The organism is Lentzea sp. CC55, from assembly GCF_021056325.1.
GTDB lineage: Bacteria > Actinomycetota > Actinomycetes > Mycobacteriales > Pseudonocardiaceae > Lentzea > Lentzea jiangxiensis.
On the sequence record NZ_JAJCXE010000011.1, the window covers coordinates 114,591 to 171,572 of the forward strand.

Here is a 56,982-nt window from a genome sequence, read left to right on the forward strand (position 1 = left end):
GGCGAAGTCCACCTCGCCGAAGCCGCGGGTGGCCAGCGCCGGCGTTCCGATCCGCAGGCCGGACGTCACCATCGGCGGACGCGGGTCGTTCGGGACGGCGTTGCGGTTCACCGTGATGCCGATCCGGTGCAGCACGTCCTCGGCCTGCTTGCCGTCCAGCTCGGACGAGACCAGGTCGACGAGGACCAGGTGGACGTCGGTCCCCCCGGTGAGCACCTTCACGCCGGCGGCCGCGACGTCGGCCTGCGACAGCCGGTCGGCCAGGATCCGGGCGCCCTCGAGCGTGCGGCGCTGCCGGTCGGCGAACTCCGGCGAGGCGGCGTGCTTGAACGCCACGGCCTTGGCCGCGATCACGTGCTCCAGCGGGCCGCCCTGCTGGCCGGGGAACACCGCCGAGTTGATCTTCTTGGCGATGTCGGCGTCGTTCGACAGGATCACGCCGCCGCGGGGGCCGCCGAGGGTCTTGTGCGTGGTCGTCGTGGTCACGTGCGCGTGCGGCACGGGCGACGGGTGCAGGCCCGCGGCCACGAGGCCCGCGAAGTGCGCCATGTCGACCATCAGGTACGCCTCGACCGAGTCCGCGATGCGGCGGAACTCGGCGAAGTCCAGCTGGCGCGGGTAGGCGGACCAGCCGGCCACGATCAGCTTCGGGCGGTGCTCGGTGGCCAGGCGCTCGACCTCGGCCATGTCGACGCGGCCGTCTTCGTCGGAGACGTGGTACGGCACGACGTTGTAGAGCTTGCCGGAGAAGTTGATGCGCATGCCGTGCGTCAGGTGGCCGCCGTGCGCGAGGTCCAGGCCGAGGATCGTGTCGCCGGGCTGCAGGAGCGCGAACATGGCGGCCGCGTTGGCCTGGGCGCCCGAGTGCGGCTGGACGTTCGCGAAGCCGGCGCCGAAGAGCGACTTGATGCGCTCGATGGCGAGGCGCTCGACGACGTCGACGTGCTCGCAGCCGCCGTAGTAGCGGCGGCCGGGGTAGCCCTCGGCGTACTTGTTGGTGAGCACGGAGCCCTGGGCCTGCAGCACGGAGACCGGCGTGAAGTTCTCCGAGGCGATCATCTCGAGGGTGCCCTGCTGGCGCGCCAGCTCGGCCGCTACGGCCTCGGCAACCTCGGGGTCGTACTCCGCGAGGGAGGCGTTGAACTGGTCGGACATCTGGAGGATCTCCCTACTTGGCGCGCTTGTAGAACGGAAGTGCGACGACCTCGACCGGCTGCTTCTTGCCGCGGACGTCCACCAGCAGTGAGGTGCCCGGCTCGGAGCTCGCACGGGTCACGTAGGCCATCGCGACCGAGTAGCCGAGGGTCGGGGACAGGGCGCCCGAGGTGACCTCGCCGACGACCTCGTCGCCGTTCAGCACCGCGTAGCCGTGGCGCGGGGCGCGCCGTTCGGGGGTCTTCAGTCCGACCAGGACCGAGTCCACACCGGACTCCGCCACCTTCGCGAGGGCGTCGCGGCCCACGAAGTCGCCCGGCTTGTCCAGCTTCACGACGCGGCCGAGGTTCGCGTTGTAGGGCGTCAGCGACGTGGTGAGCTCGTTGCCGTACAACGGCATCCCGGCTTCGAGGCGCAGCGTGTCGCGGCAGCCGAGCCCGCACGGCTTGAGCTCGTGCGGCTGGCCCGCCTCCAGCAGCGCGGCCCACACGGCGGGGGCGTCGGCCGGGGTGACGAACAGCTCGAAGCCCTCCTCTCCGGTGTAGCCGGTGCGCGCGAGCAGTGCCGGGACGCCCGCGACGGTCGACGGGTACGAGGCGTAGTACTTCACCGTCGCGAGGTCGGTGTCGGTCAGGCCGGCGAGGATCTCGACGGACTTCGGACCCTGGACCGCGATCAGCGCGTAGTCGGTCGACCTGTCCGCGACGGCGGTGTCGAACCCGGCCGCGCGCTCCACCAGCGCGTCGGCCACAACCGCGGCGTTGGAGGCGTTCGCGACGACCATGAACTCCTCGTCGCCCAGGCGGTACACGATCAGGTCGTCGATCACGCCGCCGTCGGCCTGGGTGATCATCGTGTAGCGCGCCTTGCCGACGGCCAGCGCGGAGATGTGGCCGACGAGCGCGTAGTCGAGCGCCTCGCCCGCCTGCGGTCCGGTCAGGACGATCTCACCCATGTGCGTGAGGTCGAACAGGCCCGCCGAGGTGCGCACCGCGTGGTGCTCGGCGAGCTCGGACGAGTAGCGCAGCGGCATCCGCCAGCCCGCGAAGTCGGTGAACATCGCGCCGAGCTGCTCGTGCTCGGCGTTCAGAGGCGTGAGGCGGGACATCAGAACGCTCCTTGAGGGTGCGCCGAAGAGCCGGACCAGGCCGGCTGAGGCAACAGAAGAATGACACGGTCCATCAGAGACTCCTCGTCCGAGAGAGCCTCCCCCTCTGTCATGAGCCTGAGAGCTTCACCACCGGAGTGGCTTGCACCGTGGGCGAGGCTGCTGACGAGCCTGCTTTCCAGAGTTGCCTTCGTCGCGCGGTACGGGGACCTGAGAGATTCCGGGGAGGAGTTGCTCCTTCGGCGCTCCCCGCTCCGGAAACCGGTAGCGGTGGAGCTCTCCCGCGCGACATCGACGGCCGTGTTCAGTTGGTTGCCCCAGACGCTAGCAGGCCGAACGTCACAGCGGCACGCCCTGCGCCGTCTTCTCGACCACCTTGCGCTCCGCCCAGAACGACAGGAACGGGATCGTGCCGGCGATCAGCACGAGCGCCGTGCCCTTGATCGACCAGCGCAGCTTCAGCGCCAGGTCGACGGAAAGCACCAGGTAGATGGCGTAGAGGAAGCCGTGGACCGGGCCGACGACCTTCATCGCGCCGTCCATGTCCGCGGCGTACTTGAGCACCATCGCCACGACCAGGAGCAGCAGGAAGACACCGACCACGTAAGCCATGACCCTGAACCGGGTCAACGCACCCTTCATCTGCCCGCCTTCGCGCTCAACGACCGTCCCGCGCGTTGAGGTTCGCGAGCATGCGGTTGTAGGCCGCGAGCTCCGCGTCTTCGTCGTCGTCGAAGTGCTCGACGGGCGCGGGTTTGACGGCGTCAACGGTAGTCACCGGCTCGGCGGCGGCCGCAACCGGCTCCGGTGCGGAGAGAGCCTCGTCACGGCGCTGGCGTGCCAGGCGGCGGAAACGCCACACCATGAAGAGGGGGAAGAGGCCGAAGAGCGGCCACTGGAGCACGTACCCGAGGTTCTGGAACGTGCCGCTGGAGGACTCGAAGCGCTGCCACTGCCAGTACGCGAGCCCGCAGCAGACGATCAGCGCCGCCAGACAGGCGAGCGCGATCAGCACACGCTGGGGAGTAAGGAGGCCGCGCACGACCTCCACACTACTGGGGTGAGGCCTCCTGACAGGAGGCCACCCGCGGGGATGGGTACAGGGCTGCCGCCTCCGGCAGCCCGTTCCTCTTATGCCACGCCGTCCCGGCGCTGCCTCTGCAGACGTGCGACGCACCAGGCCGCGGCGGAGCCACGGCGAAGGTGCTGGAGAACCGTCATCGGTCCCAGGCGCCTCCCGAGGTCGGCGGGCGTGAGGCCGGCCGCGCGGTAGTCGAGCGCGCGCTGGTCCAGCGGGCTGATGCCCGCGTCCCACCACTGCTCGGCCTCGGCGACGTCGCCCACCAGCTGCCAGTAGCTCGCCGCGGCGGCGAGCAACGCCTCGGGTGCCTCCGGCGCCCGCTTGCGCATCGCGGCCACGTAGGCCGGATCCGCCGAGTCGACCTTGACCAAGCCACGCGGCCCGCTCCGTGCGGCACCCCGCTGCACGGGGATGCCTGGCGCCGAGGGGGGAGCCTCAGCGAGCCACGCGTTCTTGATCCGGTTCACCTCCTGCATCTCCGCGTCATCAGACCGTTCAGCCGCCCACTGCTTCAAGAGCTCGTGGACCCCGGAGTCCTCGACCATCCATGCCTCCTCGTCGGTCGGGGATCGGCCATTGCAGCGGAAGGTATTCGGTAGGTCTGACAATCGCCAGACCCTGAATCCTCAGAACACCCGTTACCAGTGCGTGATTGGCCGCATTCCACCCGTCCGGCTCAACGCGAACGGCCGAGGATCACGGTGCGTCACTAGGCGATGGGGGTCGCCGTGCCGAAGAGGCTCCTGACGAAGGTGATGATCGACTCCGCGCCCTCCCGCAGCCAGCCGAGAGCCGTCTGGACCGCCGAAGCGGACTCTTCGGGCCGGGTGATCAGGAGGAACAGCACCAGCGCGACGCCCGCCAGCACTAGCACCTTCTTGAGGTTCACAGGTACCTCTCCGTCCATGTCGCTCACCGGTCAGGCGGCGGACCGCCCGTGTCACCCGACATGGTCCACCATTCACCCTTGCGATGAACAACGACCACGCCCAACCACAGCGGCGATCGACCAGGGGCGCACGCCTGCGGGGCGCCCAATGTCACCCGAATGGCGGCTAAAGCGGGGCGTCAGCAGCGCCGATGTCCTGGGCACGAGGTGAACACGGACTCCCTCGCATCCCACAGCTCGGACAGAACCTGGTGCACCGGGCCTCACCCGGATGCCGAACCGTCGGCTTCACGCTCCGTCACGCCTTCGTGGCGCAATTAATGCGCGCCCGGCCATTCATCCAATTACTCCAGACCGCCGCAGTTCCACAATTCGGTCGGCGGCCACACCCATGTCGGCAAGCACTTCCCCGGTGTTCACCCCCGCGGACACCGGAGGGGTCGGAACTGCCGTCGGCGTGCGGTCGAAGCGGGGCGCCGGAGCCGGGTGCAGCGCGCCACCGACGTCCACGAAAGTGGAACGTTCCGCGTTGTACGGGTGACGTGCCGCCTCGTCCGGGGTCAGCACGGGCGCCAGGCAGGCGTCAGTGCCCTCCGCGAGGCCCGCCCACTCGTCGCGCGACCGGGTCTTCACCGCCGCGGCTATGCGTTCCCGCAGCTCAGGCCAGTTCGCGGGATCGTTGCGCGAGGGCGCGTCCTCCAGCCCCAGCACGCGCACGAGATCGGCGTAGAACTTCTCCTCCAGCGCGCCCACGGCCACGTACCCGCCGTCCGCGGCCTCGTAGACGTCGTAGAACGGCACTCCACCGTCGAGCATGTTCTCGCCGCGCCCGCCCGGCCACATGCCCGCGGACCGCATCCCGTGCAGGAACGTCGTCAGCAGCGCCGCCCCGTCGACCATGGCCGCGTCGACGACCTGGCCACGCCCGGAGCGTTCCCTTTCATACAGCGCGGCGAGCACGCCGAGGGCCAGCAGCAGCCCTCCCCCGCCGAAGTCGCCGAGCAGGTTGATCGGGAACGACGGCGGCCCGCCGGCCCGGCCCAGAGGCTCCAGCGCGCCCGCGACGGCGATGTAGTTGATGTCGTGGCCGGCGCGGTCGGCGAGGGGCCCGTCCTGACCCCACCCGGTCATGCGCCCGTAGATGAGGCGCGGGTTGCGGGCGAGGCACTGGGCCGGGCCGATGCCCAGGCGCTCGGTGACACCCGGCCGGAACCCCTCCACCAGCACGTCCGAGCGTTCGACCAGCCGCAGCACCAGGTCGGCGCCCTCGGGGGTGCGGGTGTCGATCGCGACGGAGCGCCGGTTGCGGCCCAGGAAGTCGCCGGGGACCGTCGACCGGCTCCCCGGCTTGCAGACCTGCACCACGTCCGCGCCCAGGTCGGCGAGCACCATGCACGCGAACGGCGCGGGCGCGAGGCCCGCGAGCTCGACGACGCGCAATCCCTCCAGAGGCCCGCTCACAGGGACCTCGCGATGATTTCCTTCATGATCTCGTTCGTGCCGCCGTAGATCCGCTGCACGCGGGCGTCGGACCAGGCACGTGCGATCGGGTACTCGTTCATGTAGCCGTAGCCGCCGAACAGCTGCACGCACTCGTCGACGACCCTGCTCAGCCGGTCGCTGGCCCACCACTTCGCCATCGCGGCGGTCGGCACGTCCAGTTCGCCGCGCAGGTGCTTCTCGATGCACTCGTCGATGAACGCCCTCGTCACGGACGCCTCGGTCGCGCACTCGGCCAGTTTGAAGCGGGTGTTCTGGAACTTGATCAGCTCCTTGCCGAACGCCTTGCGCTCCTTCACGTACCCGAGCGTCAGGTCGACGGCCGCCTCGATGCCCGCGATGCAGCAGACGCCGATGATGAGGCGTTCCTGCGGCAGCTGCTGCATGAGCTGGACGAACCCGAGGCCCTCCTGGCCGCCGAGGAGGTTGCCCGCCGGCACGCGGACGTCGTCGAAGAACAGCTCGGCGGTGTCCTGCCCCTTCATGCCGACCTTGTCGAGCACGCGGCCGCGCCGGATGTCGTTCTCGACGACGAGCAGCGAGATGCCGGTGGCGCCCTGCGCCGGGTCGGTCTTGGCCACGACGATGACGAGGTCGGCGAGCGCGCCGTTGGTGATGAACGTCTTCGAGCCGTTGATGACGTACTCGTCGCCCTCGCGGATCGCTTTCGTGCGGATGCCCTGGAGATCGGAGCCCGCGCCGGGCTCGGTCATCGCGATCGCGCCGACGTGCTCACCCGAGGCGAGCTTCGGCAGCCAGCGCCGCTTCTGCTCCTCGGTGCCGTAGGAGTTGAGGTAGTGGGCGACGATGCCGCTGTGCACGCTGTTGCCCCACGAGCTGTCGCCGGCACGCGCCTGCTCCTCGAGCAGCACGGCCTCGTGGGCGAACGTCCCGCCGCCGCCTCCGTACTCCTCGGGGATGGAGAGGCACAGCAGGCCGAGCTCACCGGCCTTGAGCCACAGCTCGCGGTCGACCTGCTTCTGCTCGGCGAAGCGTTCCGCGTGCGGCGTGACCTCCTTCTCGAAGAACGTGCGCGCGAGCTGGCGCAACTGGTCCAGGTCGCTGTCCATCCACCGCGATCGACGCTCTGCCATGCGGTCCACGAAACCACCGGGCGGTGGTCCACGCCATGACCGGCGCGCCAGGTCGTCACCCGAAAAACTGAGCGAAATTCCCACCCCGGTCGTCCAGACTGCTCGGTATGCAGATCCATCAGGTCGCGCCGGACGAGTGGCGGCTGTGGCGCGACATCCGCCTGGAGGCGCTGTCCAGCGACCCCGAGGAGTTCGGGTCCGCGCTGGCGGCCGAGCAGCGGTACGGCGAGCACGAGTGGCGCGACCGCGCGGCCGAGGGCCTGAAGGTCGTCGCGCTCGACCCCGATCCCGTCGCCCTCGTCGCGGCCACCGGAAAGCCGGAGGGGCTCTACCTCTACTCGATGTGGGTGCGCGCCTCGCACCGCGGCCGCGGCATCGGGGAAGGCCTGGTCAGGACCGTTCTGGCGTGGGCGGCGGAGCAGGGCTGGAAGGTCGTCGTCCTGCGGGTCTGGGAGGACAACCTGCCCGCGCGCAGGCTTTACCGGCGGCTCGGGTTCCGGCAGGCCGAGGATCCCGAGTACATGGAGTTCCAGGTGAGCTAATCGGTCACCCTCCACGGTCATGGCCAGCTCGGCGGGGCGGGCCTAGCGTGAGGACCATGAGCGAAGCCTTGATCTTCGACGCGGTGCGCACGCCGCGCGGCAAGGGGAAGCGCGGGTCGCTGCACAGCGTCAAGCCCGTGGATCTGGCCGCCGGTGTGCTGCGCGCGCTGTCCGAACGCAACTCCCTCGACACCTCCGCGGTGGACGACGTCGTGTTCGGCGTCGTGTCCCCGCTCGGGGAGCAGGGCGGCGACATCGCCCGCACGGCGGTGCTGGCCGCGGGCTGGGACCAGCGCCCGGCCGGTGTGCAGCTCAACAGGTTCTGCGCGTCCGGGCTCGAGTCGGTGAACCTCGCCGCGGCCAAGGTCGCGTCCGGGTTCGAGGACCTGGTGGTGGCGGGCGGCGTCGAGTCGATGTCGCGCGTGCCGATGGGCTCCGACGGCGGCGCGTGGGCGATCGACCCGCAGACGAACTTCGACCTGTCGTTCGTGCCGCAGGGCGTGTCGGCCGACCTCATCGCGACGCTGGAGGGCTTCTCCCGCACCGACGTCGACGAGTGGGCGGCGCGGTCGCACGCGCGGGCGTTCGAGGCGCAGAAGAACGGCTGGTTCGAGCGGTCCGTCGTGCCGGTCGTCGACCAGAACGGCACGGTGGTGCTCAAGGAGGACGAGACGATCCGTCCCGAGTCGACGGTGGAGTCGCTGGGCAGGCTCAAGCCCAGCTTCCAGTTCCACGGCGACCTCGGCTACGACACCGTCGCGATCGACCGCTACCCCACCGTCGAGCGCATCAGCCACGTGCACACGCCGGGCAACTCCTCGCAGATCGTCGACGGCGCCGCCGCGATGCTGATCGGCTCCGCGGCCGCCGGCCGGGCGCTGGGCCTCACGCCGCGCGCGCGGATCGTGTCCGTCGCGGTCGTGGGCACCGAGCCGACGATCATGCTCACCGGACCGGCGCCGTCCGCGCGCAAGGCCCTGGACAAGGCGGGCCTCTCGGTCGAGGACATCGACCTGTTCGAGGTCAACGAGGCGTTCTCCTCGGTCGTGCTGAAGTTCCTGCGCGACATGGACATCCCCGAGGACAAGGTCAACGTCAACGGCGGCGCCATCGCCCTCGGCCACCCGCTCGGCGCCACCGGCTGCATGATCCTCGGCACGCTGCTCGACGAGCTGGAGCGCCGGGACCTGCGCCGCGGCCTCGCCACGCTGTGCGTCGGCGGCGGCATGGGCATCGCCACGATCATCGAGAGGGTCTAGAAGATGCCGTTCCACTACGACAAGGACGCCGACGGCATCGTCACCCTGACGATGGACATGTCCGGCTCCGCCAACGTGATGAACGACGAGTACCGCGAGCTGATGGGCGACTCGGTCGCCAAGCTCGAGGCCGACGACATCACCGGCGTGATCGTCACGTCCGCCAAGAAGACGTTCTTCGCCGGCGGCGACCTGAACGTGCTCATCGCGATCACGCCGGAGAACGTCTCGCAGGCGCTGGACGGCGTGGAGGAGCTCAAGGCGCAGCTGCGGCGCCTGGAGAAGCTCGGCAAGCCGGTCGTGGCCGCGATCAACGGCACCGCGCTCGGCGGCGGGTTCGAGATCGCCCTCGCCGCGCACCGCCGGATCCTGCTGAACGACGACAAGATCCGCGTCGGCCTGCCCGAGGCGACGCTGGGCCTGCTGCCCGGCGGCGGTGGCGTCACGCGCATGGTGCGGCTACTGGGTGTGCAGAAGGCGTTGCCGTTGCTCATGGAGGGCAAGCAGCTGCGTCCGGAACGCGCGCTGCAGGCGGGGATCGTGCACCAGCTCGTGGACACGCGCGAGGAGCTGCTCTCCGAAGCTCGTGCGTGGATCAAGGCGAACCCGGCGCCGACGCAGCCGTGGGACGTGCAGGGCGCGGGCGTGCCGGACCTCAAGTTCGCCGACCCCAACAGCTATGGCATCCTCGCGGCCGCTCCCGCCGTGCTGAGCAAGAAGTCGCACGGCGTCTACCCGGCACCGGAGAAGATCATGGCGGCGGCCGTCGAGGGCGCGTACGTCGACTTCGACACGGCGCTGAAGATCGAGGCGCGCTACTTCCTGGAGCTGGCGTCCGGCCAGGTCTCCAAGAACATGATCACCGCGTTCTGGTTCAACCTCAACGAGGTCAACGGCCGCTCGTCCGCCACGGGCAAGCGCGTGGGCAAGCTCGGCGTGCTGGGCGCGGGCATGATGGGCGCCGGGATCGCCGAGGTGTCCGCGAAGGTGGGCATCGAGGTGGTCCTGAAGGACGTGACGCTGGAGTCGGCCCGCAGGGGCGCGCAGGGCTTGGACGGCATCACGCCGACCGACTCCGACGACGACCTCGCGGGCTGCGACCTCGTCATCGAGGCGGTCTTCGAGAACCGCGAGCTGAAGAACGAGGTGCTGCCCGCAGCCGAGGCGAAGGCGTTGCCGGACGCGGTGATCGCGTCCAACACCTCGACGCTGCCGATCACCGGTCTCGCGTCCGCGGTGACGGCGCCGGAGCGGTTCATCGGCCTGCACTTCTTCTCGCCGGTGCCGAAGATGCGGCTCGTGGAGATCATCCGCGGCGAGAAGACGTCCGAGGAGACGCTCCAGCGCGCGCTGGACTACGTGCGGCAGATCGGGAAGACGCCGATCGTGGTCAACGACTCGCGCGGCTTCTACACCTCCCGGACGTTCGGCACGTACGTGATCGAGGCGATCACGATGCTCGCCGAGGGCGTCTCGCCGGCGTTGATCGAGAACGTCGCCAAGAAGTCCGGCATGGCCGTCGGCCCGCTGGCGGTGTCGGACGAGGTGACGCTGTCGCTGCAGCTCAAGATCCACGACCAGACGCTCGCGGACGACCCGTCGCTGGTGTCGGAGAGCGCGGCCTACGACCTCATCCGCGAGATGGTGTCGCTGGGGCGCAGCGGGAAGTCGGCCGGCGCCGGGTTCTACGAGTACCCCGAGGGCGGCAGGAAGTTCCTCTGGCCCGAGCTCACGACCCGCTACGCGAAGGCGGACGCCGGGGTGTCCGAACAGGACGTTCGCGACCGGCTGCTGTTCGTGCAGTCGCTGGAGACCGTGCGGTGCCTGGACGAGGGCGTGCTGACGTCGGTGGCGGACGCGAACATCGGCTCGATCTTCGGGTTCGGCTTCGCCCCGTGGACCGGTGGCACGCTGCAGTTCATCAACTCCTGCGGCGTGCAGGCGTTCGTGGAGCGGGCGGACTACCTCGCCGACACGTACGGCGAGCGGTTCCGGCCTCCGGCTTCGCTGCGGGAGCGCGACAGGTTCTAGGCGCGGTAGGAGCCGGGTGAGGACCCGGTCCACCTCTTGAAGGCCCGGTGGAAGGCGCTCGCCTCGGAGAACCCGAGGCGCAGCGCCAGTTCCTCCACCGACTCCCCGCCCCGCACCAGCGAGGCGACCGCCTGGTCGCGCAGCAGCTGTTCGCGCACCTCGCGGAACGACGTCCCCTCGGCGGCGAGCCTGCGCCGCAGCGTCGGCGCCGACACGCCCAGCTGGGCCGCCACGGCCTCCAGCCCCGTCACCCCGCGCCCGAGCAGCCGCCGCACGTGCCCCGCCGTGTCCGCGCCGTGGTCGCGGCGCGAGAGCAGCTCCGCCGGCGAGTGCCGCAGGAAGCGCCGCAACGCGGCCTCGTCCTGCACCACGGGCATGCGCAGGAACCTCGGGTCGAACGTGATCGCGGTGGCGGGTGCGCCGAACGCCAGCGGGCAGCCGAAGATCAGGTGGTACTCGGCGGCGTGCGCGGGTTCGGGGTAGGCGAACTCGGCGCCCCGCAACGGGATGCGGCGGCCGATCAGCCACGACGAGAAGCGGTGCCACAGCACGAGCAGCGACTCGGTCAGGAAGTGGTCGGGGTCGCCGGGGATGTGCAGCGTGAAGCGGCCGTCGACGAGCGCGAGCTCCAGCGGTTCGTCGAACAGCGCGTAGAAGGCGAGGCCGCGCCGCAGGGCCGATTCGAGGTCCGGGCAGTGCACGGCGAGCAGGCACATCATCGCGAACGTGCCGCGCTTGGACGGCCGTGGTCCGAAGCCCATGAACTCGTCGTCGAGGACTTCCCAGAGGGTCTGGATGAACGTCGTGTACTGGGCGGGCGTCACGCGCGCCCTGTCGTCGTCGAGCAGGCTCGGCGGGATGCCCGCGCCCCGCAGGACGGCGGACGGGTCCGGGCACGCGCGCAGTGCCGCGCGCACGTAGTGGATCGCCACGGTCCTGGAGTGCACGAACAACAGTAAAACGCCCGCGGTGGTGACGCGGCTCCGGGGAGAGCCGGAACCGCGTCACCGCCGCGGTGGGCCCACGCGGTGAGCCGTGCTCCTCGCCAACGGGGCTTCCGCACGCCCATCGGCAAGGGACGATGTTGTGTTCGTTGACGTTATGTGGTCTAGACCAGAAAAGTCAACAGTGCGAAGAGAACGGATGACCGCCTGGTGTTTCAGGCTTGTTCCAGTGGAGCCACGGCGAAGCCCGCGGAGAACCTCTGGCACCAGATCACCACGCTCCGAATGGTGGACACGTCCACACCGGAAGGGATTTCGTACACCTGGTCGCCGCGGTTTCCCTTCAACTTGCCGAGGCTCGTGAACCCCTGGCCGAACGTCTTCTCGGACGAGCCGGAGGCGTGCGGGGACAGGTAAACGTACAGGTCAGGGCCATCACTGGTGTTCAGCGACGCGAACTGGACGGAATGGCGGCCGCCGGGCAGCGCGATGAGGCTCGCTTTGCCGGTGGTCGCGTGTTCGAGCGAGCGCCACTGCCCCGCCGCGATCTCCTTCGGCGTTTCGGCGACCTGCTTCGGCGTTTCCGACGCCGGCGCCGAAGCGGCGGAAGACGTCATCTGCGAGGTCGCGGTGGGCACCAGGAGCGCGTCGTTCGTTTGGCGAACCGTGAACAGCCGCCAGGGCTGGAACAGGTACAGCCCGATCCCGAGGGCGACGACCAGGAGAACTGAGACGGGAACCAGGAATCGACGATGGCGCATACCGAAAATACTGGCGCAAACCGGACCGGAAAGAGCTTACGGAGTTGTTAGGGTCGGTAGCCGTGGCGACACAGGCGAGGATCGGCCAGGCCGTGCTCGGCGTCCTGATGGTCGGCTGCGCGCTGACCGGACTGTTCCCCAGGCCGGTGCCGCTGTTGTTCGCCATCGCGGCGGTCGGCACCGCGAACGCCGCGTTCCCTCTCATGCGCACGTTCGGCTCCGCGGTGCTCGGCGGGGTCGCCGCCTCGTCGATCGCTCTCACGTCGGTCCCGTTCGTCACGTGCTCCTCGCAGCGCTTCACCGAGGTGTTCACCTGCACGGGTGACGCTCCGACGTGGCACATGACCGGAACAGTGCTGGTGGCAGGGCTTTCCGGGGCCAGTTTGGTGCTGGCCCGCATCACGGTGGAATGACGGCGATCACTCAACCGGGACCATCGGGCAGCCGATAAGGCACCCGGACGAGCGTTCTCCTGCGACCGGGTCAGCCGGTAACCTGCCGGGGCGTGACCGTCTGACTTCCAACCGTGAGCATCACAAGGAGGACCGCTGTGCGCGCACTGTGGACCGCAGGCGGTTCCGCCGTGCTCGGTTCCGCGTTGCTCGGAGTGCTGGTGGGCATGGCGATCCACGGCGTTTCCGCCGACGACCCGTTGAGCAGAACGCCCGACTCCACCTGGGTCGGTTCCACCAGCTCGACACCGCCGAGCACGACGGAGATCTCGACCACCGTCAGCAGCGCCCCGCCGAGCACGAGCAGCACGGCGCCGAGCACGCAGCCACCGCCGAGGAAGACCACCCCGCCGCCGGCCGTGACGAACCAGGAGCAGCCGCCGCCACCTCAGCCCACCGCGACGACGACGGCGCCGCCGTCCTCCGGCTGGCCGTGCAGCCCGCTCAACCCGTTGCCGCCGCCCACCTGCAAGAACATGGGTTAGCCCCACAGGGGCGACAGCGCCGGCGGGTCGAGCCGCGTGCCGGCTCCGCCGGGGTCGTCCGCGCTCAGGCCGACTCGCGCCGCACCAGCACCGTCGGCAGCATCTGCTGCTTCTTCTTGACCGTCTCGTCGCGCAGCAGCTTCATCAGGTGCTCGACCATGTGCTTGACCTGCTCGTCCGAGTCCTGCCGCACGGACGTCAGCGGCGGCGTCGTGTGCTCGGCTATCGCGACGTGGTCGTCGAAGCCCACGACCGCGACGTCCTGCGGCACGCGCTTGCCCGCCTCCTGCAACGTCTCCAGCGCGCCGGCGGCCATCAGGTCGGACGCCACGAACACGGCGTCGAGGTTGGGGAACTTCGCCAGCAGGACGGACATGGCCTTGCGGCCGCCCTCCCTGGTGAACCCGCCGTCCTCGGTGAGCTTCGCGGCTGCCTTGTCGTCCAGCGACAGCGCGGACTTGAAGCCGTTCAGGCGGTCTATGGCGGACATCTCGTCGAGCGGGCCGGAGACGTGGACGATCTTCTTGCGGCCGAGCGACTTCAGATGCTTGGTCGCCACCACGGCGCCGCCCTCGTTGTCGTTGTCGACGAGGTGCATGCCCCGCAACGACCCCCACGGCTTACCGGCGTACACGACCGGCAGCGGCAGCTTCTTCACGATCGACACGAGCTCGTCGTTGCGGTGCGGTGCGAACACCAGCGCGCCGTCGACGTGACCGCCTGCCAGGAACCGGTGTGCGCGCGCCTGGTCGTCCAGCGAGTGCACCAGCATGAGCACCATCTGCACGTCGACGTCCGCGAGAGCGCGGGCACCCGCGCGGATCAGGCGTGCGAAGTGCGGATCATCGAAGATCTTGGGCTCGGGCTCGGAGAACAGCACGGCCACGGCGCCGGTGCGACGGGTGACCAGTGCCCGCGCGGCCCGGTTCGGCTGGTAGCCGAGTGCCAGGACGGCGGCGTTGACCGCCTCGAGCGCTTCCGGGCTCACGCGGGGTGACGCGTTCAGCACCCTGGACGCCGTGGCGCGGGAGACCCCTGCCCTCGCGGCAACGTCTTCCAACGTCGGACGCGCGTGGTTGGACACGAGCACCACCACTCCTCGATGAAAACCTTTGAGTCGCCGAGCAGCTTAGCCGCAAGCGATCTCCGAGGAGGGTTTCCGCGCTGTTCATCGTGTTTTTTCGCCCGCGACAGCCGCCACCGGTGTCGTGAGCGCACGCCCACGTGGGGCGATGGACACCCGCAGCAGTCCGTCCTCCCGGCGTGTCGTGGCGGCGAGGCCCGCGCGGGCGGCCGTCCTCACGAGAGCGGTCTCCGCGGGCAGGCACCACGCGACGAGTTCCGCGAACCCCGCGGCACGGGCCTCGGACGCGAGCGCGGCGAGCAGGGCCGCACCGACGCCGCGGCGCTGCCAGGCGTCCTCCACGAGCAGCGAGATCTCGGCGCACTCGGGCGTTCCGGTGTGGATGAGCTGACCGAGCGCCACCACCTGGTCGCCGCACTGGACGAGGGTCGTGGTGCCGCGCGGCGGGTCGAGCAGCCGGTGCACCCAGCGGCGCGGCAGCGTGCGCATGCCCGCGTGGTAGCGGTTGAACAACGTCCTCATCGAACAGCGGGCGTGCAGGCCGGTGACGGCCTCCTCGTCCTCGGCCACGCCGGGCCGCAGGACCAGTGCCACGCCGTCGTCGCTGAGCATCCCGCGCAACGAGGGCGCCGGCGCGTCCAGCAGTTCGAGGAACGCCTGCGCGCGGGTGAGCTCGACCTGGGTGAACCTCGCCCAGCCGCGCCGGGCGACCAACTCTCCCAACTGGACCTGGTCGTCCGTCGCCTCGCCGGAGGTCACCGCGTCGGCGGCCAGGACCTGCCGCAGCGCCTCCGCGGTCCGGTCCGGGTCGGTCAGCGCCATCTTCGCCGCGCGCAGCACCGCGGTCGGTTCGTCGACGAGGTCGCGCATCTCGGCCCTGGTGATCCCGACGCGCCTGCCCCCCTCGCTGCGCACCGCCTCCACGAGGTCGGCGGGCAGCACACCTTCCCCCGCCCGCACGACGAGCTCGTCCAGCACCCCGCCGGGGACGGGGATCACGTGCAGCGCGAGGACGTTGCAGTCGGCCGCGGCCAGCCGGACGGTGACGCGGGCGAGCGCGCCGGGGCTGTCGCTGAGTTCGAAGCGCATGCGCCAGGTCGTCGTCATGACGTCAAGAGTTCACGGAACTTGTTGCCGCGAGACGAACCGCGGGTAAAACGCTCGTCATAGGGTCGCGGCATGAGGAGAACACTGGCCGCAGGCCTCACCCTGCTCACCGTCGCGGCGCTGACCACCCCCGTCTCCGCCGCGCCGGTCGAGGTCAGCAGGAAGGCACCGGGGCGGGCGACGCTGACGAACTTCGCGTCCCTCCCGGCGCTCACCTTCCTTCCCGGCAGCGAACCGAGCGGCACGGCGCTGGGCACGGCGCCGATCAACGGGGTCACGCCGCCGTTCGCCGACCAGCCGGTCCAGGGCTTCAGCGGTCTCGTCCGCAACGGCGACGGCACCTTCGACGCCATCTCCGACAACGGGTACGGCACCAGGGCCAACAGCGCGGACTTCCTGCTGCGCATCCACCGCATCGCGCCGGACTTCGCGAAGAACACCGTCGACGTGGTCGGGGGCGTCACGCTGACCGACCCGCACGGCCACATCCCGTTCCCGCTCACCCGGCCGGACCGGGTGATCACCGGCGCCGACCTCGACGTCGAGTCGATCACCCGCGGAGCCGACGGCACCTACTGGATGGGCGACGAGTTCGGCCCGTACCTGCTGCACTTCGACCGCGCGGGCCGGCTGATGTCCCCGCCGGTTCCCCTGCCGGGTGTGCGCGCCCCGGAGAACCCCGCCGGCAACCCGAACCTGGGTGGCAGCAAGGGGTTCGAGGGCATCACGCTCTCGCCGGACGGGAAGAGGATCAACGCGCTGCTGGAGGGCACCGTCGCCGGCGACGCGCCGGGAACGTTGCGCCTCAACGAGTTCGACGTCGCGAGCGGCGCCTTCACCGGCACGACCTGGAAGTACCGGCTGGAGGACCCGAACTTCGCGATCGGGGACGCCATCGCCGTGGACGCCAACCGGCTGCTGGTCATCGAGCGGGACAGCGCGCAAGGCGCCGACGCGATCGTCAAGCGCGTCCACCTCGCCGACAAGCGCGACCGCGACCGCGACGGCGCGCTCGACAAGACCCTGGTCGCCGACCTGCTGGACCTCGCCAACCCGAAGCACGTCGGCGGGCAGGCGAACCCGTTCAGGTTCCCGTTCGTCACGATCGAGGACGTCACGATCCTCGACGACCGCACGATCGCGGTGCTCAACGACAACAACTTCCCGTCGTCGTCGGGCCGCAACCCGGGCAAACCGGACGACAACGAGTTCATCACCATCCGGCTCGGCCAGAACCTGCACGCCGACCCGAGGGTTCTGCGCAGGCGCTAGACAAGAGAGCGCTCTCACCCGCGGCACGGACGTGTCCGCGGGTGAGAGCGCGAGGCCCCTCGGCCCGAGCAGAGGGCTAAACGGTGTAACCGCGAGCCGGAAGCCCGTTCTGTCCGATGATCCTGGACAGCGCGACCGCGCTCTCCTTGATCGTGCGCTGCTGCGTCTCGAAGTCGACGTGCACGATCCCGAACCGCTGCGAGTACCCGGCCGCCCACTCGAAGTTGTCGAGCAGCGACCACGCGAGGTAGCCGCGGACGTCGGCGCCCTCGGAGATCGCCCTGTGCACCGCGCGGACGTGGTCCACGAGGTACTTCGTCCGCTGCACGTCGTTCACGCGGCCCGCAGCGTCGACGACGTCCGGGAACGCGGACCCGTTCTCCGTGACCACCAGCGGCACCCCGCCCGCGTCGCGGGACAGGCGCACCAGCAGCTCGGTGAAGGCGTCGGCGTTCTGCTCCCACCCGAACCCGGTGAGCTCGCCCCGCGGCGGCTCGATCGTGACACCCCGCAGACCCGCGTGCGGCCCGGCGGGCACGTGATCGGGGTCGGCCGGCGCGACGCGGGTCGGGTTGTAGTAGTTCACGCCGATCCAGTCGATCGGGGTCGCGATGGTCTCCATGTCCCCGTCGCGCACCACGTTCGTCCAGTCGCCCAGCCACGCCGTGTCCTGCAGGACGTCGAGCGGGTAGCCGCGGCCGAGGACCGGGTCGAGCAGGATGCGGTTCTGCAGCCCGTCGACCTTGCGCACGGCCTCCCGGGAGGCCTCCGAGTCGCCGTCACCCCAGATGGTGCTGAAGTTCAGCACGATCGACAGGCGGTGCGAGTCGGGTGCCTGCGCACGCAACGCCTGTGTGGCGAGGCCGTGCGCCAGCAGCAGGTGGTGCGCGGCCTGCAGGGACGCCACGGCGTCGGTGATGCCCGGTGCGTGGATCCCGTTGCCGTAGCCGAGGAACGCCGAGACCCACGGCTCGTTCAGCGTGGTCCACGCCTGCACGCGGTCGCCGAGCCGTTCGTGCACGATGGCGGCGTACTCGGCGAAGCGGTAGGCGGTGTCGCGATTGCGCCAGCCGCCGAAGTCCTCCAGCACCTGCGGCAGGTCCCAGTGGTACAGCGTGACCAGCGGCTGGATGTCCTTCTCCAGCAACGAGTCCACCAGCCGGTCGTAGAACGCGAGCCCGCGCTCCTCGACCGCGCCGCTGCCGCTCGGCTGGATCCGCGGCCACGCCACGGAGAACCGGTACGAAGCCAGCCCCAGCGACTTCATCAGCTCCACGTCGGAGGCGTAGCGGTTGTAGTGGTCGCAGGCCGGGTCACCCGTGTCACCGGCCAGCACCTTGCCGGGCGTCGCGGCGAACGTGTCCCAGATCGAGGCGCCACGACCGTCCGCGGTGGTCGAACCCTCGATCTGGAACGCCGCGGTGGCCGCCCCCCACAGGAAGTCCGGCGGGAAGGTCAGCACCTCCCGCCCGACCTCGACGTCCGAGTCGGTCGTCATTCAGTCACATCCTCGTGGCTTGATCCCTGCGGTGTTCTATCCCTTTACGGCGCCCTGCATGATGCCGCCGACGATCTGGCGCGACAGCAGGACGAAGATCGCGATCACCGGCAGCACCGCGATGGAGGCGCCGGCGAGCATCAACGAGTAGTCGGTGTAGTAGCCGCTGGCGAGCGTCGACAGCGCGACCTGCACCGTCGGGCTGTCGTTGGGGTCCAGCACGATCAACGGCCAGAAGAAGTCGTTCCACGCCGTCATGAACGTGAACATGCCGAGGACGGCGGCCTGCGGGCGCACCGCCGGGAAGCCGACGTGCCAGAACGTCCGCAGCACCGAGCAGCCGTCGACGCGCGCGGCCTCGATCAGCTCGAACGGCACGGTCTCCTCGCACGCCTGGCGCATCCAGAACACCGCGAACGACCCGATCAGCACCGGCACGATGACCGCCTGCAGCGTGCCGTACCAGTCGAGGTCCGACATCAGCATGTACAGCGGGATCACGCCGAGCTGCGTCGGCACCATCGCGGTGCCGAGCACGACCAGGAACAGCGAGTCGCGGCCCTTGAACCGCAGCCGCGCGAACGCGAACCCGGCGAGCGTGCCCAGCACGACGTTCGAGATCGCCACGGTCGAGGCCACGATGAACGAGTTCTGCATGGCGAGCCAGAAGTCGACCGTGTCGAAGACGCGGGTGATGTTCTCGACCAGGTTGCCGCCGGGGACCAGCGGCGGGACCTTCTCGCCGAGGACCGAGTTGTCCTTCGACGCCACGATGAACGAGTAGTACAGCGGGAACACCGACGCCGCGAGCACGGCGACCAGGAACCCGTACAGCAGCGGTCCTGCCTTCGCGTTCTTCACGATCACTCCTTGCCCGCGATGCGCCGCGTCAGCGTGAAGTTGACGATCGCGACCAGCAGGACGACCACGAACAGCATCCACGCGATGGTGGCCGCGTACCCGGCGTCGAACAACCGGAAGCCCTTCTCGTACATGTAGAGCACCAGCGTCTGGAACTGCCGGTCGGAACCACCGGTGGAGTTGTTGGCGGCGAACCCGGGGTCGAACAGCGCGGGCTCGGCGAACAGCTGCAGACCACCGATCGTCGAGGTGACGACGGTGAACAGGATGGTCGGGCGGATCGACGGCACGGTGATCGACCAGAACATCCGCCAGCGCGACGCGCCGTCCAAAGTGGCCGACTCGTACATGTCCTTGGGCACCGACTGCATGGCAGCCAGGTACAGCAGCGCGTTGTAGCCGGTCCAGCGCCACATGACCATCGTGGACACCGCGAGGTGCGAGGCCCAGGTCTCGGCGCGCCAGTCGATCGGGTCGACGCCGACGAGGCCGAGCAGGAAGTTCACGATGCCGAAGTCGCGGCCGAAGAACTGCGCGAACACCAGCGCGACCGCGGCGACCGAGATGACGTTGGGCAGCAGCACGCCCGCACGCCAGAACGCGCTTCCGCGCAGTCCCCGGTCGAGCAGCGCGGCGAGCCCGAGCGCCGCGAGCAGCTGCGGCACCGTCGAGAGCACGAACAGGCTGAGCGTGTTGAACAGCGCGTTCCAGAACTTGGTGTCGCCGAAGAGCTCGGCGTAGTTGGCGAAACCGACGAATCCCAGGTTCCCGTCGATCAGCTGCCACTCGTGCAGCGACACCCACGCCGTGTAGACCAGCGGGTAGAGCCCGAAGATCCCGAACACCAGGAAGAACGGTGCGATGATCAGGTACGGCGTGTACTTGGCGTCCCAGTTGCTCAGCCGGAAGCGCTTCGGCTCCTTGGAAGACGAGACCGAGACGGCCGGGGCCGCCTCGGTCTCCGTGCGGACAGCCGTCACTTGGCGGCGTCCGTCGCTTCCTTCAGGGCCTGCGTCCACGCCTCGGCCGCGGACTGCTTGCCCTGCTCCACGCGGGTGAGCGCGGTGGCGAACACCGGGCCGACCTTGGAGTCCTTCGTGCCGCGGTAGGTCGGCTTCAGCGACTCCGCCGAGGTCGCGAAGATCTGCCCCACCGGAGCGGAGTTGAAGTACTCGTTGACGGTCGCCTGCACCTCGGCGTCCTGGTAGACCTTCGGCTGGCTCGGCAGGTTGCCGGTCTCCTTGAAGATCCGCTTCTGCTGCTCGGGGGCCGTCAGCCACTTGGCCAGCTCGTAGGCCTCCTTGGGGTGCTTGCTCTGCTTCGGGACGGCGAGGAACGAGCCACCCCAGTTGCCGCCACCGCCGGGCGCCGTCGTCACGTCCCACTTCCCGGCCGCCGCGTCGCCGGCACCCGCCTTGATCAGCGCGAGCGCCCAGGCCGGGCAGGTGGTGGTGGCGAACGAAGCCTGCTTCAGCGCGACGTTCCAGTCCTGGCTGAACGGCTCGAGGGCACCGGTCTGCTGCTTGGTGCCGAGCGCCGCCGCCGTGTCGAACGCCGTCTTGACCTTGTCGTTCTTCTCCGCGATGTACGAGTCGTCCTTCGCGAAGTAGCCCTCCTCGGTCTGGTCGAGAATGGCCTTGTAGACGTTGCGACCGGTGTCGACGAACTTCACGTTCGGCGTCTTGGCCGTGAACTGGTCCGCGACCTTGGCGTAGTCGGCCCAGGTCGGCCACAGCTTGGCGACCTCGGTCCGGTCCGTCGGCAGCCCGGCCGCCGCGAACAGGTCGGCGCGGTAGCACAGCCCGAGGCTGCCCATGTCCGTGCCCAGCCCCAGCACGAACTCGCCGTTGTCAGCGGTGCCCTGGTTCCACTTCCACCCGGCCCACTGGTCCTTGAGGTCCTTGGCCCCGTACTCCGCGAGGTTGACGAACTTGTCCTTGGAGGCGCGGAACTGCGAGACCACGCCTTCCTCGAGGGCGACGATGTCCGCGGCACCACGGCCACCCGCGAGCTGAGTCGCGAGCTGCGTGTTGTGCTGCTCCATCTTGACCTTGCGCTGCTCGATCTTGATGTTCGAGTGCGAGGCCATGTACTCCTCGATGAGTTTGTCGTACCCGAAGTCGGAGAACAGGCCCAGCGACAGCTCGATCTTGCCGTCGGCCCCGGAACTCCCGCCGCACCCGGCGACCAGAACCATCACGAGGGTCGCAGCGACGCTGCCGACCAGCCTTCTGCTCATCCGTCCTCCTCGACGACGCCGTGAGCGGCGCTTAACTGTGATGAGAGCGCTCTCACACTCAACCGGAGACGCGCGGGTGTCAAGCGGTCGACATCGTTCCGTAACTTTGTGGAGAGAGGCAACAAAAACCTGCGCCGGATCGCCGGGCGTGTCGGGTGGACCGGGTGCCCGGCTGGTCCCGGACGCGTCTCCAGTGTGCCTGACGTGCGAAGAGGGACGACCGGGCCCTCGCTCCGGTCGTCCCTCACCCCAGGTAGAGGGGACCGGGGGCGGATCGTGACGCGCGGGGCCGAGATTTTTTGCCGGAAGCCGGTTGAGGGGCGCCCGGGGTGGGTAGCGCAGGGTCGCGCGTCGCGGTCTGCCGAGGCCTGTGCCGGACGGGTCAGCTTGCGCCGGCTTGTTCCTGCTCCAGCGAAATGGTCACCATTGTGCGCGTATCGTGCGCGCCTATTTCATCACCGCGACTCTCACACCATCACCGCTGGTCAAAGCCGTACGAATCGCCATGAATATCTCGGTCAGCGGCCGACCAGGTGAACAATTTCCCGCCAGAAAAGCGGTAGTGAGGAGACATCACTGTTGTCGCGAAGCGGCGATGAATCGACTGCTCCGCGGCCCACGCGAACGCAGCGGAGGCCCGGTGCCCCGACAGCACCGGACCTCCACCGATCCCCCGGTCGTGCGGCCCCTGTTCCGCACGCCCGAACCCGCCTGGCCCCGAGCCCCCGACAGCGGGGAGCCAGGCGGGGCGTCCCCTACGCCTCGGCCATGCCGGCCACCACGGAGTTCCGGGCAGCACGGCGGGCGGGGAGTGCCGCGGCGATCACGGCCGCGACCACCGCCAGCCCGAGCATCACGCCGATCTGGCCGAACGGGATGGAGTAGCTGATCCGCAGCTCCGGGTTCGACAGGGCCTCGACCAGCAGCCAGCCGAAGCCGGCGCCCAGGACCACGCCGGCCACGGCGCCGATCAGGGCCATCAGGATCGACTCCACCACCAGCATCTGGCGCAGCTGGCCCCTGGTGAGGCCCAGGGCGCGCAGGAGGGCGGACTCGCGGGTTCGTTCCAGGACCGAGAGGGTCAGGGTGTTCGCGATGCCGAACAGGGCGATGACCAGGGCCAGGCCGACGAGGGCCCAGATGAACAGCAGGATCTGGTCGATCTGCGCGTTCAGCTCCGCCTTGGTCTCGGCCGCCGAGTTCAGCACGGCCACCGGGGACGACGCGATGGCGCGTTCCAGGTCGGTTCGGGCGACGGTGATGTCGGTGCCGGGGGCCAGCTTGACCAGCAGTTTCTGGTAGCCCTTGGGGGCGTCCTTCATGATCGCCTGGGCGGCGGGGAGGGTGACGATGCCGGCGCCGTAGGTGTTGTCCTTGATCAGCGCGGCGACCTCGAAGGTCTTGTCGTTGATCTTGACGGACGAACCGATCGACAGGCCGGCGTCCTTGGCCTCGCGCTCGCGGAGGACGATCTCGTCGTCCTCGAGACCCGTCAGGGTGCCGCCCGCCAGCTCGGGGCGGACCAGGGTGCCGATGGCGTCGGACGGGTAGCCGGTGACGTCGCCGTACTTCAGCTTGTCGGACTCGCCGTAGACCTGCAGCTCCTGCGCGATCTTCTCGACGTTGCGGACCTTGGTCAGCTCGTCGGCGAACTTCTGCGAGAGCGGCTGGCTGTAGACGTTCGAGGTGACCTCGTAGTCGGCCGGGAAGCGCTCGTCGACCTTCTTGCTCATGGTCTCGCGGCCGCTGCCCGCCACGACGGTCACCATCGCGACGATGGTCACGCCGATCATCAGGGCCGCGGTGGTGGCGGCGGTGCGCTTCGGGTTGCGGCCCGCGTTGGCCGAGGCGAGCTTCGCGGGGACGCCGTGCAGCGCCTTGCCGAACAGGCGGTTCACGAGGGGCACGTACAGCGGGCCGACGAGCAGGACCGCGAGCAGCAGCACCATCGTGCCGCCGCCGGTGATGAACATCGCGGCCTCTTCCTTCTCCTGCTGGAGTCCGAAGTAGACGGCGGCGCCACCGGCCAGGGCGATCAGGAGGGCGAGGACGACGCGGACCTTGCCGGTGCGGGCCACGTCGTCCTGGCTGTCCGGCTGCGAGCGCAGGGCCGCCACCGGGGCGACCTTCGTGGCGCGGCGGGCCGGGAGCACGGCGGACAGGACCGTCACGACGACACCGACGGCGAAGCCCGCGGCGATGGTCGTCCACGTGATCGGGAGGCGGATCGGGAAGTCGTCGCCGCCGGGGCCGCCGACCGAGCCGATGAACGCCTGCAGGCCCGCCGAGACGCCGAGTCCGCCCAGGATGCCGAGGACGGACGCCGCGAGGCCCATGAAGACCGCCTCGGCGAGCACGCTGCGGAACACCTGACCCCGTTCGGCGCCGACGCAGCGCAGCAGCGCCAGCTCCTTCGTGCGCTGGGCGACGAGGATGGTGAAGGTGTTGTAGATGACCATGCCCGCGACGACCAGCGAGATCGCGGCGAACGCGAGCAGGACCGACCTGATCTCGCCGGCGGCGTCACCGACCTGCTCCAGCGTCGCCTTGGTCAGCTGCTCACCGGTCTGCACCTGGTAGCCGGGGCCGACGGCCTTGGTGATGTTGTCGACGAGCTGCTGCTGCGACACGCCGTCCTTCGCGACGGCCACGATCTCGTAGACGTGCTGCTTGGGGATGACCGTGCGCAGGCCCTCCGGCGACAGCACGACGTGGTCGCTGCCGGACATCGAGATGCTGCTCGCACCCTGCTGGTAGGTGCCGACGATCGTGAACGGGTGCTCGGCGTTGTCCTCGTCGAGCAGCTTGAGCTTGTCGCCGACCTTGAGCTTCGCGACCTGCGCGGTCTTCGCGTCGATCGCGGCCTCGTCGGCCTTGACCGGGAACTTGCCGTCCTTGAGGTCGAAGTCGCGCAGCTTCTCCGTGGTGGGCAACGGCTGCACCAGCGCGTTGCGCGCCTTGTTGTCGCTGCCGAGCAGAGCCGCGCTGCCGAACTCGCGGGCGTCCGCACCGGCCACGCCCTGCGCCGCCTTGATCTTCCCGACGAAGTCGGCGGGGATGCCGTTCTCACGGTCCGGGCTGTTCTCGGTCATGTGCACCGCGGCGTCGACGTTGCGGGCGCCGCGGGCGAAGTTGTCCCTGGTCTGGGCCTCGACGGCGTCGCTGAGGACGAGGGTTCCCGTCACGAACGCGACGCCGAGCGCGATGGCGATGCTGGACAGCACCAGCCTCGCCGTGCGGGCCCGCAGGCCCGCGAGGATGGTCTTCAGCATTACCTCACGCCCCCAGGTGCGTGAGGGCGTTCACGACGGACTCGGTGGTGGGCTGGTGGATCTCGCCCGCGAGGCGGCCGTCGGCGAGCAGCACCACGCGGTCCGCGTAGCTCGCGGCCACCGGGTCGTGCGTCACCATGATCACGGTCTGGCCCAGCTTGCGCACCGACATGCGCAGGAAGTCGAGGACCTCGGCACCGCTTCGGGAGTCCAGGTTGCCGGTCGGCTCGTCGGCGAAGATGACCTCGGGGCGGGCGACGAGGGCGCGGGCGCAGGCCACGCGCTGCTGCTGGCCGCCGGACAGCTCGGTCGGGCGGTGGGTGAGCCGGTCGCGCAGGCCGAGGACGTTGACGATGGTGTCGAACCACTCCTTGTCCGGCTTGCGCCCGGCGAGCTCGAGGCCCAGCAGGATGTTCTGCTCGGCGGTGAGCGTCGGCAGGAGGTTGAACGCCTGGAAGACGAAGCCGACGCGGTCGCGGCGCAGCTTGGTGAGGTCCTTGTCGTTCAGCTCGGTGATCTCGGTCTGTCCGATGTGGATCGCGCCGCTGTCGACGGTGTCGAGGCCCGCGAGGCAGTGCATCAGCGTGGACTTGCCGGAGCCGGACGGACCCATGATCGCGGTGAACCTCCCCGCCTGGAACGCGACGTCGATGCCGTCGAGCGCCCGCACCGCGGTGTCACCCCTGCCGTAGACCTTCACCAGGTTGTGGGCCGCCGCCGCGGTCCGGGTGCCGACCTCGGACACCAGTGCAGACATGTCGCTCGCCTTCCTCACAGGGGATGTTCCGTGCTGAGGAAGAAGCTATGAGGAGCCTGAGTGCGCTGACATCAACTCCGCGACGCGTTGCGCGTCAGCCTGAGGTATGACAACCGGGGCTAGTCGAGCAGACCCCGGTCGTACGCGATGGCCACGGCCTCCGCGCGCCGCGAGGCCCCGAGCTTCGCCATGATCCGGGAGAGGTGCACGGAAACGGTCTTCTCGCTGATGTAGAGCTCCTCGCCGACCTCGCGGTTCGTCCGTCCCGCGGCCACGAGGCCGAGCACGTCGCGTTCGCGCGGGGTGAAGAGGTCGACGTGCTCGCGCACCGGCTCGTCAGCCCTGAGGGTGATGCGGGCCCGCTTCGCGCACGCCGCGACGGCCTCCGCGAGCGGCACGGCCTTCAGCCTCGTCGCCACCTCGTCGGCCTGGCGCAACTGCTCGGCGGCCTCGTCGCGGCGGTCGGCCCCGAGCAACGCCTCCGCGAGCCGCCACCGGCACAGCGCCTGCTCGAAGACGACGCCGTAGGCGAACTCGTCGACGGCGGCCTGCCACAGCGCCGGGTCGCCCGCACCCTCCAACCTGGACTCCTCGGCGAGCGCGCGGGCGAGCCACGCCCGTCCCTCCGGGCCCAGGACGCCGGCGCGCGGCTTGCCGTTGCGCGCGGTCAGCCGCACGTGCTCGGCGAGCTCGTGCCCTGCCGCGACGGCCTTCCCCTCGGCCCCGGCGTCCCTCTTGCGCCGGGCCTTCGCGGCGATCTCGGCGTGCGCCGCGATGCCGATCGCGCCGATCCGGATGCCCGCCAGCATCCACGGGCCGCCGAGCTCGCGCGCCCACTCCAACGCGTCCGTGACCCGTTCGACGGCGAGCTCCGGACGGCCGCGCCACAACGCGAGCTCCGCGCCCGTGCCGCCGTTGATCAGCGCGATCTGGATGTCGCGGTGCCAGTCGCTGCGCAGCTTCGTGATCATCCGCTCGGACGCGGCCAGGTCGCCGCGCGAGACCGTGAGGTGCGTGCTCGCCGACGCGAGCCGTGCGAGCACCGTCGACGACACCGACATGCCGGGCGGCTCGCTGGCCCACGCCGCGTAGTCCCAGTCGCCGCTGTAGTAGTGCACCAGGACTTGCATGATGCGGATCTCCAGCCCGAACATGCTCCAGGTCAGACCGGTCTCCTTGGCCCTGTCCCCGGCGAGGGTGAAGACGCGGGCGGCCTCGGCCAGATCGCCGTGGTCGTAGTGCATCAGACCGTAGTAGAACCAAGCCCTCAGCTCGTTGTTGAACGCTCCGACCTCGCGTGCGCACTCGATCGCACGCTCGAAGCTGTCCTTCGCCTCCCGCAGCCGGTTCGCGTGGTCGTCGAGGATCGCGAGGGTGCCCAGGCCGTCCGCGACCGCTCCCGGCGCGTTCGCCGTCCGGCCGTCGGCGATCGCCAGCTCCGCGGCCTCCCGCGCCTCGTCGTCGCGGCGTTGCTGGCGCAGGGACGACGCCTTGCCCGCGAACACGCGGGCGCGGGTCGGGCTGGGGTCGCGGTCCTGCACGAGCGCGAGCGCCTTCCGGAGGGCGAGGAAGTGCTCCTCCTCGTTGCCGTCGAGGATCGACAGCGCCTGCGAGAGCCGCAGCCAGATCTCGGCGGCCTCCTCGGGGGTCTGCTCGGCGCCGATCGCCTTGGTGGCGCTGCGGGCGAACGCCACGGCGCGTTCCGGCTGCCCGGCCGTGCCCGCCACCCAGGACGCGCGCCGCAGCAGCACCGACTCGTCCACATCGGACGGACGGTCGGCCTCGGGCACGGCGTTCCACAGGTTGAGCGCCTTCTCCAGGTAACGCAACGACTCCGCGGGCGCGCCGGCCCGTTCGGCCTCCTTGGACGCCTGGATCGAGGCGGTGAGCGCCAGCGGCAGGTCGTGGCTCTCGAAGGCGTGGTGGGCCAGCGCCGCCGCGGTTCCGCGCTCGTCGGGCCGCCGGGCCAGGTGACGCGCGTAGGCGGCGTGCAGCCGCACCCGTTCGCCGGGCAGCAGGTCGCCGTAGACGGCCTCGCGGACGAGGGCGTGGCGGAACGTGTAGACCTCGTCGTCCCCCACGACGAGCAGGTGGTGCTGGACCAGCTCGCGCAGCGCCGCGTCGAACGCGAGGTCGGTCATGCCGGCCACCTCGTGCAACCGGTGGTGCCGCACCCGCCGCCCCCAGGCCGACGCCACCCGGACGGCGTGCTGCGCTTCGGGACTGAGGCTTTCGACGCGGCTGAGCAGCACGTCGGCGAGCGCGGACGGCAGCGACCTGGCGTCGTCGCAGATCGCCACCGCGATGAGTTCCTCGGCGAAGAAGGCGTTGCCCTCGGAGCGTTCCGCGACCTGCTGGACCACGTCCTCCGGCAGGTCGTCGGACAGCGCCTCGACGAACCGGCGGGCGTCCGCCGCGTTGAACGGCGTGAGGTCCATGCGGTCGACGGCGGGCAGCCGGACCAGCTCGGACAGCAAGGGGCGCAACGGGTGGCTGCGGTGCAGGTCGTCCGCGCGGTAGGTGCCGACGACCAGCAGGCGCTGGGAACGCAGGCGGGACAACAGGAACGACAGCAGGTAGCGGGTGGACGCGTCGGCCCAGTGCAGGTCCTCGACGACGAGCAGCACCCGTTGCCGCTCCGAGAGGTCGCCCAGCACGCCGAGCACGGCGTCGAACAGCTGGAGCTGTCCGACGTCCTGCTCGGGACGGCGGCCGGGGACCAGGCTGGGCGCGATCATGGCCTCGGTGCCGGGCTCCCGTGCGGCGGGCAACGCGAGCTGCGGCAGCAACATCGCGAGCGCGGGCCGGTTCACCACGGCGTTCTTCACCGTGCCGAGCGCCTCGGCGAACGGCAGGTACGGCAGGCCCGTCTCACCGGCGTCGAGGCACCGTCCCGTGAGGACGAGCGTGTCGTCCGCTCCGGCCGCGAGCTCGTCGACCAGCCGCGTCTTGCCCACACCGGCGTCGCCCGCGAGCAGCACCGCCCCCGCGGTGCCCTCCCCCGCCTTCGCGAGTGCGGCGCGCAACCGGTCGAGCTCGCGGTCGCGCGCGACCAACGGGATTCCGGAACCGAGACGCGCCACAAGAGGCATGCTGTCACACGTCATGAGCGGGTGCTGCTGTGTTTTCCGGAGGTGCGGTGCATCACGCGGCTGAACCACGACGGCATGTCCCGGTTCGCCCGCCGCCAGGTGCACATCGCGTTGCCGCGCCGGTAGTCGATCTCCGCCTTGATCGCCTCAGGGGTCCATTCGGTCATGGTCTGGAGGTTCGTCCTGAGGCGGCACCTCCGGCATCGGTCGATCACGCAGTCCTGGACGCGGAAACCCTTACCCCACGGTCACCGCGCGCGCACGGGCGAGCCGCGCCCTCACACCGTCGGCTTCCGGCGCTCCCAGCTCGGTGAGCAGCGCCAGGGCGCGTTGCCAGTGCGCCGCCGCACCCGCCGCGCCGAGCCGGTCGAACACCGCCGCCAGCCGGTCGTGCGCCAGCGCCTGGTGGTACGGCGAGACGGCGTCGCACGCCACCGCCAAGGCCGTGCGGGCCGACGACAGCGCGCCCTCCATGTCCCCGGTCTCCAGCAGCGCCGTGGAGATGTCCACGTGGCAGGCCGCTTCCCCGCACTGCTCGCCGACCTCGTGGTACATCCGCAACGCCACGCGCAGCCACGGCATCGCGTCGTCGAAGCGCCGGCCGCTCAGGTACAGCAGGCCGAGGTGGTGGTGGGCGTTGGCCTCCGCCCACTTCGACCCGGCGACGCGCGAGATCTCCATGGCCTCGCGGTAGTGGGTCTCGGCCTCCTCCGCGCGCCCCATGTCCTGCAACGTTCCGGCGATCGTCGTCAGCGCCCGTGCCTGCTGGTGCACGTCCTCCTTGCGGCGCGCCACCTCCAGGGCGTTGCGCTGGGCGTGCAGGGCCTCGTCGTAGCGCTCCATCTGCAGCAGGGCGATGCCGACGTTGAACTGCATGACGAACCGGGCGTCGTCGTCGTTCAGCGCGATCGCGGCCTGCAGCGCGGCCTGGGTGATGCGCAACGACGTCTCGCGCTCGGTCCGCAGCCACAGGTACCGCGACAGGGTGTACGGCAGCTGCCACGCGTGCACGTGCCAGCCCGTCGCGGACGCCAGTTCCGCGGCGGCGATCAGGTTCGCGCGCTCGGCGTCGAACCACGCCATCGCGTCGGCGGCGCCGGACAGCGCGGGCACGTGGACGGGCCGGTGCTCCGGCGCCACCAGGACGCTGCCGCGGTTGATCGGGAGCAGGCCGTCTGCGATGTCCGCGCAGTGCAGGTAGTAGTCGAGCATGCGGCCGGTGGCGGCCCGCCGCTCGGGTTCGGACAGCTCCCCCGCCAGTGTCTTGGTGTAGACGCGGACCAGGTCGTGGGCGAAGTGGCGGCCCGGTTCGCTGACCGACAGCAGGTTCGCGGCCGTCAGGGCGTCGAGCGACCGCTGCGCCTCCGGCAGCGGGACCTCCCCCATCGCGGCGACCACGTGCGCGGTCAGGTCGGCACCGGGGTGCAGGCCGATGATCGCCAGCAGCCGTGACGCCAACGCGGGCAACGCACGGCGCGAGGCGTCCAAAGCCGCTCTCACGGTGCCCTCACCGTCTTCCAGGCCGAGGGCGGCCAACCGGCCGTGCTCGTCCTGGAGCTCCTCGACCAGTTCGGCCACGCGCAGCTTCGGTGCGACGGCGAGGCGGGCGGCGGCGATGCGCAACGCCAGCGGCAGGCCGTCGCACAGCTCGGCCAGCTCGCGCAGCGCGTGGCTCTCGGCGTCCGAGCGGCCGGCGACGCGGCCCAGCACGGCGACGGCGGCGTCCGGGTCGAGCATGTCCAGCTCGACGAGCTTGGCCTCGACCTGCGCGACCAGCCCCACCAGGCGGCGCCGGGACGTGACGACCACGCACGAGGGCGCGCCCGGCAGCAACGGCAGCAGATCGGCCGAGCCGCGGACGTTGTCGAGCATGACGAGCATCCGGCGGTCGGCCAGCAGCGTGCGCAGCAGCGCGGAGCGCTCGTCGACCGAGACGGGCGTGTCCCCGGCCGGGACGCCGAGGGCGCGCAGGAAGCGGTTGAGCACCTCGCCGATCTCCAGCGGCTCCCGGTTCGGGTCGTAGCCGTGCACGTCGACGTAGAGCTGGCCGTCCGGGAACTCGTCGCGGACCCGGTGCGCCCAGTGCAGTGCCAGCGCCGTCTTGCCCACTCCGGCCGGGCCGGTCACCAGCAGCACCGGGCCGTCGTGGCCGCGCAGCAACGCGTCCATGACCGCCACCTCGGCGTCGCGGCCCACCAGCGAGACGGGGGCGCGCGGGAGCTGCGCGGGAACCGTCACGGGTGCGGGTTCGGCCGCGGCCTGGGGTGTCGTGCGCACCGGCGCGCGGACTGGTTCGGGGCTCTCCCCCGCCAGCACGGCCTGGTGCACGCGGCGCAGTTCGGGACCGGGCTCGACGCCCAGTTCCTCGATCAGCACGCCGCGGGCCTCCCGGTACGCCGCGAGCGCCTCGGCCTGCCGCCCGGCCTGGACCAGCGCCCGCATCAGCAGGCCGTGGCCGCGTTCGCGCAACGGGTGCTCGGCGACCACGGCGGTCAGCTGCGAGACCAGCTCGGGGCCCTGGCCGATCGCGAGCCCCAGCTCGGCGCGTTCCTCCAGCACCGCGAGCCGCCGTTCCACGAGACGGCCGCGTTCGACGTCGAAGAAGAGCCCGGAGACCCCGCCGAGCGGCTCGGCGCGGAACAGCGCCAGCGCGTCGTCCAGCTCGACCGCGGCTCCGGCGAGGTCACCGGCCGCGCGCAGGCGGTGCGCGAGCAGCACCTGGCGTTCGAAGACGTCGAGGTCGAGCGCACCGGGGTCGACGCGCATCAGGTAGCCGTCGCCGACCGACGTGAGCAGCTCGGCGGGAGCCCGGCGCGCGCGGGCCGGTTCGAGCGCCCGGCGCAGGCCGGCGACATAGGTCTGGACCAAATTCACGGCGCTGGAGGGCACGTTGTCGCCCCAGACAGCTTCGATGATCTGGCCGCGGCTGACCGGCGTGCCGCGGGCCAGCAGCAGCACCGCGAGGACGGCGCGTTGCTTCGCCGCACCGAGATCAACCTCTTGACCTGCGCGAACGACTCGGAGAAGGCCGAGAACCTCGTACCTGAGGGGTTCCTCGCCGTGCGTCACCGATGTGTCCTTCGCCTGTGGGCCACCTGGAGCTCGAAGATCACTTCAGTCGGGCTCCAGTCGTGCTGTAGAAGGCATTCTTACGCTTAGCGTGTCCAACCAACCACAGACGGCGAGATCAACGGAAACCGGAGATCACCGAGTGGGAACAGGTTGGACCGGACAGCGGAACACCCGCTGCTCCCCATGATCGACGTGGGTCGGCCGGCGTGCAAGGGGCATCCAGCCCGCGGCGGCGGAACGCCGGCCGGCCCCCGTCCCCCTTCGCGAAGAGCAGAAGGCCCCGGCTGGATCATCCAGCCGGGGCCTTCTCGTGCACCTGTCACTCAGCTGACAAAAGAGCCGGTCTTCGCGGCGGCGAGGAAGGTGTCCCATCCGGCGCCACCGAACTCGAGCCGCGCTCCGTCCGCGTTCTTGCTGTCGCGGACTGCCGCGCCCGAAGGGACGAGCGCGATCTCCACGCACTCCGGCCCACCGGCCGACGACCGGCTGCTCTTGCGCCAACGCAAGCTTTCCACTGTCTGTTCACTCCCGATCGCGGTCACGCGAGAGTGCGAGCGATCTCAGTGATCAGGGTTGCCGATTCCCGCTGACTCAGGGCGGACTTCACGAGGCGCTCGAACATCTCGGCGTAGGAATGGACGTCTGATTGTTGCTCGAGGTAGACGCCGCTTCTGGTGCTTTCGATGTACACGACGTCGGGGTCGAGCTGCTCCGGAAAGCTCAGGATGACGAACGGGCCGTCCATCGCAGCATGACCACCGGCGCTGAACGGCACGACCTGGGTCGTGACGTTCGGCAATGCACCGACTTCGAGGAGACGCGCCATCTGCACGCGCATCACCCCGGCGCCGCCGACGAGCCGGCGCAGGGCGGCCTCGTCGATCACGACGTGCAGGCGCAACGGGTCGTCCTCGCTCAGCAAGGCCTGCCGGGCCTTCCGCAACCGGACGCGCCGGTCGATCTCGGCGGCGCTCGCGTCCGGCAGCACCTGGGAGATCAACGCCCTCGTGTACGCCTCGCACTGCATCAGACCCGGGATCATCAGCCCCTGGTAGGTCCTGATCGAGTCCGCGTCGGCCTCGTACCCCACGTAACGACCGGGCACGATGTCGCCGAACTCGTCCCACCACGCCTTGCGACGGGCTTCCCTGGCCAGCTGGACCAGTTCCTCGAGGGTGGCGGTGTCCGCACCGTAGGCGGCGAGCATGTCCCGCACGTCACGCGGGCTCACCCCCACACGGCCCGTCTCGATGCGGCTGATCTTGGAGGCCGAGCACTCCAGGCGCTCTCCGACCTCCTCGATCGTCAGCCCGGCCGTCTCGCGCAGTCTCCGGAGCTCGCTCACGAGCCGCCTCTTGCGCAGGGTCGGGCTGCTACCCCGTGGCATCCACACCTCCTGGTCCGCACCAGTTTGAGAGCAAAGGAGCGCGCCGCAAAGAGACGTCATCCATTCGTGTACTGCAACTTGCAGATCGCAGGTGCGGCGCGACAGGCTGCATGGGCTGCTTACGTAGGGACTGGAGCTCTGAGCCTGATGGCCGTCACGGTGTTCAGCCAACTGGACAAGTCGCTGCACTCGCACCTGGCCACGCTCACCGATCTGGCCCAGCGCGGCGACGACCAAACCGCTCTCGTGCTCGCCAGGGTTGAGCTCCCGAGGGTGGTGGCGGTGGTCGAGGCGCTGCTGGACGAGCACCAGCCCGACGAGCACGGCCGGTGCGCGACCTGCAGGCGCGGCTGGTTCTCGAGGCGGATGCCCGCACCGTGCCGTGCCTACCTCTCCGCGCAGCTCGTCCTGACCGTCGTCGGGCAGGAGACTGCGCACGGCAAGCACCTGCGCTCGGTGGGCTGATTTCCGGAACCGGTGGTTTAGCCCCCCGGTTCCGCCACGACCTGGGCCGGCTCCGCACCCCCCGACCGGAGCCGGCCCTTCTACGTCATCACCTCGCGTGACGATCTTCGTCAAGATCAACACGGTTGGCTGAAAGATCTGCCGCGGCGCGGTTCCCGGCCTCATCATGGAGAACGACGCGGCCCGATCCGCCCAGGACGCCTGTGCCGACACGGAGGTGTTCCCGTGCCGACCCCGCACGACCGCGCCGACGAGCTCGATGCCGTGCGGCCGCGCCGGTTGCTGCCCTTAGGTCGCGTGCCGCGCCGCTAGAGCCCCATCCCGGCTCGCTCCCCCTTCCCCGCCCTGCGCCTGAAGGCGCACAGGGCCATGCCGTCTTTCCTCCGAAGGGACATCTGTCGTGAACCACCCGCCCAGGTCCAACGCCGGCGAGCACACCCCGCACGGTCCACCGCTGGTGCTCAGGAACGACCTGCCCGCGAGCTTCGTGCTGTTCCTGATCTCGATCCCGATGTCGCTCGGCATCGCGCACGCCACGGGCGCGCCGCTGATGGCGGGGATCATCTCCGCGGTCATCGGCGGCGTCGTGGTCGGCGCGCTCAGCGGGGCGCCGTTGCAGATCAGCGGGCCGGGCACCGGTCTCGTCGTGATCGTCGCCGGGCTGGTCGCGCAGTTCGGGTGGGCCGCCACCGCGGCGATCACGCTCGCCGCGGGCGTGCTGCAGATCGCGCTGGGGCTCACCGGGATCAGCCGCCTGGTGATGTCGCTGTCGCCGGCCGTGGTGCACGGGATGCTCGCGGGCATCGGCATCTCCATCGCCGTGGGACAGCTCGTGGTGGTGCTCGGCGGCACGGCGGCGTCGTCCGTGCCCGCGAACGCCGCCCTGCTGCTGCAACAGCTCTCCGGCCCTCAGCTCGGGTCGGTGGTGGCGGGCGTGGTCGCGGTCGTGGTCCTGTTGCTGTGGCCGCGGGTCCCGCGCGCCTCGGTCATCCCCGCACCGCTGGTCGCCGTGGCCGTCGCGACGGGGCTGGAGCTGGTGCTGCGCCTCGACGTCGCGCGCGTCGACCTACCGGACAGCCACGCCCTGGTGTTCCCGGAGATGCCCGAGGGGAGTGCCGGCGCGGTGGCCACGGCCGTCGTCACGGTCGCGCTGGTGGCGAGCATGGAGTCGCTGCTGTCGGCGGTCGCCACGGACCGGCTGCACGACGGGCCGCGCGCCCGGCTGGACAAGGAGCTCGTCGCGCAGGGCACCGGCAACGTGCTCGCGGGCGCGCTGGGCGGGTTCCCCATCAGCGGCGGCCTGGCCCGCAGCTCCACGAACGTCGCGGCGGGCGCGAAGACCCGCTGCGCCGCCATCTTCCAGGGCCTGTGGATCGCGGTCGCGGTGCTGGCGTTCTCCTCGGCGCTGGAGCTGATCCCGCTGGCGGCGCTGGCGGGCGTGCTGCTGGTCGTCGGGCTCAAGCTCGTGTCGATCGACCGGATGCGGACCCTGTCGCGGCACGGCGAGTTCGTCGTCTACGCGGCGACGGTGCTCGGCGTCGTCCTGTTCGGACTGCTGGAGGGCGTGGTCGCCGGCCTCGCCATCGCGCTCCTGCGCGCGTTGTACCGGTTGACGCACTGCTCGGTGCGCGTCGAGGGCGACCGGGTGTGCGTGCGGGGAACGCTGGTGTTCCTGGGAGTCGGGCGGCTGGTGCGCGAGCTGCGCAGGCTGCCGCTGGGCCGGACCGTGGTGCTGGAGCTGCACGTCGACTACCTCGACCACGCCTCGTACGAGGCGATCGACGACTGGCGCGAGGGGTACGAGCGGCTCGGTGGCCAGGTGCGGGTCGACGAGGTGCACGACACCTGGTACGACCGGGCGAACCAGGGCAAACCCGGACGGCGCAAGACGTTGCCGGGCCCGCTGCCGCGCTGGTTCGCCCCGTGGTCGCACTGGCAGGGCACGCCCGGCGAGGTCACGCTGCCCGCTCAGCGCTCGTCCGCCGAACAGCCGCTGGAGAGCGATCCGATGCTGCGCGGGATGCACGAGTTCGAACGGCGTTCCGCACCGCTCGTGCGGCCGTTCCTGCACGAGCTGGCGGTGCGCGGACAGCGGCCGCGGCAGCTGTTCATCACGTGCGCCGACTCCCGGGTGGTGCCGAACCTGATCACCACGTCCGGGCCGGGCGACCTGTTCTGCGTCCGCAACCTCGGCAACCTGGTGCCGGTGCCGTCGGCGGGCGACAGCTCGGTCGGCGCGGCGATCGAGTACGCGGTGGAGAACCTCGGCGTCAGCACGATCGTGGTGTGCGGGCACTCCGACTGCGGCGCGATGAAGGCGCTCGTCAAGGGGTCCGCCTCGCGCGGCTCGCACCTGCACTCGTGGCTGCGCAACGCCGAGCCGTCGCTGATCCGGTTCCACGCGCCCACCGCCCCCGGCTGCGCGCAGCTGCCGGTGGCCGACCGGCTCGCCGTCGCGAACGTCGCCCAGCAGCTCGACAACCTGCTCGGTTACCCGAGCGTGCGGGAGGCGATCGCCGCGGGCACGTTGTCGTTGAAGGGCCTGTACTTCGACATCTCCAACGCCCGCGTGTACCTGGTCGACCCGGACCGCAACGGGCTGGAGCCGGTGCCGTCACCGGCCTAGAACGTGAGGAGCCGCCCCGAAGAACGCTCGGGACGGCTCCACTCCGGACGTTCTCCTAGCAGGTGCCGACCCAGGAGCACTCCACGTCGAAGCGCTCCTTCACCGGAACCGCGGTGCGGTCCTGCGCCGGGGCCTTGCGCTGCTGCGGCACCGACTGGACCTGCGGCGAGGCCGGCTGGGCGGCGCCGTCCGAGGCCAGGCGCACGGCGATCCTGTCCTCGATGTTCCTCGGGTTGTTGAACAGCAGGACGTTGTTCTGCACCACCGAGAACACGAGGTCACGACCGGCTGCCGTGCGCACGTAGCCGGACAGGCCGGACACGCCGGACAGCGAGCCCGTCTTGGCCTTCACGTTGCCCGCCGCCGGCGTGCCGCGCATGCGGTTGACCAGCGTGCCGTCGACACCGGCGACCGGCAGCGACGCCTGCCACGCGGCGAACCACGGCTTGGTCCTCGCCTTGACCAGCACCGAGGTGAGGTCGTCCGGCGAGAACTGGTCGAGCCGCGACATGCCGGAGCCGTCGAAGACCTCGACGGCGTTCGGGTCGACGCCGAGGCCCGACCACTTGGTGCTGAGCTGGTTGACGCCGTTGACGAACGAGCCGCCCGCGGTCTTGACCAGCACCTCGGCCAGCATGTTGTTGCTGTCCTTGAGCAACGGCACGTTCAGCTCGCTGAGCTTCATCGACGTGTCGGTCGCGAGCACCGCGGCACCGGCCGGCGCCTTGGCCCTCTTCACCCCGCCGGTGACGGTGATGCCGTTGGCCTGCAACGCCTTCTGGAACACCGAGCTGACGAGGCCGGTCGGGTCCTTGACCGTCGAGAGCCGCGTGGTCTCGACGTTCGTGGACCCGCTCACCCTGATCACGTTCGTGCCGTGCTCGCGCTCCACGACGATGCCGGCGCCGCCGGTGGTCGCCGTGGACGCGATCTGCACGTGGTCGTTCGCCGGCTCGACGGTCACGACGGCCGGGGCACCCGCCGCGGCGCCCGGCTTGACGCGCACGACCACCGTGCCGGCGCTGAACTTCGCGTCGGGCGAGAGCGTGAGCGCCGAGGTCTCCGCGCTGTAGGAGTACGGCTCGTCGTCCCACGCCCAGCCCGTGCCGTACGGCTGCGCGTCGAACTTGGTGTCGTCCACGACCAACGCGCCGTTGACCGTTGTGACACCGCTGGCCTTCAGCGTGTCCGCGAGCTGCTGGTAGCGCAGCCGGGACATCGTCGGGTCACCGCCGCCGCGCAGCACCAGGTCGCCGTTGAGCGTCGACCCGGACCTGGTGCCGCTGGAGACCAGTTCGGTCTTCCAGCGGTGGTCCGGGCCCAGCAGGTCCAGCGCCGTCGCCGTGGTGAGCAGCTTCAGGTTCGACGCGACCTGCGAACGCCTGCTGCTCTGCCTGGTGTAGATCACTTCACCGGTACCGGCGTCCCGCACGACCAGGCCGACGTCCGCGCCCTTGAGCGCGTTGTCGGCCAGGATCGCGTCGAGGTCCGCGGTGAGCGCCTCGTTGCCGGCCGCTCCCGCGCCGCCGCTCGACGTCAGGGTCAACCCTGCCGCCGCAGCGACGACCACCCCCAGGATTCGCAATTTCACGCTTCCACCTCTGATCGATCACCCGACCACAACGTGTGGAAGCTACCGCTCTTGTCGATGCGCCTGTACGTGTGCGCGCCGAAGAAGTCGCGCTGTCCCTGAACGAGTGCGGCGGGCAGGCGCTCCGAACGGAGTCCGTCGTAGTAGGCCAGAGCGGACACGAAGCCCGGCGTCGGCACGCCGGATTCGACCGCACGGACCACGACCCTGCGCCAGGCGGCCTCCGCGTCGCGCACCGCGTCGCGGAAGTACTCGTCCACCAGCAGGGAGGCGAGATCCGCGTTGTTGTCGTACGCCTCGCGGATGCGGTTGAGGAACCGCGCGCGGATGATGCAGCCGCCGCGCCAGATCGTCGCCATCGCGCCGAGGTCGATGTTCCAGTCGAAGTTCTTCGACGCCTCGCGGATCATGTCGAAGCCCTGCGCGTACGCCACGACCTTCGACGCGTAGAGCGCCTGGCGCACGTCGTCGACGAGTTCGGCGTCCGGCTTCGCGACGACCTCGGCGGCGCCGAACGCGTCGCGCACGGCCTTGCGCTGGTCGGTGTGGCCGGACAGGGACCGCGCGAACACGGCCTCGGCGATGCCGGTGACCGGGACGCCGAGCTCCAGCGCCTCCTGCACGGTCCAGCGGCCGGTGCCCTTCTGCTCCGCGGCGTCCTCGATGACCTGCACCAGCGGCGTGCCGTTCGCGTCGACGTGCTTGAGCACCTCGGCGGTGATCTCGACCAGGTACGACTCCAGGTCGCCCGAGTTCCACTGCGTGAAGACCTCGGAGATCTCCGCCGGCGTCTGCCCGCCGATGCGGCTCAGCAGGTCGTACGCCTCGGCGATCAGCTGCATGTCGGCGTATTCGATGCCGTTGTGCACCATCTTCACGAAGTGCCCGGCGCCGTCCGGTCCGACGTGCACGCAGCACGGCTGACCGTCCACCTTCGCCGCGATCTCCTCGAAGACCGGCCCGACGTGCTTGTACGACTCGGCGGGGCCGCCCGGCATGATGCTGGGGCCGTTGAGCGCGCCCTCCTCGCCACCGGAGATGCCGGCGCCGACGAACAGCAGCCCCTTCTCCTTCAGCGCCGCCTCGCGGCGCCGCGTGTCGGCGTAGTGGGCGTTGCCGCCGTCGATGACCATGTCGCCCGGCTCGAGGATCCCGCTCAGCTCGTCGATGACGGCGTCGGTCGGGCCACCCGCCTTGACCATGATGATGATCTGGCGCGGCGTCTGCAGGCTGTCGACCAGGTCCTGCAGCGTCTCGGCGCCGACGAAGTCGCCCTCGTGGCCGTGCTCGTCGAGCAGGGCCTTCATCTTCGCGGGCGTCCGGTTGTGCACGGCGACCTTGAAGCCGTGGCGCGCGAGGTTGCGCGCGAGGTTGCTGCCCATGGTGGCCAGGCCGGTGACCGCGATACGTGCTTTGCCTTCCGTCATAATGCACAGCCTGCCGTGTTCTCGGGTATTACGCGAGACGTCACAGGGTGTTCTCAGCCTTCGTTTCGCCAGGTGAACCGCGTCACGTGCCGGTACGTAGTGCTAGGCGTAAGTTGGCTTCATGACGGAATTCACGAGCGTGGGACGCTCGGCGACCGACCGTGCTTCCAGGTACGGATCGCAGCTGGTGAAGCACTTCACGCACAAGGACCTCGAAGGGTCCTGGGAGGACGGACGCGGGTTCGTGCGCTTCTCGGTCGGCGTGGCGGAGTTCGAGGCTTCGACCGACGCGCTGATCATGCGCGTGGTCTCGTCGTCGGAGGAGGACGCGGCCCGGCTGCGCGACGTCGTCGAACGGCACCTGGTCCGGTTCGGGACCCGCGACGAGCTTTCCGTCACGTGGGACTCAGGTAGCGAGAACTGACGCCGCCAACCCGATGAGAGCGGTCCCACAAACCCGCTCGAACACGGCACGCGTCCTCGGCTTGCTCAGCAGCCGGCCCAGCTGACGCGCCGAGGGCACCACGAGAACCCAGAACACCGCGAACACGCCCACCGTGACCGCGCTGAGGAGCGCCGCCTGCGGCAGAGGTGCGGCCTTCGGGTCCATCGCCTGCGGGATGAGGCTCAGGAACGTGAGCATCACCTTGGGGTTCAACAGGTCGCACAACATGCCGCGCAGGAAGACGTTCCGCTGCCGCGGCTGTTCCCCGACGGGCTTGCCGGCGCTCCGGAAGGTCATGAAGCCCATGTGGACCAGGTAGGCCGCGCCGATCGCCTTGACGACGAACAACGCCGTCGGCGCCGCCGCCACGAGAGCGGACAACCCGACCGTCGCGAGCGTCGCGTGGACCAGCAGCCCGGTGAGCACCCCGAGCGCCGCCTCGATCCCCTGACGCAGACTCCGCACCGCGTTCCCCATGACCAGTACGAAGTCGGGGCCGGGCACGACCGTGATGACCACGAGCGCCAGCAGGAACGACGTCCACGCGATGTGCATGGCGCAGATCGTCTGCGCATCGTTCGTGCCTGTTCCAGCAAGTCAGTACGATGTTCGGTTATGCGCGAACAAGCCGAACTCGATTCGGTCGACTGGCACATCCTGGAGGAGTTGCAGAACGACGCCACCCTGCCGAACAGGACGCTGGCGGAGATCGTCGGGCTGGCGCCGTCGTCGTGCCTGCAGCGCGTGCGGCGGCTGCGCGACCTCGGCGTGATCACGGGCAGCCACGCCGTCGTCGACCCGGCGACGACCGGGCTGCCGCTGGAGGCCGTGATCTCGGTGAACGTGCGGCCGCACACGCGGGTCGTGGTGGCCGGGTTCCGGGCGTTCGTGATGGCCCAGCCGGAGACGCGGTCGATCTTCCACGTCTCCGGGCAGGCCGACTTCCTGATCCACATCGCGGTCGCGGACTCCACGCACCTGCAGGCGTTCCTGATGGACAAGATCGCGTCGCGGACCGAGGTGCGGAACCTCACCTCGTCGGTGGTGCTGGAACGGGTGGAGACCCGCGCTCTGACGCCGCCTTCGAACCTGCGGCCCACGCACCGCCGCCGGAAGGCTTAGCGGCGGCGGGTCAGCGCGTCGAGGTCGAACGCGAGCGGGGCAGGCCGGCTCAGCCGCACCTCACCCACGCCGTCCTCCACGAGCTTGTAGATGCCGTCCACGAGTTCGAACGCGGTCAGGCTGATCGGGTCTCCGAGCTCCACCAGCCAGTAGTGCGCGATCCCCGCCTTGGCGTACTGCATGGGCTTGGTGACGCGATCGACGCGTTCCGAACCAGGGGACACGATCTCCACCGCGAGAACCACGTCCTCCGCGGTGAAGCGCTTCGGGTTGCGGTCCGCAGCTTCCGCGGTCACCACGACGACATCAGGCTTGCGCACGGTCGGCCGGTTCGAGCTGTCGATCACCACGTCGACGTTGTGAAAGGCGACGAGGTCGTCCGGAAGTTGCTCGTCGAGCCAGTAAGCCAGCCGGCTCCTGGCCTTTTGCTCCCGAGGTGTCGGAGCAGCCGCCAGGTGCAAGACACCGTCTACGAGCTCAAGGTCCTTGTCTTCTGGCGTCGCGTCCCACTCGTTCAAGTCCACGAGTGCAGCCATCGGCGAGCCACACCGAACCGTTGATCACTCATCCAGGTGGCTCGAACATGCGAACGAACTCACACACCGTCGCCGGAAGCCTTGATCACCCGGATCAGCCCCTCCTGCACCACGGTCGCCACCAGGGCCCCGTCCCGGGTGAAGAACCGCCCGGTCGCCAGCCCGCGGTTCCCGGAAGCGGTGGGCGAAGTCGTGTCGTACAACAACCACTCGTCGGCGCGGAACGGCCGGTGGAACCACATCGCGTGGTCCAGAGAAGCCCCGAGGACCTTGTCCAGGCCCCAATAGACGCCGTGCCGGGCCAGAACTCCGTCCAGCAGCGTCATGTCCGACGCGTACGTCATCACGCAGAGCTGCAGCATCGGGTCGTCCGGCAGCTTGCCGTCGGCCTTCATCCACACCTGTGACGCGGCCTCGCCCGGACCGTCCTCACGCGACTCCCACGGCGGCTCGGTCACGTAGCGGACGTCGATGGGGCGCGGGAACTTCAGGTTGACCAGCGGGTAGCTCTTGGCGGACTCGCTCCACGTCGGCAGGGACTCGGGGTCCGGCACCGGCGGCATGTCCGAGGTGTGCTCGACGCCCTGCTCCTCCACCTGGAAGGACGCGGACAGCGAGAAGATCGCCTTGCCGTGCTGCACGGCGACGACGCGGCGGGTGGTGAACGAGCGGCCGTCGCGGATGCGGTCCACCTCGTAGACGATCGGCACGCGCGGGTCGCCGGGCCGGATGAAGTACGAGTGCAGCGAGTGCACCCGGCGTTCGACCGGGACGGTGCGGCCGGCGGCCACCAGGGCCTGGCCCGCCACCTGGCCGCCGAAGACGCGCACCGGCGACTCGGCGGGTGAGACGCCGCGGAAGATGTTCTCCTCGATGCGTTCCAGGTCGAGCAACGCGACCAGGTCGTCCACTGCGGATTGTCCGGTCAGGCCCGACGGGCTCTCGGCAGCGGCACGGGCGGCCTCAGTCACGGCAGAAACTCTCCTAGCGGCACGGCATCGGCCCCGCGCCCTCACGACCAGTATGAGGGGACGGGGCCGGGTGGCACGACGTATCGGGCTGAGAGCCCAGCCACTTACGCGTGGTCGTCCTCGCCGAGGCGGTGCACGCGGATGAGGTTCGTCGACCCGATGGTGCCGGGGGGCGAGCCCGCGACGACGACCATGAGGTCACCGGCCTGGTAGCGGCCGATCTCGATCATGGCGACGTCGACCTGGCGCACCATCTCGTCGGTGGACTCCACCTTCGGGACCAGGAACGTCTCGGTGCCCCACGTCAGCGACAGCTGCGAGCGGACCGAGGGCTCCGGCGTGAACGCCAGCAGCGGCAGGTGCGTGTGCAGGCGGGCCAGGCGGCGGACCGTGTCGCCGGACTGCGTGAACGCGACCAGGGCCTTGGCGTTGAGGCGCTCGCCGATGTCGCGGGCCGCGTACGAGATCACGCCGCGCTTGGTGCGCGGGACGTGCGTCAGCGGCGGCACGACGACCGACTCGGTCTCGACGGCCTCGATGATGCGGCCCATGGTCTGCACGGACTCGATGGCGTAGCGGCCGACCGAGGTCTCGCCGGACAGCATGAGGGCGTCCGCGCCGTCGAGCACCGCGTTCGCGACGTCGGACGTCTCGGCGCGGGTCGGGCGGGAGTTCGTGATCATCGAGTCGAGCATCTGGGTCGCGACGATGACCGGCTTGGCGTTCTCGCGGGCGATCTGGATCGCGCGCTTCTGCACCAGCGGGACGTGCTCGAGCGGCAGCTCGACACCCAGGTCACCGCGGGCGACCATGACGCCGTCGAAGGCGAGCACGATGGCCTCGAGGTTGTCCACGGCCTCCGGCTTCTCGATCTTCGCGATCACGGGGAGGCGCTTGCTGCCCGAGCGGTCCATGACCTGGTGGACCAGGTCGATGTCGGCGGGCGAGCGGACGAACGACAGTGCGATGAAGTCCACGCCGAGCGAGAGCGCGAACTCGAGGTCCTCGATGTCCTTCTCCGACAGCGCCGGCACGGAGACGTCCATGCCGGGCAGCGAGAGGCCCTTGTTGTTGCTGACGGGTCCGCCCTCGGTGACCTCGCACACGACGTCGGAACCCTCGACGTCGATGACCACGAGGCCGACCTTGCCGTCGTCGACGAGCAGGCGGTCGCCGACCTTGGCGTCCTTCGCGAGCTCCTTGTACGTCGTCGACACGCGGTCGTGCGTGCCCTCGACGTCCTCGACGGTGACGCGGACGACGTCGCCGGTGTTCCAGTCGACCGGACCCGCGGCGAAACGGCCGAGGCGGATCTTGGGGCCCTGGAGGTCGGCGAGGATGCCCACGGCGCGGCCGGACTCGTCGGCTGCGGCGCGGACCATGTCGTAGACCTGCTTGTGGTCGGCATGGCTGCCGTGGCTGAAGTTCATCCTGGCCACGTCCATACCGGCCGCTACCAGGTCGCGAACCTTGTCCGGCGTGCCGGTGGCGGGACCGAGGGTACAGACGATCTTTGCGCGTCGACTCACGTCTAGAGAGAGTAGTCCTGGTTCCTGGACCGATCCCGAACTACCCATCGGTAATGTTTCCGGAATGGGTCGAGTACTGCCTTTTGTGACCGCGGCGTTGCTCAGCGTCGTCGTGTTGTTCACCCCGGAGTCAGGTGTGCCCAGCTCGCCGCCCGGCACGGACAAGGTGGTCCACACGGTGCTGTTCGCACTTTTGGCGTTCACCGGCCTGTACGCGAAAATCCCTCGCATCCTGCTGGCGCTCGTCTTTTACGCGGGTGTTTCGGAGGTGCTCCAGCAGGTGATCACGCCGCTGCACCGCAGCGGCGACGTGGTGGACGCGCTGGTGGACGTGCTCGGCATCGGCCTGGGCTGGGCTATCGCCGCGGCTGTTCGCTCACGCCGACGTGGTCCTCGCACCACGCGTTGAAGTCCTTGAGCTGCCTCCACGACTTGCGCACGCGGTCGAGGCACTCCGGCTCGTGCAGCACGTCGTCCGGCTCCCACACCTTGCGCACGTAGATCGACCGGTGCTTGAGCAGGTCGAGGTGCGGGTGGTCGTCGGCGAACCCGCGCGGCTTCGTCTTCATCACGTCACCCGCGAGCGCCCAGCCCTGCTTGAGGAGCTTGTCCACGATCTTGCGCAGCAGGACGCCGTGCGCGTCGACCGAGGCGCGGTAGCGGGCCAGCTGGTCGGACTGCATGTGGAACGAGCCGCCGCCGGTCATCAGGCCCTCGGGGCTGAGCTGCACGTAGTACGCGCCGCCACCACGGCCTTTCTCGATCACACCGCCGCAGTGGTCCTTGTAGGGCGTCTTGTCCTTCGCGAACCGCACGTCGCGGTACGGGCGGAACACCTTGCCCTCGCCGAACTCCTTCTCCAGCGCGAGCAGCAACGCCTCCATCGGGGCGCGAACGTCGCGCAGGTAGGTCTCCTTGTTGTCGTCCCAGTACGCCTTCGAGTTGTCCAGGACCAGACCGTCGAAGAAGTCGATGGCGTACTCGCCGAAACCGCTGAACGTCACCGAGTCAGCCTAGGCCGATCGCCCATGTGCGTGAAAATTCGTTTGAGGGCGCACAACCGCGACCATAATCCGACGAATGCCTCGCCGTATCAACGCGCTCGCGACCTGGCTCCTCCGACTCGGTCCCGACGAGGTGACCTCGATCCTCCTGCACCGCCGCGACGTGGCGGACCGGTTCATCCGGACGATGAAGGACCTGGCGACGCAGCTCACCGACTCGGACTCGGTGCACGCCGCCGAGGACACGCTGGACCAGGGCGCGCTCGACGTCCTGGGCACGATCGTGGCGCAGGGCGGCACCGGGACCGTCGACACCGTCTGCACCGAGCTGGGGTGCTCGACCGGCGACTTCGAACGGGCGCTGGACGAGCTCGAGAAGCGGGCGCTCGCGTGGCCGGAGGGACCGCGGCTCATCGCGGTCAACTCGGTGCGCGCCACGGGTGCGGTGCGCGGCCAGCTCACGTTACGACCGAAGACGCCCGGCAGGCGCAGGGCGTCCGCCATCTCGCCGGTCGTCCCCGCCATGTCCACAGTGGACGGCGTCGCGCGGCTTCTCGCGCACTGCGAGCAGGACGCGTTCGACGCCCGCTACACCGGCGGCGTGGCGACCGTGGAGATCCGGCGGGCCGCACGGGTGTTGCGGGTCGCGGACGGCGTGCTGCGGTTGTGGCTGGAGCTCGCGGTCGAGGCGCAGCTGCTCGGGGTGGACCGCTCCCGGCTGCTGCCGACCAGGCAGGGCGACGCGTGGCTCGACTCGCAGCCCGGCCCGCGGCTCGCCGCGCTGGTCGGCGCGTGGCGGCGGATGGACTGGCGACCGGCTCCGGACCAGGCACGGGCGGCGTTGCGCGACTACACCGGCGCCCACGGGCTCCTGCTGCGGCGCAGCGCGCTGGAGCGGTTCTCGGCCGACGAGGCCTTCACCGACGTCGGCGAGCTGGTCGCGGAGCTGGCCTGGGAACGGCCGGCGGTGCACGACCCGCGGGCGACCGCGGCGGTGATCGGCGAGATGGAGGCGCTGGGGCTGGTCGCGGGCGGCGCGCTCACGCCGCTGGGCGCCGCGGTGGTGCACGACGGTGACGTCGGGGCCGCCGCGGCCGCCCTCATGCCGCCGGCGACGGAGAAGGCCGCGTTCCAGACGGACATGACCGCGGTGGTGAACGGGCTGCCGTCGCCCGCGCTCAGCGCGACGCTGAACCTGGTGGCCGACCTGGAGGACAACGACGCGGCGCGGGTGTGGCGGCTGTCGGCGGGCTCGGTGCGGCGCGCGCTCGACTCCGGGTTGTCCGCGGACGAGGTGCTCGCCGAGCTGGCCGCCGTGTCGGAGGCCGCGTTGCCGCAGGTGATCGACTTCCACGTGCGCGACATCGCGCGCAAGCACGGGCACCTGACGGTGACGAACGTGGCGAGCTGCGTGCGCGGCACCGATCCCGTTCTGCTGCAGGAGATCGCGAGGTCGAAGCGGCTGGCGTCGCTGAAGCTGCGGTTCCTGGCGCCGACGGTGCTGGCGTCGGACCGGCCGATGGCGGAGACGCTGACGGCCCTGCGCCGGTCCGGGTACGCGCCGACCGGCGTGGACGGTGGTGACCAGTCCATCGTGGAGCACGTGGAGCGGCTGCGGGCACCCGCACGGGGCGAGCGCCGGCCGGACCGGTGGTGGCGCGACGAGGTGGACGACCTGGAACTGGCCCAGCTCGCGGTCCGCCTGGTGGAGCAGGAAAGGCCGTCCGTGGGCCGGGGGACGCCGCGCGCCGACGCCGCCAGGACGCTGCGGGACCAGAACGTCTTCCTGCGCGACGAGGAGGTGCTGCTCCTCGCGTCGGCGCTGGTCGACGGCAGCCGCGTCGAGATCGGGCACGCCAGCGGGCCGCGCAGGACGGAGACGTACGTGGTGGTCCCCACCAAGCACCTCGAGGGCGTGCTGAGCGCGGAGTGCGAGGACGGCACGAGCAGGGAGTTCACGATCGGCCACGTCCGCAGGGTCGCGCTGCCCGCCGACCGGCTGGGATGAACAGCTGGGGAAGTCGTGGCCGTGGACCGCGCGATGGTCATCGACGAGCTGCTGCGGGCGTGGCGCAACACCCCGGACGCGGAGAAGTGCGCCAGGACCGTGCTGTCCAAAGTGGATTTCGGCGACCGCCGGGTCGACGTCCGCGGCTGGCACCGCATCCAGTTCATCATGCACCTGGCGAAGCTGCGGCGCGTGCGGTGCATCGGCAACATCAACCCGCTCGACCCGCTGGGCGCCATGCCGTCGCTGCACCGCTTGGAGTTGTGGCAGAACGAGGTCATGCGCGACCTCTCGCCGCTGGCGGGCTCGCGGTCGTTGGAGGAGCTGCACCTGAGCCGCTGCCGCCCGCTCGGCCGCATCGACCTGACCCCGGTGAAGGACATCGACGAGCCGCACCTGCACTTCAGCCGCGTCGACCTGGCGTCGCTCCACGGCGGCCTGGTGCGGCGCCTGCGGCTCCGCGACCCGGCCACGGACGACGGCCTGGCCGCGCTGCCGCCGTTGCCCGCGCTGCGCGAGCTGGCGATCGACCACCGCCCGCCCTACCCGCTGGCGGGCCTGGAGCGGTGGCCGACCATCACCGCGCTGGAGGTGTTCGGCGTGCCGATCACCGCCGAACTGCGCGCCCTGCCCGCGTTGGAACACCTCGTCGTGCACCAGCCGGAGTCACCGGCCCGGCTGGAGGAGCTGCGTCAGGAACTGCCCGGCGTGCGCGTCACCACCTGATGTCGGCGAGGCTGTCGAGCGGCTTGCGCTCCTCCGCGTCGAGCAGCTGGACCGAGGCCGTGTCCGCGGCGTGCAACGAGGCCGGGAAGGTGAAGCTGGTGCGCTTCTCCAGCTCCGTCAGCGACACCTGGAACACGCGGAACTCGTCGAGGTCGAGCGCCTCGGCGAGGACGATGTTCTGGGTGAGCAGGAACGCGCTGCAGCGCAGCTCCCCGTCCACCACGAACGCGATGGCCTTGTAGAACTCGCGCGGGATCGCGACACCCCGGAAGATCCGGTCGTCGACGTTGAACACCGGCCCGCCGTAGACGCTGACCCGAAGGTTGTCCACGTCGACGTCGGCCAGCACCGCGTCCTCCAGCCGCCCCCAGAGCCCTTCCTTCGTGCTCTGGTTGAAGTCGTCCATCTGCGGCGTGATGTTCGTGAAGAAGAACGAGTCCTTGTTCGCCCTCTGCGCCTCCGCCTTCGGCCCCCAGCAGAGGTCGGCGCGGCGGGCCAGGTGCCCGCGGTCGAGCCGGTTGTCGCGGTAGAGCTCGTCCCCGGTCTGGAACTCGGCGGGGATCCGCGGGTCCTTGACGAACGGGATGTTGTTGCGGCTCAGCGCCTTCATCTCGGCGCCGTCGATGTTCCACGCGACCCAGCTCGCGAACCTGCGCGACTTGCTCATCGCCAGCGAGAAGTGGGTGTAGTCGATGGTGGTCTCGCCGCCCAGCTCCACGGCGTCGGCGGCACCTTGCTCGGTCAGGACCGGGAGGCCTGCCTCGGTGCCGAGGAACTGCGTGTCGAAACCGATTTTCACGGCTGTGGTGGTCATGGTGTCGCCCCCTACTGGTTCACCTGGTGGGTCGACACTTTTCACGCCGGCGTTAGCTGGGTGCACCCGAACGGCCTAGTGTTCGCCGGGAGTTCGGCTGTGGTTCGTCGGGGGCGGTCGCCTTCTGCAGTGACGTCGCCTTTGCGCGGTGGTCGCCTTGGGTCCTGTATCGCGCGTGGTTGAGTCATCGCCGCTTCGCGACGATTGCGATCGGGGCTTGACTTCGGGGCCCTTGCGAGATGCCGGACCGGCCGAGCAGGAAGGCTCGGCCGATCCGGGCAACGGTGGCATCTCGCACCCGAAATCAACCCCCGATCGCCGTCGTGGTTGCGTCATCACCGCTGGTCAGAGCCGCATGGTCCGGACGGGCTCGGCTTCGCCGTCGCGATTGGCGGCATGGTGGCTCGCCTTCGGCTTCGCCCTGTTCTTCGCGGTGTGACGGCTCGCCTTCGGCTTCGCCCTGCGGGTTCTGGCTGAGGGCTCGCCTTCGGCTTCGCGCCGGAATTGTCAGACCCGTTGAGTACGTTGGGTCGCGGGGGACCCCATTCCGAAGGGGACCCCCGCGAGAGCCTGCCTGCCCGCCTGACATCTGGGCGGGCTGGCCCTGCCCGCCTCACAGCTGAGCAGGCTGACCCCTGTCCGGGCGCGCTCGCCCCTGTCTGCGGGCAGGCTCACCCTGACCGGGCGCGCTCGTCCCTATCTGCGAACCGGCTCACCCCTGCCGACCAGCTCGACGGTCCTGCCCGCCCGCCGCGACTCGTCCACCCACTGCTCGATCGCCTGGCCGCAGGCCTGGTCGAGGTGTCGCACCCCGCTCAGGTCCATGCGCACGTGCTCGCGGTCCACGCCGTCCAGCACGTCCAGCAGCCGGGGCAGCCGCAGGAACGTCGCGTTGCCCCTGAGCGCCAAGCCCTCGGGTGTCTCGACCACGGAGAGCCGGGACACGTCCCAGGCCGTCTTCACGATCGCCGCCAGCAGGCCGGCGAGGGTTCCGGTCAGCAGGTCCGTGGCCACGATCAGGCCGGCGGTCAGCACGAGGACCGCGCCTTCCGCCCTGTCCGTGCGCCACAGGCGGACCAGCTCCTTGAGGCCCAGCAGCTTCCAGCCGGCGTGCACGAGGACGGCCGCCAGCACCGCCACCGGGATCAGGGTGAGCAGGCCCGGCAGCAGCACCACGAACAGCAGCAGCCACACGCCGTGCAGCACTCGCGAGGCCTTGGTGCGGGCGCCGGCGGCGACGTTCGCCGAGCTGCGCACGATCACCGCCGTCATCGGCAGGGCGCCGAGGAGGCCGCAGATCGTGTTGCCGACGCCCTGGGCGACGAGTTCCTTGTTGTACCGGGTGCGCGGGCCGTTGTGCATGCGGTCGACGGCGGCGGCGCTGAACATGCTTTCCGCCGACGCCACCAGGGCGAAGACGACCGCCGTGCCGATCACCCCCGTGTCCAGCAGCGAGAAGTCCGGCAGGTGCACGTCCGCGGAGAGGGTGCCCACCACGATCTTGTCGACGTCGGAGGCGAACAGCGCCGCCAGGGCCGTGCAGACGACCACGCCGACCAGCACGCCCGGTACGACGCGCATCGGGGTGCGTTGCCACAGCAGCATGATGACCACGGTCAGCAGGCCCAGGGCGAGGGCGATCGGGGACGCCACGATCGGCTTCAGCTGGCCGATGACCAGAACCAGGCCGATGCCCGCGAGCATGCCGTGGACGACCGACGGGGAGATCGCGCGGAACCACCTCCCGCAGCGGGCCAGGCCCAGGACCACCTGCAGCAGTCCGGCGCCCAGGACGATCACGCCCAGTGCCTGGATCCCGTGCCTGGAGACGGCGTCCGCCACCAGCACCGTCAGTCCGGCAGCCGGTCCGCTCACCTGCATCGTGCTGCCCGGCAGGAGGCCGACGACGATGCCGCCGACCACGCCGGTCACGATGCCCAGTTCGGCCGGCACCCCGGAGGCGACCGCCACGCCCACGCACAGCGGTAGCGCCACCAGGAAAACGACGATCGAGGCCCCGAGGTCGGGCCAGTGCTTCTTGATCACGGCCGGCCCCTACAGCGGAAGGAAGGCGTGCTCGTCGCACGCGGAGACCTCGGCGGTCTCGATGTCGTAGAACCAGCCGTGCACGCGCAGCGAGCCCGTGGCGACCTTCTCGGCCACGAACGGGTACGCCCGCAGCACCTCGAGCTGGGCGCGGACGTGGTCCTGCCCTTCCGCGTGCATCGCCGGGTCGGACGGCGTGCGCGGGGCCTTCGGGCGCAGCCAGCCGCGCATCGCGGGCAGGTGGTCGATGCCACCGCCGGTGAGCGCGCCCACCGCGCCGCAGTGGGAGTGGCCGCACACGACGATCTCGCTGACGCCGAGCTGCACCACGGCGAACTCGATCGTCGCCATTTCGCTGGTCGGCGCGGTCAGCGAATACGGGGGAATGACGTTGCCCGCGGTGCGGAGCTCGAACAGAGAACCCGGTTCGGCTCCGGTGATCGCGGCGGTCACGATGCGCGAGTCGGCGCACGTGATGAACATCGTGCTGGGTCGCTGCCCCGCGGCGAGCTCCCGGCCGAGTGCGCGGGAACGCGATGCGGCGTGTGCGCGGGCATGCTGAACAAAGCGATGGAAGTCCACGGGAATCCCTCACTGCTGGAGAAAGTGTTCGGTTTGATCGGGTGGTGGGGACCGATCAGTTCCGGAACACCTGCAGTGCGGGAGGTGTGCGCCAGACGGCTATCGGTTCCGCCTCCGTCACCGGAACGGCTCCGGGTGCCGTCCGGGGTGCGAAAACCGCCGTGGAAGACGGTGTGACCTCCTTGGACGTGCGGTCCGCGGACGCCACCGGCAGCCTCAGCCGGCTCGGCTCCCGTTCCTCGCGGGGCGCTTCCTCCTTCGGCGCGGAGGTCTTGGACTTCGGCGGTGGCGCGCCGATCGAGGCCGTGGAGATGGCCGGGGTCAGCACGGCGCACAGGGCGACGACGACAGCAAGAAGAACGCTGCGCATGCTCACACCCCCGACCGAGTTGATTTCCCTCCACCAGTTTTACCCGAGCGGATGACGGGATGGTTAACACATGACATGTGCCACCGTTTCAGGCACCAAATTCACCCGAAAGTATCTTCAGGTTTCACAGGGTGGAACAACACGGAGCGATACCGGTCGCTGAACTGCGACTTCACTTGACGTTCATTTCCTGCGCGAATGCACCAAGGTACAGCACCCGCACAACGAGTGCGGACCGCGAAGCGACGGCGGCGGTCGCGGCGACTGCCCGGGCGGCAGAGCCACGCCGACGGCCCCGCGGCTATGCGGAGCGCAGCTCTCCCGCGTTGGAGTTGTGCCAATTGATGGACAACCGATCACCGATCCCCTGCCGCTCTGCACAATCGGTGACCGAATGCCAAAGGAGGCCTGCCGTGGCGAGGGTGTTCATCAGCCATGCGACGCAGGACGTGGCGATCGCGGCGCAGATCCGCGACTGGCTCGACCCCGATCACGACACCTTCCTGGAGGTCCACCCCGACGACGGCATCCAGGTCGGCGAGGCGTGGCGCGAGCGCCTGCACCACGAGCTGCGCCGGGCGGACGCGGTGGTCTGCCTCGTCAGCGGGGCCTCGGTCGTCTCCAGCTGGTGCACCGCCGAGGTCGCCATCGCGGACGCCCTGGGCTGCCTGCTGCTGCCCGTGCAGGCCGAGGGCGTCATCCACCCGTTGATCGGGCACCTCAACCACATCCCGCACGCCACCGCGCGCGAGCACCTGGAGAAGGCGCTGCGGCAGTTCGACGCCGGTGGCCGCAAGCTCGCGAAGGACCAGGAGCCGTTCCCGGGCCTCGACGCGTTCAGCACGGCGTTGAGCGCCGTGTTCTTCGGGCGCGACCAGGAGACCCGTGCGCTGGCCCGCAAGGTGCGCCGCGGGCCGGGGCTGCTGGCGGTCGTCGGCCCTTCCGGCTGCGGCAAGTCGTCGCTGGTCAAAGCCGGCCTGCTGGCCCAGCTCGCGGACGACCCCCGCTGGCTCGTCATGCCGCCGTGGCTGCCGGGCAACGACCCGCTGGACGCGCTGGCCCGGTCGGTGCGCAAGACCGCCGAGCGCGTCGGCCTGCGCTGGAGCCCGAGCGAGACGAGGGACCGGCTCGTCCTCGACGGGCTGCGCGGGGTGGCGCACGAGCTCGTCGACGAGGACCGCCGGCTGCTGATCACCATCGACCAGGCGGAGGAGCTCTTCACCCGCTCCGGCGAGGAGGACCGGCAGTGCGTGGCGAGCCTGCTCAAGGACGCGCTGACGGACAACGTGCGGGTGATCGCCACGCTGCGGTCGGAGTTCCTCGACGACCTGCGGACGCTGCCCGAGCTGGGCGGTGTCCACCTCGGCAGCTACGTGCTCGCACCGCTCGCCCGGGAGGTGCTGAACGTGGTGATCACCGGGCCGGCGCGGGTGGCGGGGCTCAAGGTGCACCCGGAGCTCGTCGCGCGGCTCGTGGAGGACACGGCGAGCGGCGAGGCGTTGCCGCTGCTCGCGTTCACGTTGCAGCACCTCGCGATGGGCGTGCCCAGGGGCGGCACGCTGTCCAGCGAACGCTACGAGCACCTCGGCGGCGTGCACGGGGCGCTCGCCCGCCACGCGGACGACGTGCTCGACGGCGCCGTCTCGGAAACCGGGCTCGGCCGGGAGGAGCTGCTCTCCCGGCTCGCGTCGCTCGCCACGCTCGACCACACCGGCGTGCCGACCCGCAAGCGCGTCAGCCTGGCGCAGCTCGACCCCGGCGCCCGCGAGGCGCTGGAGGTGTTCGTCCGGCACCGGCTGCTGACGGCGAGCGGCGACAAGCAGGGCCGCTGGATCGGCGTGGCGCACGAGGCGCTGTTCACCGAGTGGAAGCCGTTGCGCGCCGCGATCGACGAGCGGCAGATCGGCCTGCGGGCGGCGCAGTCGGTCGAGCTGGACGCCTCGCAGTGGAACGATGGCGGGTGCGCCGACCACCTGCTGCTCAACGAGGACACGTTCGCCGCCATCGCGCCGTTGGTGGCCGACGACGACCTCTCCCCCGACGCCCGCCGGTTCCTGACCGCGAGCCGCGCCAGGATCGTCGCGCTGCAGGGTCAGCGGCGCCGCGACCGGAGGCGCACGACCAGCTGGCTCGCGGTGTTCCTCGTGGCGGCCGTCGGCGCGGCTGGGCTCGCGGCCGTGCAGTGGAGCATCGCGAGCGACGAACGCGACACCGCGACCGCCCGCGCCCTCATCGCGCAGGCCCAGGTGGCGCGCAACTCGTCGCCGCGGCTCGCGTTGCGGCTCGGGCTGGCCGCGCACGGGCTCGTCCCCAGCTCGGACACGAACACCGAGCTGGTCAACACGTTGCTGACGACGCGGTACGGCGGTTCGTTCGGCGAGACGGTGTCCGCTGTCGCGTTCGGTCCCGCCGGGCACACGGCCGTCGTCGGCAGCACGGACGGCACGGCGAGCCTCTGGGACCTCACCGACGAGCCGCGGCAGCTGGCCACCGAGTCCGGCACGGGCGCGGCCGTCACGTCGGTGGCGCTGTCGCGCGACGTCGCCGCGGTCGGCAGTTCCGACGGCTCGGTGCTGGTGTGGGACCGGGGAACCACCTCACGGCGTCAGCGCCTGCCGTCGGGCCAGCCGGTGACGTCGGTGGCGATCGACCAGACCGGGACGCTGCTCGCGATCGGCCGCTCGGACGGCACCACGGCGTTGTGGCGCCTCGGACCGCGGCCGGCACAGCTCGGTGAGCCGTTCCAGCGCCAGGGCGCCGGGGTGTCGTCGGTGGCGTTCTCCGGCACGAAGCTCGCCACCGGCAGCCACGACGGAACGGTGGTGGTCTGGGACATCGGCTCACCGGAGCGGCCGGTCGCGGGCGAGCCGCTGAACGACAACGTCCGCAAGGCCGTGACGTCCGTGGCCTTCAACGACACCGGGACGCTGCTGGCCACCGGTGGTTCGGACGGCGCCACGACGTTGTGGACGCCGGCGGACCGCACGCACACGAGGCTGACCGGGCACAGCGGGCTCGTCTCCTCCGTCGCGTTCTCGCCGGCCTCGTCCGTGCTGGCCGCCGGGAGTCACGACGCCACCACGGTCCTGTGGGACGTCAGCACCCCGGACCGGCCGCGCCAGGCAGGCGATCCGCTGGTGGGACAACGGGGTGCGGTGTCGTCGCTGGCGTTCTCCCCCGACGGCCTGCGCCTCGTCACGGGCAGCACCCGCGGGCCCGCCGTCGTGTGGGAGATGGCCGACCGGCCCCGCCGCATCGGATCGCCGCTGACCGGGCACGGCATGCTGGTGAAGTCCGTCGCGTTCGAGGACGGCACCACGCTCGTCACCACCGGGGCGGACAACCGGCAGATCCGCTGGGACGTCGGCCACCCGCAGCAGCCCAGGAAGATCGGCGAGGGCACCGGGGTCTCGCGGCTGCACTCGCTGGCCTCGCACGGCGGCATGGACGCGACAGCGGGCAGCGACAACACGATCGTGCTGTGGGACGTGGCCGCCGGCAAACCGATCGGGCCACCGCTGGCGGGGCTCAGGAACAGCGTGAGCGCGGCGGCGTTCTCGTCGGACGGCAAGGTGTTCGCCGCGGGCAGCACCGACGGCACGACGATCCTGTGGAACATCAGCGATCCGGGCCACCCGCTCCCGATCGGCCAGCCGCTGGGCCAGAACAAGCAGGTCACCGCTCTCGCGTTCGCCCCGGACGGCACGAAGCTCGTCGCGGGCACGTCCACCGGCGGCACGCTCGTCTGGGACGTCACCGACCCGAACCAGCCCCGCCAGGTCGGCCGGCAGCTCGACGGCCACCGGCTGGCGGTGAACTCCGCCGCCTTCGCCCCCGGCGGCGCCGTGCTCGCGACCGCGGGCTCCGACGGCACGACGGTGTTGTGGGACATGGCTTTGCTCGACAACGCCGTCCACCGCGCCTGCGCGGTCGCGGGCGGTGGCCTCAGCCGCCTCGAATGGCAGCAGTACCTCCCGGCCCTGCCCTACCGCGACACCTGCTCAGGAGACGTGCGATGAAACGCTTCCTCCCCGCGGTCCTGCTGCTCGCCGCGTGCTCGTCCCCGCCCGCCGAGGTGGCGCGGGCCCGCGAACCCCTGGTGTTCAGCGGGGTCCCGACCGCGAGCTCGATCACGACCCAGCAGACGTACCTGCCGATCGTCGACATGCTGCGCCGCGAGACCGGCGTGGAGATCCGCGTCCAGGAGCCGACCGGCTACGAGGCCCTCGTCGCCGGCATGCGCGACGGCTCGATCGACATCGGCGCGTTCGGCCCGCAGTCCTACGTCGTGGCGCGCGAACGCGGTGCGCGCATCACCCCGGTCTCCGCGCAGGTGAAGGAGAAGGGCGCCGCACCGTCGTACCGCGGCTTCGGCTTCGCGCACGCCGATTCGTCCATCAGGTCGCTGGCCGACCTGCGCGGCCGCAAGGTCTGCTACGCCGACCGCCTGTCCACCTCCGGGTTCCTCTACCCGAGCACGGCGCTGCGCGCGATCGGCCTCGACCCGGCGAGCGACACCGTGCCCGTGTTCACCAGCGGCCACGAGGCCACCGTGCTCGCCGTGGCCACCGGGCAGTGCGACGCGGGCTTCGCGTTCGACGAGATGGTCGACCGGCACCTGGTCGAACGCGGCCAGGTCCAGCCGGGGCAGCTGACGAAGATCTGGACGTCCGGTCCCATCCCCGGCGCTCCCCTGGCCGTGGCGGACGACCTGCCGGAACCGCTGCGGCAGCGGATCGTCTCCGCCCTGCAGACGAAGGCGACGGCGGACCACCTGCGGGCCAACGGGTTCTGCCAGGGCGAGTGCCCGGTGGGTGACGCGACGGCCTGGGGGTACGCGAAGGTCGACGACTCGTTGTACGAACCGGTGCGGGCTGCGTGCCGGGCCGTCGGCTGGAGCTCCTGCACGCCCGGCTAGCGGGTGGTCCCGAACGCGTCGGCCCCTGGGAGAAAGGCGAACGCCCCGCGCGACTCCGTTGTCGCGCGGGGCGCCATGCTGCTCTCCGCTGTCGGACGCCGTTGTCAGACCACAGCGAGCGGAAGCTGGTTGGGGATCACCGGCGAGGGCAGGCTCGAGGCGCCCGTGAGGAACTTGTCCACGGCGTTCGCCACGGACCGCCCCTCCGCGATCGCCCACACCACCAGGGAGGCGCCGCGGTGGGCGTCCCCGCAGACGAACACGCCGGGCGCGGTCGTCTGCCAGTCGGAGCCGCACGAGATCGTGCCGCGGGTCGTGAGCGAGATGCCCAGGTCGTCCAGGAGCCGCATGTGCTCGACGCCCTCGAAGCCGATCGCCAGCAGCACCATGTCGGCGGGCAGGACCTCGACCTCGTCGGACACCGGGATCACGGCGCGGCGGCCGGACGAGTCCTTCTCGACACGCACCTGCTGCAGCTCGATGAACCGCACGTGGCCCGCGTCGTCCCCCACGAAGCGCTTGACCGCCACGGTGAAGCGGCGTTCGCCCGCCTCCTCGTGCGCGGGGTACGTGCGCAGGATGTGCGGCCACACCGGCCACGGCGAGCGCTCGTCGTCGCGCACGGTGGGCGGCATCGGGTACTGGTCGAGCTGCGTCACGGACAGCGCGCCCTGGCGGGTCGCGGTGCCGTAGCAGTCGGCGCCCGTGTCGCCACCGCCGATGACGATGACGTGCTTGCCCTCGGCGGAGAGCGACGACGGCCCGTCGCCCTCGCACGCGCGGTTCGCGGGGACCAGGTGGTCCATCGCGAGGTGCACGCCCTCGAGCTCGCGTCCCGGCGTCGTCTTGTCGTCACGGCC

Annotated in this window: 51 protein-coding genes and 2 riboswitches (2 of these 53 running past the window's edge); of the genes, 16 read left to right on the plus strand and 35 right to left on the minus strand. The window is 70.4% G+C overall.

Annotation, left to right across the window (positions count from 1 at the left end; genetic code table 11):
* The 8 genes from glyA to L6E10_RS07730 form a co-directional block, all read right to left on the minus strand.
* Positions 1-1,155, minus strand: partial view of a serine hydroxymethyltransferase gene (glyA, locus tag L6E10_RS07695; protein WP_236218178.1) — the 5' portion only. Its footprint begins 111 nt before the window's first position; the window shows 1,155 of its 1,266 coding nt (coding positions 1-1,155); it begins with the start codon at positions 1,153-1,155; its stop codon lies off the left edge, out of view.
* A gap of 13 nt (positions 1,156-1,168) precedes the next feature.
* Positions 1,169-2,263 carry a glycine cleavage system aminomethyltransferase GcvT gene (gene gcvT, locus L6E10_RS07700; RefSeq protein ID WP_236218180.1) on the minus strand — a complete coding sequence of 365 codons (1,095 nt, stop codon included), beginning with the start codon at positions 2,261-2,263 and terminating at the stop codon, positions 1,169-1,171.
* A gap of 96 nt (positions 2,264-2,359) precedes the next feature.
* Positions 2,360-2,451: riboswitch (glycine riboswitch) on the minus strand.
* A riboswitch (glycine riboswitch) is annotated at positions 2,452-2,557 on the minus strand.
* 45 nt (positions 2,558-2,602) lie between these two features.
* Positions 2,603-2,905: a DUF3817 domain-containing protein gene (locus tag L6E10_RS07705; protein WP_090095721.1), complete on the minus strand. Its 303-nt coding sequence runs from the start codon at positions 2,903-2,905 to the stop codon at positions 2,603-2,605.
* Between the two features lie 16 nt (positions 2,906-2,921).
* Positions 2,922-3,305, minus strand: a complete 384-nt coding sequence (locus L6E10_RS07710; RefSeq protein ID WP_090096056.1) for a hypothetical protein — start codon at positions 3,303-3,305, stop codon at positions 2,922-2,924.
* A gap of 89 nt (positions 3,306-3,394) precedes the next feature.
* Complete coding sequence (locus L6E10_RS07715; RefSeq protein WP_236218182.1) at positions 3,395-3,889, minus strand: helix-turn-helix transcriptional regulator; 495 nt, start codon at positions 3,887-3,889, stop codon at positions 3,395-3,397.
* A 164-nt stretch (positions 3,890-4,053) separates the two neighbouring features.
* Complete coding sequence (locus L6E10_RS07720) at positions 4,054-4,251, minus strand: hypothetical protein (protein WP_236218184.1); 198 nt, start codon at positions 4,249-4,251, stop codon at positions 4,054-4,056.
* Between the two features lie 318 nt (positions 4,252-4,569).
* Positions 4,570-5,694 carry a CaiB/BaiF CoA-transferase family protein gene (locus L6E10_RS07725; RefSeq protein ID WP_236218186.1) on the minus strand — a complete coding sequence of 375 codons (1,125 nt, stop codon included), beginning with the start codon at positions 5,692-5,694 and terminating at the stop codon, positions 4,570-4,572.
* On the minus strand, positions 5,691-6,827 hold the full coding sequence (locus tag L6E10_RS07730) for an acyl-CoA dehydrogenase family protein (RefSeq protein ID WP_236218188.1): 1,137 nt from the start codon (positions 6,825-6,827) through the stop codon (positions 5,691-5,693). Before L6E10_RS07730 ends, L6E10_RS07725 begins: the two co-directional genes overlap by 4 nt.
* Positions 6,828-6,934: 107 nt before the next feature.
* Between L6E10_RS07730 and L6E10_RS07735 the strand changes: the two genes are divergently transcribed.
* Genes L6E10_RS07735 through L6E10_RS07745 form a run of 3 tightly spaced genes read left to right on the plus strand, consistent with a single transcriptional unit; the run spans position 6,935 to position 10,659 of the window.
* Positions 6,935-7,369: an N-acetyltransferase gene (locus L6E10_RS07735; protein WP_236218190.1), complete on the plus strand. Its 435-nt coding sequence runs from the start codon at positions 6,935-6,937 to the stop codon at positions 7,367-7,369.
* Positions 7,370-7,425: 56 nt separating this feature from the next.
* Complete coding sequence (locus tag L6E10_RS07740; protein ID WP_236218191.1) at positions 7,426-8,628, plus strand: acetyl-CoA C-acetyltransferase; 1,203 nt, start codon at positions 7,426-7,428, stop codon at positions 8,626-8,628.
* 3 nt (positions 8,629-8,631) lie between these two features.
* On the plus strand, positions 8,632-10,659 hold the full coding sequence (locus tag L6E10_RS07745; protein WP_236218193.1) for a 3-hydroxyacyl-CoA dehydrogenase NAD-binding domain-containing protein: 2,028 nt from the start codon (positions 8,632-8,634) through the stop codon (positions 10,657-10,659).
* Here the strand turns inward: L6E10_RS07745 and L6E10_RS07750 are convergent.
* Positions 10,656-11,606: an AraC family transcriptional regulator gene (locus L6E10_RS07750; protein WP_236218195.1), complete on the minus strand. Its 951-nt coding sequence runs from the start codon at positions 11,604-11,606 to the stop codon at positions 10,656-10,658. The two genes, L6E10_RS07745 and L6E10_RS07750, sit on opposite strands and share 4 nt — an antisense overlap.
* 212 nt (positions 11,607-11,818) lie before the next feature.
* Positions 11,819-12,364: a DM13 domain-containing protein gene (locus L6E10_RS07755; protein WP_236218197.1), complete on the minus strand. Its 546-nt coding sequence runs from the start codon at positions 12,362-12,364 to the stop codon at positions 11,819-11,821.
* A gap of 62 nt (positions 12,365-12,426) precedes the next feature.
* On the opposite strand from L6E10_RS07755, the gene L6E10_RS07760 reads away from it, so the two are divergent.
* A complete protein-coding gene (locus tag L6E10_RS07760; RefSeq protein WP_236218199.1) occupies positions 12,427-12,777 on the plus strand; it encodes a hypothetical protein in 351 nt (116 codons plus the stop codon).
* A gap of 137 nt (positions 12,778-12,914) precedes the next feature.
* The gene (locus tag L6E10_RS07765) at positions 12,915-13,301 is read left to right on the plus strand and encodes a hypothetical protein (protein ID WP_236218201.1); all 387 of its coding nucleotides are present in this window, start codon (positions 12,915-12,917) and stop codon (positions 13,299-13,301) included.
* 64 nt (positions 13,302-13,365) lie between these two features.
* Here the strand turns inward: L6E10_RS07765 and L6E10_RS07770 are convergent, their stop codons facing one another.
* Together L6E10_RS07770 and L6E10_RS07775 are read right to left on the minus strand one after the other, a co-directional pair.
* On the minus strand, positions 13,366-14,391 hold the full coding sequence (locus L6E10_RS07770) for a LacI family DNA-binding transcriptional regulator (protein WP_236218203.1): 1,026 nt from the start codon (positions 14,389-14,391) through the stop codon (positions 13,366-13,368).
* A gap of 78 nt (positions 14,392-14,469) precedes the next feature.
* On the minus strand, positions 14,470-15,492 hold the full coding sequence (locus L6E10_RS07775; RefSeq protein WP_236218205.1) for a GNAT family N-acetyltransferase: 1,023 nt from the start codon (positions 15,490-15,492) through the stop codon (positions 14,470-14,472).
* 72 nt (positions 15,493-15,564) lie between these two features.
* Here L6E10_RS07775 and L6E10_RS07780 point away from each other — a divergent pair, with 72 nt between their 5' ends.
* Positions 15,565-16,764 (plus strand): esterase-like activity of phytase family protein, encoded by a 1,200-nt coding sequence (locus L6E10_RS07780; RefSeq protein WP_236218207.1) that lies wholly within the window; start codon positions 15,565-15,567, stop codon positions 16,762-16,764.
* Positions 16,765-16,840: 76 nt separating this feature from the next.
* Here the strand turns inward: L6E10_RS07780 and L6E10_RS07785 are convergent, their stop codons facing one another.
* From L6E10_RS07785 to L6E10_RS07835, 11 genes are all read right to left on the minus strand, one after another.
* Positions 16,841-18,262, minus strand: coding sequence for a GH1 family beta-glucosidase (locus L6E10_RS07785; protein ID WP_236218209.1), 1,422 nt, complete (start codon positions 18,260-18,262; stop codon positions 16,841-16,843).
* A 36-nt stretch (positions 18,263-18,298) separates the two neighbouring features.
* Positions 18,299-19,129: a carbohydrate ABC transporter permease gene (locus tag L6E10_RS07790; protein WP_090095709.1), complete on the minus strand. Its 831-nt coding sequence runs from the start codon at positions 19,127-19,129 to the stop codon at positions 18,299-18,301.
* Complete coding sequence (locus L6E10_RS07795; protein ID WP_240010263.1) at positions 19,126-20,025, minus strand: carbohydrate ABC transporter permease; 900 nt, start codon at positions 20,023-20,025, stop codon at positions 19,126-19,128. The genes L6E10_RS07790 and L6E10_RS07795 overlap by 4 nt, the downstream gene beginning before the upstream one ends.
* 74 nt (positions 20,026-20,099) lie before the next feature.
* Positions 20,100-21,362: an ABC transporter substrate-binding protein gene (locus tag L6E10_RS07800; protein WP_236218214.1), complete on the minus strand. Its 1,263-nt coding sequence runs from the start codon at positions 21,360-21,362 to the stop codon at positions 20,100-20,102.
* 755 nt (positions 21,363-22,117) lie between these two features.
* The gene (locus L6E10_RS07805; protein ID WP_236218216.1) at positions 22,118-24,634 is read right to left on the minus strand and encodes an ABC transporter permease; all 2,517 of its coding nucleotides are present in this window, start codon (positions 24,632-24,634) and stop codon (positions 22,118-22,120) included.
* Positions 24,635-24,638: 4 nt separating this feature from the next.
* Positions 24,639-25,391, minus strand: a complete 753-nt coding sequence (locus L6E10_RS07810) for an ABC transporter ATP-binding protein (RefSeq protein ID WP_236218218.1) — start codon at positions 25,389-25,391, stop codon at positions 24,639-24,641.
* 119 nt (positions 25,392-25,510) lie between these two features.
* Positions 25,511-28,483: a helix-turn-helix transcriptional regulator gene (locus L6E10_RS07815; protein ID WP_236218220.1), complete on the minus strand. Its 2,973-nt coding sequence runs from the start codon at positions 28,481-28,483 to the stop codon at positions 25,511-25,513.
* An 11-nt stretch (positions 28,484-28,494) separates the two neighbouring features.
* Positions 28,495-28,650: a hypothetical protein gene (locus L6E10_RS07820; RefSeq protein WP_236218222.1), complete on the minus strand. Its 156-nt coding sequence runs from the start codon at positions 28,648-28,650 to the stop codon at positions 28,495-28,497.
* A 70-nt stretch (positions 28,651-28,720) separates the two neighbouring features.
* A complete protein-coding gene (locus L6E10_RS07825; RefSeq protein WP_236218224.1) occupies positions 28,721-31,552 on the minus strand; it encodes an AfsR/SARP family transcriptional regulator in 2,832 nt (943 codons plus the stop codon).
* A 326-nt stretch (positions 31,553-31,878) separates the two neighbouring features.
* Positions 31,879-32,061: a DUF397 domain-containing protein gene (locus L6E10_RS07830; protein WP_236218226.1), complete on the minus strand. Its 183-nt coding sequence runs from the start codon at positions 32,059-32,061 to the stop codon at positions 31,879-31,881.
* A 32-nt stretch (positions 32,062-32,093) separates the two neighbouring features.
* On the minus strand, positions 32,094-32,942 hold the full coding sequence (locus L6E10_RS07835) for a helix-turn-helix transcriptional regulator (protein WP_236218228.1): 849 nt from the start codon (positions 32,940-32,942) through the stop codon (positions 32,094-32,096).
* Between the two features lie 147 nt (positions 32,943-33,089).
* Between L6E10_RS07835 and L6E10_RS07840 the strand changes: the two genes are divergently transcribed.
* Entirely contained in the window at positions 33,090-33,407 is a 318-nt protein-coding gene (locus L6E10_RS07840) for a hypothetical protein (protein ID WP_236218230.1), read from the plus strand.
* A gap of 400 nt (positions 33,408-33,807) precedes the next feature.
* Positions 33,808-36,033, plus strand: a complete 2,226-nt coding sequence (locus tag L6E10_RS07845) for a SulP family inorganic anion transporter (protein WP_236218232.1) — start codon at positions 33,808-33,810, stop codon at positions 36,031-36,033.
* A 55-nt stretch (positions 36,034-36,088) separates the two neighbouring features.
* Here L6E10_RS07845 and dacB read toward each other — a convergent pair whose 3' ends face one another.
* Entirely contained in the window at positions 36,089-37,624 is a 1,536-nt protein-coding gene (gene dacB, locus L6E10_RS07850) for a D-alanyl-D-alanine carboxypeptidase/D-alanyl-D-alanine-endopeptidase (RefSeq protein WP_236218235.1), read from the minus strand.
* Entirely contained in the window at positions 37,621-39,051 is a 1,431-nt protein-coding gene (gndA, locus tag L6E10_RS07855; protein WP_236218237.1) for an NADP-dependent phosphogluconate dehydrogenase, read from the minus strand. The genes dacB and gndA overlap by 4 nt, the downstream gene beginning before the upstream one ends.
* Positions 39,052-39,172: 121 nt before the next feature.
* Between gndA and L6E10_RS07860 the strand changes: the two genes are divergently transcribed.
* The gene (locus tag L6E10_RS07860; protein WP_236218239.1) at positions 39,173-39,475 is read left to right on the plus strand and encodes a DUF2218 domain-containing protein; all 303 of its coding nucleotides are present in this window, start codon (positions 39,173-39,175) and stop codon (positions 39,473-39,475) included.
* Here the strand turns inward: L6E10_RS07860 and L6E10_RS07865 are convergent.
* Positions 39,458-40,051, minus strand: a complete 594-nt coding sequence (locus tag L6E10_RS07865) for a LysE family translocator (RefSeq protein ID WP_236218241.1) — start codon at positions 40,049-40,051, stop codon at positions 39,458-39,460. The genes L6E10_RS07860 and L6E10_RS07865 overlap by 18 nt on opposite strands.
* Before the next feature lie 60 nt (positions 40,052-40,111).
* Between L6E10_RS07865 and L6E10_RS07870 the strand changes: the two genes are divergently transcribed.
* Positions 40,112-40,618 carry an Lrp/AsnC family transcriptional regulator gene (locus L6E10_RS07870; protein WP_236218243.1) on the plus strand — a complete coding sequence of 169 codons (507 nt, stop codon included), beginning with the start codon at positions 40,112-40,114 and terminating at the stop codon, positions 40,616-40,618.
* On the opposite strand, the gene L6E10_RS07875 is transcribed toward L6E10_RS07870, so the two are convergent.
* From L6E10_RS07875 to pyk, 3 genes are all read right to left on the minus strand, one after another.
* On the minus strand, positions 40,615-41,154 hold the full coding sequence (locus L6E10_RS07875) for a Uma2 family endonuclease (protein WP_236218245.1): 540 nt from the start codon (positions 41,152-41,154) through the stop codon (positions 40,615-40,617). The genes L6E10_RS07870 and L6E10_RS07875 overlap by 4 nt on opposite strands.
* A gap of 59 nt (positions 41,155-41,213) precedes the next feature.
* Complete coding sequence (gene tesB, locus L6E10_RS07880) at positions 41,214-42,125, minus strand: acyl-CoA thioesterase II (RefSeq protein WP_236218247.1); 912 nt, start codon at positions 42,123-42,125, stop codon at positions 41,214-41,216.
* Between the two features lie 104 nt (positions 42,126-42,229).
* A complete protein-coding gene (gene pyk, locus L6E10_RS07885) occupies positions 42,230-43,654 on the minus strand; it encodes a pyruvate kinase (RefSeq protein WP_236218249.1) in 1,425 nt (474 codons plus the stop codon).
* A 64-nt stretch (positions 43,655-43,718) separates the two neighbouring features.
* Here pyk and L6E10_RS07890 point away from each other — a divergent pair, with 64 nt between their 5' ends.
* Positions 43,719-44,063, plus strand: coding sequence for a VanZ family protein (locus tag L6E10_RS07890; RefSeq protein WP_236218251.1), 345 nt, complete (start codon positions 43,719-43,721; stop codon positions 44,061-44,063).
* On the opposite strand, the gene L6E10_RS07895 is transcribed toward L6E10_RS07890, so the two are convergent.
* A complete protein-coding gene (locus tag L6E10_RS07895; RefSeq protein WP_236218252.1) occupies positions 44,011-44,658 on the minus strand; it encodes a DUF2461 domain-containing protein in 648 nt (215 codons plus the stop codon). The genes L6E10_RS07890 and L6E10_RS07895 overlap by 53 nt on opposite strands.
* A 76-nt stretch (positions 44,659-44,734) precedes the next feature.
* Here L6E10_RS07895 and L6E10_RS07900 point away from each other — a divergent pair, with 76 nt between their 5' ends.
* Both L6E10_RS07900 and L6E10_RS07905 read left to right on the plus strand, forming a co-directional pair.
* Positions 44,735-46,666 (plus strand): helicase-associated domain-containing protein, encoded by a 1,932-nt coding sequence (locus L6E10_RS07900; RefSeq protein WP_236218254.1) that lies wholly within the window; start codon positions 44,735-44,737, stop codon positions 46,664-46,666.
* 15 nt (positions 46,667-46,681) lie between these two features.
* A complete protein-coding gene (locus L6E10_RS07905; RefSeq protein WP_236218256.1) occupies positions 46,682-47,392 on the plus strand; it encodes a leucine-rich repeat domain-containing protein in 711 nt (236 codons plus the stop codon).
* Here L6E10_RS07905 and L6E10_RS07910 read toward each other — a convergent pair.
* Entirely contained in the window at positions 47,382-48,206 is an 825-nt protein-coding gene (locus L6E10_RS07910) for a DNA/RNA non-specific endonuclease (protein ID WP_236218258.1), read from the minus strand. The two genes, L6E10_RS07905 and L6E10_RS07910, sit on opposite strands and share 11 nt — an antisense overlap.
* Before the next feature lie 217 nt (positions 48,207-48,423).
* On the opposite strand from L6E10_RS07910, the gene L6E10_RS07915 reads away from it, so the two are divergent.
* Positions 48,424-48,645 (plus strand): hypothetical protein, encoded by a 222-nt coding sequence (locus L6E10_RS07915; RefSeq protein ID WP_236218260.1) that lies wholly within the window; start codon positions 48,424-48,426, stop codon positions 48,643-48,645.
* A 257-nt stretch (positions 48,646-48,902) separates the two neighbouring features.
* Here L6E10_RS07915 and L6E10_RS07920 read toward each other — a convergent pair whose 3' ends face one another.
* The 3 genes from L6E10_RS07920 to L6E10_RS07930 all read right to left on the minus strand — a co-directional run bounded on the left by L6E10_RS07920 (position 48,903) and on the right by L6E10_RS07930 (position 51,204).
* On the minus strand, positions 48,903-50,252 hold the full coding sequence (locus tag L6E10_RS07920; protein ID WP_236218262.1) for a SulP family inorganic anion transporter: 1,350 nt from the start codon (positions 50,250-50,252) through the stop codon (positions 48,903-48,905).
* A 9-nt stretch (positions 50,253-50,261) separates the two neighbouring features.
* The gene (locus tag L6E10_RS07925) at positions 50,262-50,735 is read right to left on the minus strand and encodes a carbonic anhydrase (RefSeq protein ID WP_236218264.1); all 474 of its coding nucleotides are present in this window, start codon (positions 50,733-50,735) and stop codon (positions 50,262-50,264) included.
* A gap of 154 nt (positions 50,736-50,889) precedes the next feature.
* On the minus strand, positions 50,890-51,204 hold the full coding sequence (locus tag L6E10_RS07930; protein ID WP_236218265.1) for a hypothetical protein: 315 nt from the start codon (positions 51,202-51,204) through the stop codon (positions 50,890-50,892).
* Positions 51,205-51,617: 413 nt separating this feature from the next.
* Between L6E10_RS07930 and L6E10_RS07935 the strand changes: the two genes are divergently transcribed.
* Both L6E10_RS07935 and L6E10_RS07940 read left to right on the plus strand, forming a co-directional pair.
* Complete coding sequence (locus tag L6E10_RS07935) at positions 51,618-55,223, plus strand: TIR domain-containing protein (protein WP_236218267.1); 3,606 nt, start codon at positions 51,618-51,620, stop codon at positions 55,221-55,223.
* A complete protein-coding gene (locus tag L6E10_RS07940) occupies positions 55,220-56,122 on the plus strand; it encodes a phosphate/phosphite/phosphonate ABC transporter substrate-binding protein (RefSeq protein WP_236218269.1) in 903 nt (300 codons plus the stop codon). Before L6E10_RS07935 ends, L6E10_RS07940 begins: the two co-directional genes overlap by 4 nt.
* A 104-nt stretch (positions 56,123-56,226) precedes the next feature.
* Here L6E10_RS07940 and L6E10_RS07945 read toward each other — a convergent pair whose 3' ends face one another.
* Positions 56,227-56,982 carry the 3' portion of a glutamate synthase subunit beta gene (locus L6E10_RS07945; protein ID WP_236218271.1) on the minus strand. 750 nt of this gene lie beyond the right edge of the window, so the window shows 756 of its 1,506 coding nt (coding positions 751-1,506); its start codon lies beyond the right edge, outside the window — the gene reads right to left on this strand; the stop codon is at positions 56,227-56,229.

What these genes read in the sequence shown, in the direction of transcription:
- L6E10_RS07745 (WP_236218193.1), top strand. Translation starts at nt 8,632, where the DNA reads ATGCCGTTCCACTACGACAAGGACGCCGACGGCATCGTCACCCTGACG.
- L6E10_RS07775 (WP_236218205.1), bottom strand. Translation starts at nt 15,492, where the DNA reads ATGACGACGACCTGGCGCATGCGCTTCGAACTCAGCGACAGCCCCGGC.
- L6E10_RS07840 (WP_236218230.1), top strand. Translation starts at nt 33,090, where the DNA reads ATGGCCGTCACGGTGTTCAGCCAACTGGACAAGTCGCTGCACTCGCAC.
- L6E10_RS07900 (WP_236218254.1), top strand. Translation starts at nt 44,735, where the DNA reads ATGCCTCGCCGTATCAACGCGCTCGCGACCTGGCTCCTCCGACTCGGT.
- L6E10_RS07805 (WP_236218216.1), bottom strand. Translation starts at nt 24,634, where the DNA reads ATGCTGAAGACCATCCTCGCGGGCCTGCGGGCCCGCACGGCGAGGCTG.
- L6E10_RS07720 (WP_236218184.1), bottom strand. Translation starts at nt 4,251, where the DNA reads ATGGACGGAGAGGTACCTGTGAACCTCAAGAAGGTGCTAGTGCTGGCG.
- L6E10_RS07890 (WP_236218251.1), top strand. Translation starts at nt 43,719, where the DNA reads ATGGGTCGAGTACTGCCTTTTGTGACCGCGGCGTTGCTCAGCGTCGTC.
- L6E10_RS07735 (WP_236218190.1), top strand. Translation starts at nt 6,935, where the DNA reads ATGCAGATCCATCAGGTCGCGCCGGACGAGTGGCGGCTGTGGCGCGAC.
- L6E10_RS07930 (WP_236218265.1), bottom strand. Translation starts at nt 51,204, where the DNA reads ATGCGCAGCGTTCTTCTTGCTGTCGTCGTCGCCCTGTGCGCCGTGCTG.
- L6E10_RS07730 (WP_236218188.1), bottom strand. Translation starts at nt 6,827, where the DNA reads ATGGCAGAGCGTCGATCGCGGTGGATGGACAGCGACCTGGACCAGTTG.
- gndA (WP_236218237.1), bottom strand. Translation starts at nt 39,051, where the DNA reads ATGACGGAAGGCAAAGCACGTATCGCGGTCACCGGCCTGGCCACCATG.
- L6E10_RS07800 (WP_236218214.1), bottom strand. Translation starts at nt 21,362, where the DNA reads ATGAGCAGAAGGCTGGTCGGCAGCGTCGCTGCGACCCTCGTGATGGTT.
- L6E10_RS07705 (WP_090095721.1), bottom strand. Translation starts at nt 2,905, where the DNA reads ATGAAGGGTGCGTTGACCCGGTTCAGGGTCATGGCTTACGTGGTCGGT.
- L6E10_RS07910 (WP_236218258.1), bottom strand. Translation starts at nt 48,206, where the DNA reads ATGACCACCACAGCCGTGAAAATCGGTTTCGACACGCAGTTCCTCGGC.
- L6E10_RS07715 (WP_236218182.1), bottom strand. Translation starts at nt 3,889, where the DNA reads ATGGTCGAGGACTCCGGGGTCCACGAGCTCTTGAAGCAGTGGGCGGCT.
- L6E10_RS07755 (WP_236218197.1), bottom strand. Translation starts at nt 12,364, where the DNA reads ATGCGCCATCGTCGATTCCTGGTTCCCGTCTCAGTTCTCCTGGTCGTC.
- L6E10_RS07835 (WP_236218228.1), bottom strand. Translation starts at nt 32,942, where the DNA reads ATGCCACGGGGTAGCAGCCCGACCCTGCGCAAGAGGCGGCTCGTGAGC.
- L6E10_RS07820 (WP_236218222.1), bottom strand. Translation starts at nt 28,650, where the DNA reads ATGACCGAATGGACCCCTGAGGCGATCAAGGCGGAGATCGACTACCGG.
- L6E10_RS07785 (WP_236218209.1), bottom strand. Translation starts at nt 18,262, where the DNA reads ATGACGACCGACTCGGACGTCGAGGTCGGGCGGGAGGTGCTGACCTTC.
- L6E10_RS07815 (WP_236218220.1), bottom strand. Translation starts at nt 28,483, where the DNA reads ATGCCTCTTGTGGCGCGTCTCGGTTCCGGAATCCCGTTGGTCGCGCGC.
- L6E10_RS07875 (WP_236218245.1), bottom strand. Translation starts at nt 41,154, where the DNA reads ATGGCTGCACTCGTGGACTTGAACGAGTGGGACGCGACGCCAGAAGAC.
- L6E10_RS07780 (WP_236218207.1), top strand. Translation starts at nt 15,565, where the DNA reads ATGAGGAGAACACTGGCCGCAGGCCTCACCCTGCTCACCGTCGCGGCG.
- L6E10_RS07740 (WP_236218191.1), top strand. Translation starts at nt 7,426, where the DNA reads ATGAGCGAAGCCTTGATCTTCGACGCGGTGCGCACGCCGCGCGGCAAG.
- L6E10_RS07860 (WP_236218239.1), top strand. Translation starts at nt 39,173, where the DNA reads ATGACGGAATTCACGAGCGTGGGACGCTCGGCGACCGACCGTGCTTCC.
- L6E10_RS07870 (WP_236218243.1), top strand. Translation starts at nt 40,112, where the DNA reads ATGCGCGAACAAGCCGAACTCGATTCGGTCGACTGGCACATCCTGGAG.
- L6E10_RS07865 (WP_236218241.1), bottom strand. Translation starts at nt 40,051, where the DNA reads ATGCACATCGCGTGGACGTCGTTCCTGCTGGCGCTCGTGGTCATCACG.
- L6E10_RS07925 (WP_236218264.1), bottom strand. Translation starts at nt 50,735, where the DNA reads ATGTTCATCACGTGCGCCGACTCGCGCATCGTGACCGCCGCGATCACC.
- gcvT (WP_236218180.1), bottom strand. Translation starts at nt 2,263, where the DNA reads ATGTCCCGCCTCACGCCTCTGAACGCCGAGCACGAGCAGCTCGGCGCG.
- L6E10_RS07940 (WP_236218269.1), top strand. Translation starts at nt 55,220, where the DNA reads ATGAAACGCTTCCTCCCCGCGGTCCTGCTGCTCGCCGCGTGCTCGTCC.
- L6E10_RS07810 (WP_236218218.1), bottom strand. Translation starts at nt 25,391, where the DNA reads ATGTCTGCACTGGTGTCCGAGGTCGGCACCCGGACCGCGGCGGCGGCC.